This window comes from Ruegeria sp. CL7 (assembly GCF_056536445.1).
The window spans coordinates 1,574,685-1,629,866 of record NZ_JBQFPQ010000001.1; the positions used below are offsets into that span (position 1 = coordinate 1,574,685).

A 55,182-nucleotide genomic window follows, 5' to 3' on the forward strand; every position below is an offset into this window, starting at 1 on the left:
GGCAACCCAGACAAAGGGGCCGATGCGCTTGGCCCGAGAGTACGAGGCCACCTCTTCAAACCGTCCGCCGGATTTCCAAAAACGCAGGGTCACAGGCCCAGCCTCACCCGGATCGCTTCGGCCGCGTTTTGCAATGCCGCGTTTTCTTCGGCGGTTAACCGCAACTCCTCGACCTCAACCAATCCGCCTGCACCCAGATGGGCTGGCACGCCCAGCACGACACCGTCGATGCCGTATTCCCCGTGCAGCATGACCGAAACCGGAACCGGGCCTGTACGCGCGCCCCGAATGTGATCAATCAATTCGATCGAGGCATGAGCCGGAGCTATCGTTGCAGAACCTGATTTCCGAAGCGCGACCACCTGACCGCCCCCGGTGATCGCATCCTGAACACAGGCTTCGATCTGTTCGCGGGACAGAAATACATCCAGCGGACGGCCTTTGATCCTGGCGCGGCTGGGGATCGGGGCCATTTCGTCCCCATGACTGCCAAGCGTGAAGGCTTCGACGTCCGCAGGCGTGACACCCGCAGCCATTGCCAGCGCGTTGCGAAACCGGCTGCTGTCCAGCGTTCCTGCCATACCCAAAACCTGTTCGCGGGGGAAACCTGTTGCACGCAGCATCTCGACCGTCATTTCGTCCAGCGGGTTGGTCACCACGATCACGATGGCATTTGGTGCGGCTGACCGGATCGCTTCGGCCGACTGACGGATCACGCGGGCATTCACATCGATCAGATCGGCACGTGTCATGCCCGGACGGCGGGCTCGTCCGGCCGTGACGACGACCACATCCGCCCCGGCCACCAGATCCATCGCTTCGCCACCGACACATCGGGCCCGCGCACCGGTGATCCCGGACGTATGATTTAGGTCCAGCGCAGTCGAAGCCGCCAAACCCGGAGTGATGTCGATCAGCGCGATTTCATCCGCCATGTCCGCCATTGCCGCCAGATGCGCGATATTGCCGCCAACACCCCCCGCCCCGATCAAGGCAAGTTTGCCCAGCCTGCGGGCTTTGCGCGGCGCACGCGAAGGGGCAACCCATTTGGGTGAACGGCGATACAGCACCCGGCGCATGGAAACAGCACCATCCGTACGCGGCGGTTTCGGTCGCTCGAGCGGGCCATCCACTAAGGAGATACCAACACGCTCTGCGGTTTCACGCGCAAGGGCCGTCACGATGTCACCCGGCAAAACCTCGAATACGATCCTGCCCCGACGGCGCGCATCCTCGACCGCATCCGAGCCTATGACGCGTGGTGTTGCCATCAGCCGTCCTGCCCGTCCACCGCCTCGATTGCACGCGTCGCGGCCTCGACGGCGGTTTTGACCGAATTTTCAGACCCCGAGATGAACAAGCGACCAAACCGCCCCACCGCACGCACCTCGACGATGTCAATCTCGGCGGCCTTTTCGGCCTCATTCGCGGCAATCGAGATATAGGCGGCCGGCGCGCATTCCACGATCCCCAACGTCTGCCCCGGCACGATCAATGCGCCCTTGCGCCATTTGTTCAAAAGCTGCGCCTGATAGGGCTCGACACTTGTGATGATTTGCGTGGAACTGATGGCAGGCTTCAATCGATCCGTCATGGAAGCCCCAAGTTCGGCCAGCATCGCGTCCCGTGCAGCGGACACTTCGGCGTTTGAAGGCGAGCGGAGGATGAAGAATCCGAACTCGCGCTCGACCATCTGCGTCGTCGCTTCGACCGAGGACGACTTGAGCGCCCGGTCGATCAGCGAGAATACACCATTGCCCGGCGCGAACTCTCCGATCAGCACGGTGTCACCGGACAAAGGCACTGACCCTTGCACCGTCGCGCCGTTGTAGGCGGCGAATTTCGGTTGCAGGTTGTCGATCTGCATCAGCGCCCGGATCGTGATCTCGCTCATGCGCCATACTCCTCGTAAATGTCGCGCCAGGGTCTGCTTTCATACGCGACCCGCTTGATGTTGATGAGATGCAGGGCGGTGACGTTGTCCGAGGTGATCGACCCCGACCACGTACCGGTACCCAGCATAAAGGATGGTTCAAGGTCGGTGGAATACCCCATGCCGCCCATGATCCCCGGCGTATTCACCAGGACCCGCCCCGTGGGCACGGTGGAAAACCGAGCGACTACCTCGGGGTCATCGGCATGGATGACCGAGGAATGTCCCCAACCTTCGAATTTGGCAATGGATTGCGCCAGTTCGATGCCGTGATCGGTGGACTTCGCCTCGTAAAAGGCCAGCACCGGGTTCAGCTTTTCAGCCGAAAGCGGGCGTTGCCACCCCACTTCGGTCTCTTCCGACACCAGGCAGCGCGTGCGCGGCGGAATCGAGAACCCCGCAGCATCGGCCAGCGCCTGAGGGCTTTGGCCGACGCGTTCGGGATCCATTGCCTGAACACCCTTGAAGATGACCCGAGCCAGCCGATCGGCCTCGGCCGGGGTACAGAAATAAGCGCCTTTGAGTTTCAGTTCATGGCGCAGATCGCGTGCAATTTCAGGATCGGCGACCACGGCCTGTTCGCTGACACAAGCCGTGCCATAGTCAAAGCTTTTTGACGTCACGATCATCTCGGCAACTTCGGACAGATCGCGCGCCTTGGACTTGTGCACGTAACACGGCACGTTCCCCGCCCCGACCGCAAGCGTCGGTTTGCCGCTGGAATAGGCAGCCTTGACCATGGCAGGGCCACCTGTCGCCATGACAACCGACGTGCGGCGATGCTTCATCAACTCGGCGGTGCCCTGAATGGTCACGGCGTCCAGGCATTGTATCAACCCTTTGGGCGCGCCCATCTGTTCGGCAACGCGCGCCATGATGCGGACGGTTTCCTTCCCGCATTCCACGCCGCGCGGATGCGGGGCACAGACGACGGCATTTCCCGCCTTCACCGCAGACAGAACCTTGTAGATGATCGTGGAGGTCGGATTTGTCACCGGGATAAGCGCCGCGACCACACCCATCGGCTCTCCGAAAGCCGCGATCTTTGTCGCATCGTCCCGCCACAGCAGGCCCAGCGTCGTGACATCCCGCAGGTAATCGGCGACCGACAAGGCGTTAAACAGATTCTTGACCCGCTTGTCTGCTACGTTGCCGTACCCGGTTTCCTCGACCGCCAATTGCCCCAAACGTTCGGCTTCAGGTTCGATCGCCCTAGCCATGGCATCGACGATGGCATCCACCTGTGTCGGGTCGGTACCGAGAAAGGCGCGATAGGCTTCGAAAGCCGTTTCAGCAGCGCGCCGTGCGGTGGCGATGGATTTCAGATCAGCGTCCATCACGAGGCTCCGGTGGCAATGGTGTCAAAGATACGGCGGGCCTGATCGACATCGCCTGCGGAAATTCCGATGGTTTCCAGCCTGCGCCCGGACGCGGCCACGTCAGCGCCCAGGATGCGATCCGTCATGCAGATCAGACTTTCCGTCAGAGGCGCAGTCAAACCTGCGATCTGTGCGGCGGAAACAAGGGGCACCAATGATCCCAAGACGCCATCGCGCATCAACTGACGCGCGGCCTGCCGATCCGGGACCGGACGCGCGCCCGCCCCCCGCTCGGCGCCGGCATAGGTCGCGATCCAGTCATCGGTCTCGGGCAGGTTTCGAACGCCAAAGGCCTTAGCGACCTGCCGCCTTTCGCTAGCCAACCCGTGGATCACCTCATGCTGTTCCGGCCCTATGAGCGCAGAGAATGTCCGGTTGCCTTCCAGCGGCACCCCGCCCATCGGCACATCCGGTCCACCGGCCCCCAGCCCCGCGCCACCAAGGATCAACGCCGGAATCTCGACCGCTGCGGAAAGATCGGCAAAGCCTGAGGCCAGAACCGAATCCAGCGGCTTGATGTTCGAAAGATAGGGTTGCAGCGCTTCAAGAACGTCCGCGCGGCCTCGGGGCAATGTCGCAGCCGCCATCGGTGCCGCCTGCGTCAGGGTCAGGCCCGCACCTTCGGCCTGGTACCAGTATGGCAGGCCCTGCGCCTCGACCAGAGTGACGTCGGCAGTGCAGCCGCCTATTCGCAGCATCCAGACCGCTTCGACCGCGCCCAAAGAGCGACCGGGCGCCAGAACAAGCACCTGCCCATCGTGCAGATGATCGGCCAGCACCATCGCATAGGTGCGCTGTTTGTGGATCGGTCCGGTCAGAAAGATCGCCTGTGCGTCCTGCACTGCTGCATCCAACTCTGCCGTGGTGCGGATTGAAGGCCCGTCGCGATCCACCTGATACGTGCCCACAGGCCCTTCGCCGCGAATGCCAATGCCCGAGGATTGGGCAAGCAATGACAGTTCCGCCCCATAGGCCGAAAACAGTGTAACCTCAGCCCCTTCCGCCAGACACAGTGCTGCCAGAAGACGGGCATCCGAGCCGCCACCCAATACTGCAATGCGCTCAAACCTTTGGGCAACAGGTGCATCCCGTGTCGCGCCACGTGTCACCGCGCGCGTGAAATCCTCGAAACCGGCTGACATGGTACCTCCTCAAAGGGGTTGATCAGGCCGACGACCCGGCACCCAGCCCGTCGATGATTGCCTCAAGCTCGTCATGCGGCCGCGCGATCACGTGAACCGAGACCACCTCGCCCACCTTGTTGGCCGCTGTCGCGCCTGCATCGGTGGCGGCTTTGACCGCGCCGACCTCACCGCGCACAAGGGTCGTCACCAACCCGCCGCCAGCTTTAGTCTGACCCACGATGGCAACGCTGGCTGCCTTGACCATCGCATCGGCGGCTTCAATCGCGCCGACCAGGCCGCGTGTTTCGATCATGCCCAGGGCCATCTGCCCCGCCACTGGTTTCGCCATTTTCTGTTCCTCCAAAAATAGATGTTTCGCGTATTGTGATTCAGGTCGTCGAGACGCGGTCGATCACCGCGATGATGGCCATGTCCACAGGGGCCGTGGACAACCCGGCCGCCATGCGGGCCGCAGACCCGCTGACAACCAGCACCGTATCCCCGACCCCAGCGCCGCAGGTATCGACCGCAACCCGCGCGGGATCGATCAGGCTGCCCTTGCTGTCGACCAGATCCGTCACCAGCAGCTTTGCTCCGACCAGCCTGGCGTCCTTGGCAGTTGCCGTGACAGTTCCAGCGACCTTGCCCAAGTGCATCAGAACGCCCTCAGGTAGCGGTCCAGTTCGACCTGTGTGACCTGTTGATTGAAGAATTCCAGCTCTCGCTCGGCCTGTTGCAGGACCAGTTCCCACTGCATTTCACCCATGACATCGCGCAGCCATTCCGACCCGCGCGCCAGATCGATGGCGGTTGGCAAATCGGTTGGAATTGGATCTCCGATCCCTTCTTCATACCCGTTGCCTGTCGTCGGCTCCGAAGGGGACAGCCCCTGTTCGATCCCGTCAAGCCCGGCGGCAATCTCGGCCGCAAGCAACAGATACGGGTTGGCGTCCGCACCGGCATCGCGCTTTTCCACCCGCACGGCACTGTCCGAGCCTTCGATGACACGGATACCAACCGTCCGGTTGTCATAGCCCCAGCTCGTGTTGATCGGGCAGAAGGTATAGGGCTGGCGACGGCGATATCCGTTGACCGTGCCGCTGCCGCAAATCGCCGTCTCGCACATGCGCTTTTGCAGGCCTGCGATGAAGGATTTTCCGGTGTCGTTGATCTTGCCGTTGTCGGCAAAGGCGTTTTTGCCGTCTTTCCACAGCGAGTAGTGCGTATGAAACCCGTTGCCCGATTGATCAAAAAACGGCTTGGGCATGAAAGTCGCCAGATAGTCGTGCGCGATCCCCAACTGGCGGATCAGGGATTTGAACAGAACGACACGATCCGCAGCTGCCAAAGCTTCACCATAACGAATGTTGACCTCGATCTGGCCGGCCGCATATTCCGGGTTCGACTGTTCGATGGGAATGCCACATTCGTTGATCTGCTGACGGATCGGGCCAACGATGTGTTCCATCCGGGCGGCGCGGCCCAGGCCATAGACCTGGATGCCCGTGTCGCGGGGCTGGCCGGTTTCTGGGTCCAGCAGATAGAACTCCAATTCCGTGCCGACATTCACCTCGAACCCCATGTCGCGGGCCCGGTCCACCTGCCGCACCAAAGCCTGGCGCGGATCGATCGGCACCGGTTTGTGATCCATGCCCTCAGCGCGGCCAAAACAGACGGCCACGCCCGGTTCCCACGGGACAGCAACAGGCTTTGTCATCGGAAAGACATGCATGTCGGGATAGCCATTGTCGAAATTGACGTAAGGCGTATCCCAGACGTCGCAGGTCATATCGATCGCCAGCAGTGCAATCGACAGAGCATTGCCGCTTTTGCAGACATGATCCCAATGGCTGGCCGGAATGCGCTTGCCACGCATGATGCCGTTGAGATCCCCGACACCAAGAATGACGGTATGTGTGCCCTCGGGCAGATCAAACCCCGAACTCATTTGCGCGTGCTCCCTGTTTTTAGCTTTATAATTGTTGTATTCTGTATACAGTATTCACAAAGCCAGTCAGGAAACAAGGAAAATCTGCGCCATGTCCAAAAGCTCGGTCATCGTTGTCGGAGGCGGCATAGTCGGCGTCATGACGGCGCTTACACTGCAACGGCGCGGCGAGGCCGTGACATTGATCGACAGGTGGGAGCCGGGACATTCCCGTGCATCTTCAACAGATTACAACCGGGTGATTCGCGCCATATCCGGGCGGGACGAGTTCTATACACGCTGGGCGCGCGAAAGCCGCCTGCGCTGGCTGGAGCTGCAAGCCGAAAGCGGCCAGAACCTGATGTATGAATGCGGCGCCTTGATTCTGGCGACGGCGGGGCATTGCGACTGGGAAGACGCAACCGCACAAACTTTCGACCGGGTCGGGGTGCCCTATTACAAATTCGGTCGGTCGGATATCGAATCGCGGTTCCCTCAGTTCAAGGTCACCGACATCGAATATGCGCTGTTCGAACCCGAAGCCGGAATGCTGATGGCGCATCGATGCGTTCTGACCGGTTTGGATCTGTTCCGAAAGGCAGGAGGCAAAGTACAACGTGGTCGCGTCACCACGGATGGATCGGAACGTCCGATGCTTGACGGCAAACCGCTCGAGGCTGATCTGATCATCATGGCGACTGGCCCATGGATGGCTGACATGTTTCCCAGATCGATCAAGCCGATCTCGACCGTGGTTGGCGTTAATGTCCTCTACACCTCAACACCCGACGGGTCGGAAGATTTCGACATGAGCCGGATGCCCTGCTGGATCGATCACGGGCAAGGGTCATTTGGTCTGCCGTCGTCCGAAGGCTCCGGCGTAAAGGCGGCGGTTGTCATCCCGGACAAGATCGATCTGGACAATGATGAACGGCTGATCCGCCAGGAAACACTGGGCCGCACACGCAGCTATATCCGCCACCGGCTTCCCGGTTTAGAGGGGCAAAGGGTCGTGGATTCCAAGTTTAACCAGATCATTCTGACCCCGGATACACATTTCATTGTCGACTGGCACCCCGAGCATGAAAACGTGCTGTTCGCCGGCGGATGCTCTGGCCATTTGTTCAAGCACGCCCCGGTGTTTGCAGAATTTGCAGCAGGCGTTGGGCTGAAGGATTTTGGAACCGCGGACCGGTTCAAGATCAGCGGCCGCAGAAAGCTGAGCCCGAAGGAAAGCCCCAGTGGACGCTAACCATCCAGAAGGGCGCGATAAATTCCAGCATTTGGGCATTTGCCCTGGGGAAGTCGCGCGCCCGCCCGGATCGCGTCACGGCAGGTTTCGGCCTGAAGGCAGTGCCCGCATTTTTCCGCCAGTTCCAACCCCAGCTCGGGGTGCGCGTTCAGGTCTGCCTCGGTCAGTCCGAATTGTCCGGCCATGGCGAGTATACGCTCTCGTGCCTGTGGTGCGCCCGATCGCAACATGGCCAGATCCGCGCGGGACAAGCCAAGGTCTGAAAGCTCTCTGTCACTCAGGTTTTCATCCCGAGGTGAGCTGACGATGCGCGCTATTTTCTGAAAGAAATCTGTGTATCCCGACATATCGCGGCCTCCTCCACCACGTTATGGATACAGTATACACAGTGTTTCAAAGCCGGAATTGATCAGGATCAAGCGGGTTTTCAGGTTTTACGTCCGACCGCAGGCATTGCGAAACAAGTCAACCGCCTGCGCGGCGGCCAGATCCTTCGGCACATGTGCCATCTCAATCGAGGCCAGCCCCTCATCCGCCTTTTGCGGTGCAAGGAACACGTCGCGCCCGCGCACGAACAATTCACGCAGATGGCTTGCCCGGTATTCGGGATGGAATTGCACGGAACGGGCCGGGAAATCATAATCCAAGGCCCCTACCGGGCAGTGATCCGCCGACCCTGTCACCTGCGCCGAAGGCGGAACCTGCGTGACCTGATCCTGATGCCAGACAAAGGCATCTACGCTGGTTCCACCATAGTCGAAGCCTCGTGCGCCGACGACATTGCCGATCTCGGCCTTCTCGGCTTTGCCGCCATAGACATCCGCCATGATCTGATGACCAAAGCAGATGCCGAATACCGGCTTGGCATGGTCCCGGCACAACTCCAAGAAATCGCGAAGGGGCCGCATCCACTCCGTGTCATCGTAGACGCCGAATTCGGACCCTCCGACAACAACCCCATCAAAATCCCCGAGCTGAGGCAATGCCTCGCCATCAACCACATCCACCGTGGAAAATCGGGCTTCGGGCAGATGTGGTTCAAGCCATGCGCGGATCTGCTGGGCCGTACGCGGCAGCCCCTCAAGCAGCGGCAATGGATGAAGGGTCAACTCAAGAAGCGCGATCCTCACCAGTCGAAGGCCCGGTCGATGCCCGCCATCTTGACGCCGGTAAAGGCCGAGGCCTGAAAACTGAGCGCGCGCAGATCTTCGGTTTCCAGATTGTGCACCGAAGATTTGCCGCAGGCCTTGGCAAGCGCCGTGATCTCCATTGTCATCGCGGTCAGATACCGCGCGACGCGCTCTGCACCTGCATGCGGGTTCATACGCGCCTCAAGGTCAGGATCCTGCGTTGCGATCCCAACCGGGCAACGGCCCGTATGGCAGTGATGGCACGCCCCCGGCGATGTTCCCAGCGCCTGGTAATCGTCCAGATATCTGGGAGTGTTGCATCCCAGCGCGACCATCGCGGCATTCCCGATCATGACCGCATCCGCCCCAAGCGCCAGACATTTGGCCGCGTCCACACCTGATCGAATCCCGCCCGCGGCGACAAGCGAGACCTTGCCGCTCATCCCGCACTCATCCAGCGCTTCGCGTGCCGCGCGTATGGCACTCATGGTCGGTATGCCCGTGTGATTCAGCAGCAACTCGGGTGACGCACCGGTGCCGCCCTCGGCCCCGTCCACCACGACCACATCCGCACCCGCCTTTGCAGCCACGGCCACGTCGAACCGCGGCCGCGTGGCCCCCATCTTGATAAAGATTGGCACCTGATAGTTCGTGGCGATGCGCAATTCCTCGATTTTGACGGCCAGATCGTCAGCCCCAAGGAAATCGGGGTGCCGGATGGTGGATCGCTGATCGACCCCTTCGGGCAAAGTGCGCATTTCGCTGACCCGCGGGCTGACCTTCATTCCCAGCAGCAGACCGCCGGTGCCCGGTTTGGCCCCCTGCCCGACCACCAGTTCAAGCGCATCGGCGCGGCGCAGGTGATCCAGATCGACCCCATAGCGGGCAGGCGACATCTGGTAGAGCAGGCGTTGGGAGGCTTCGCGCTCCTCTTCCAGCATGCCGCCTTCGCCGGTGCAGGTCATGGTGCCCACCTTCGAGGCACCATAACCAAGCGACGCCTTGGCCGAGGCCGAGAGCGCGCCGAAAGACATCGATGCGATATAAATCGGGATTTTCAGTTCCAGCGGCCGTTCCACCAATCCGCGCCCACCGCCAAGAACCGTCGTCGTATCGCAGCTCTCGCGGTATCCTTCCAGCGGAAGGCGGGTCATCGTCGCCGGGACAAATGTCAGATCGTCGAATGTCGGCAACTGCTTGTTGAACGTGTTGTAGCCACGCACCTGATACCGCCCAAGCTGCGCCAATGCGTGAACTTCCGATATCGCTTCGGGCGTCCAGCGGGTTGATCCCCCTTCATCATAAGACGAAGGCACACCAGCCGGTCGTCCATCGACCGCACCTGCGTCGCGGAACCGTATTTCTTCCTCTGACGCGACCTCGAACGGGTAGTCATAGGGTTTACTCAGATCATGAGCCATGCGCTTGCGTCCCTGCTTTCAAAATACCAAAGGCGCTGGCCAGAGACCATTTTGCGCCAGTTACGAGAGCTGTCGACAAGCCCCAGAGGGTCAAGGATCGCATCGACCTCGGCCACCTCTTCGGCAGTGGGTTCGATCACCGAGACGTCCACACCCAGGCTGTCAACTTCGCCTGCGACCCAAACCTCGCCTTGCCACAAAGCGTCCGCACAGGATTCACCCGCACCGCCCAGCGCAATGATGCGTCCCGCATGCGCCATGAAACCGGATTGGTATCCGATCTTGCCCTCGACCACGATGTTGCCGCCCTTCATGGCAACACCGACACGCGGCCCGGCATCACCTTTGACATGAATGGTGCCGCCAATCATCGCCGCCCCGCAGGACATGCCCGCATAGCCACCGACAGTGATGTGACCCTTGGCCATCCCTTCGCCCACGGCCCACCCGCAATTGCGTTCGATAGAGATGTTGGCGCCAGTGTTCAGACCGCCGCAATAGTATCCCACCGAACCTTCGAAAGTGATGTCCACATTGTCCGGCAGGCCCACGCCCAGATTGTGTCGCGACAGCGTATCGACAACCCGGATCGGCCGTCCTGATGCGCAGGCTGCCATGATATCCCGGTTCACCTCACGAATGTGCCGCTTGCCGACTTCGATGACGATTTCATCCATCTGTCTTGCTACCTCGCTCATGCTGCCAGGCTCCGGTTGCCGACGCCCCAGATGCCGGTCAGCGACGGGCCATCATAGTTGATCACGTCGCATTCTTCGGCCATCACGCGACGCACCGCCTGTTCTTCGGTCGCGGCAGCCAGATCGCCATTGCGATTGACCACAACCAACGGCTTCATCGCGAACCGATCCTTGGCAAATCCGATCCCGTCCGGCGTTGCGATCATGTAGGTGAATACACCGTCGATAGAGGTAATCGACTTCTTCAGCGCCTGTTCCATCGTCAGACCCGCTTTCATCTGGTCACTGACCCAGACCGCAATCAACTCGCTGTCATTCTCGGTCAGAAAGCGATAGCCCTTTCGGCTCAACTTGTCGCGCCATGTGAAATAATCGGTGATCTGGCCGTTATGCACGATCGCCACATCCGAAAACGGCCGCGCCCAGAACGGGTGTGAAGCGTTGGGCAGAACCGAGCTTTCCGTCGCAAGCCGCGCGTGGCCAAGACCATGGGTGCCGATGATGTCGCGCACGCCATGCTTTTCGGCAACCGCTTCGGCGCCGCCGATGTCCTTGATGATCTCAAGACTGCGGCCGCAGGACTGCACTTCGAACCGGTCCGTCAGCTCATCTGCATCCCGCACCCAGGCCTGCAAATCAGTCGGGTCCGAGATTTCCGCGCGAAAGCAATAATGCCGGTTCTCATCGGTTACGATCTTCGGATCGGACAGAAAGCCAGAGCCGTGATCCTTCAACACCGCCTCAAACGCATTCAGGTCAGCATCCTGCCGGGATTTGTCAAATCCCATCCCTCGTAAAACATATCCGGTGTCTCGTGGCGGTCCATAAACTGCAAACCCGGTGCTGTCTGCGCCACGGTGTTCCTGCGCATCCATCAGGTCTACCAGGTCCGCCCCGACCTGCCCGGGTGCGGTAAGAATCCTTCCAGCGATTCCACACATGAAGAGCTCCCTGTTCAACTGTGTTTGTATACTGTATACAGTACACGGACAATAGCAAGCCCATTCGCCTTGGCACCAGATGCTTTTTTGAATACAGAATTCACAAAACACGGAAAGAGAGGCTCCGAGTGGCTCTGAAACAGATAAAAACACAGCGCAGACGGCTGGCGGACGAGGTTTATGATCAGTTGGTCGAAGCCATAATGAGCCGCGAAATCTCTGCCGAAGACCGATTGGTTCAGGAAAAGCTGGCAGCGGAACTGAACATCAGCCGCACCCCGGTTCGCGAGGCTTTGATGCGGCTGGAAACCGAAGGTGTTCTGGAAGTCGCCGCAAGCGGTGGTTTCCGGCTGGCCCGCATGGATCAAGCCGAAGTCCGGCAGCTGTATCAGGCCCGCGCCGCAATCGAAGGTCAGGCCGCCCGGATTCTTGCGGCCCACGCAGACCCCGCGGTTCTGGAGGGTTTGCGCGCGCTGATTCGTCGTGAAGAAAACTTGACCAATCCTACGACGCGCGACTATTTCATTGCCAACCGGCGCATTCACCGCGCCTTCATGGTTGAAGCGGGAAACAAGTTCCTGCTGGACATGTTCGACATGATCTGGGGCAAGGCCATGGCCTTTCACCTGTTTTCCGCAATCGAAAATGTCGATATCTCACAGTCTCTGGGTGATCATCAGGCGCTTGTCGACGCGATTGAAACCGGAGACGTGACAGAAGCACTGGAAACCTTTACCGCCCATATTCAGGCCGGGTTCGATTTGCAGATCGAGGGGCTGAAAGAAGCGGACAACGGCTGACGCACGGAACCGTCGGCAGGGCGGACCGCGCCGGTTCGCCTGCCTGAAACCGGCTCATGCATCGCGGGCAATGCCACCAAGTATCCGCGCGCTGTTCTGACGGCTTCATGACAAAACGGTCATTTTCGTCTATTATTGAAATCTCTCATTACAAAGACCCTCCGATTCCATCGGAGTTGATATTTGGACGACACATTTTTCCACAGACGGTCCCAAGTCGACTATTCGACCACCTCAGATTCCGGAGAGAGAAATGAGTGCTGACGAAAACGACAATCGCAAAGAACACGATTACACCGAAAGCGAAAAGACAGATCCGGAATGCCGGTCTGTCGATGACAGGCTGACCGCGATCGAGCAGCGCCTCGACCAGTTGATGCGCGTCATGGAACCAGGCCCGGAAGACAGGCTGGAAACCGTCGAACATCGCGTGGACGCGCTTTTGACGTCCATCGAATCCCTGGGCGAGTTGGGGGATCATTCTTCTGGCTTCAATCCCACGTCCACCGGTCCTGCCTTCGGCTTCGTTGACGCCGGCAGCGTTGGGGCCCCGACGCGCCGCACGTTCAGCTGGGCCAAAAATTGCTGCAAGAATTGGTGCAGCATCCGTGCCAGCAGCAAAGGGTGCCATCCAAACGCTTGCTGAATGGTAAGTCTCGCGTGGTGGAGAATTTATTTTGTTCAATGTCTATTTCATCAACGCGGATTGAAGCGGCAATACAGTCCATTGCAGGGTCGATTGTGGCGGCCCCGATCAGAACTGATGCTATCGGACTGGGAAGCGCCGTCGCCGGAGAGGCGATGGCATTGCTGGCGGCAGACAAGTTTCTGAAGGATGATCGCGTGCGATCCGCCGCGTCACGTCGCCTTGCGACCATCTGGGCTTGCGACCGAGACCTGCGCGGAGCCCCTGTTTCACTGTTCGATGGCCGCGCCGGCCTTGGGTTGCTGGCCTGTCATGCTCTGGACGCCAATCCAAACGATCCCGAAGCGCAACTGGCGCTTGACCGTGCCCTGCGTTCGGTTGCGCAACGCCTTCTCGAAGCCCCCTGGATGGGGCATTTCGATCACGTGTCCGGTCTTGCGGGTATATCCGTATTTTTGTGCGAACCGAAATCCCGGACGGCCCGTATTGGGGGAAAGTCGCTGTGCCTGCGTTTAGCCGAGGAGCTTTGGAGGCACTCGGCACGCACAGAACGGGGGCTTGCGTGGACAGAACCTTTTTCCTCTCCGGAAGACGAGACCGGCCCCCTGAAGACAACGCGGTACCTCGTCAACATGGGGCTGGCGCATGGTTCTCCTGGCGCCGTTCTGGCTCTGGCTCGCCTGGGTCGGCGGCACGCGTTCACACCGCGACACATCGAAGACCTCAAAGACGCGGTCCTGTTTCTCCTTTCGCACCGGGGCGCGTTTTCAGACAGCGGCCTGTCATCCTGCTTTCCCTGCATGTCAGCGCTCAGTCATGCGTGGGAGGTACCGTCACGTCTTGCGTGGTGTTATGGCGATCTAGGTATCATATACACCGCGCTCGCGGCGGCGAGGCTGGTGGGTATGAAGGACGAAATACGCGATGTCGCATCGCGGGTTCTGGTATCCTGCGTCGACAGACCTATTCGTGAGACAGGTATCAATGACGGCGGGCTGTGCCATGGCGATGCCGGAATTGTCGTGATGGCCCTTGCCATTCGATCGCTTTTTCCCAACGCGGACGTCGATCCCCTGATCGAAAAGCACGCCGAACGGCTTTTGTCCCTCGTTGAACGGGAATTGAGCCCGGACGGGCTTCCCGCGATCGGCGCAGGCTGGAAGACGTTTCAATCGACGGATCTTTTGACCGGGTCGAGCGGCGTTTTGTTGGCACTGCTTGCCCTAAGGGACACGGGTTACCTCGGATATCTGAAGTTCATGGGGCTGGATGTTGAAGAGAGTGCACACTGTCCGTCCCGACCAGAACCGCACAACTCTCGTCCGTTCCTCGGAATTCGTGTTAGTACGCGTTCACCGCAGCACGATCTTGGCGGAGTCACAAAAAGCACCCGAAAAAAGGATCTGGAAAAGCGTGCTTCAGATTTAATTCGCGATCCGGCCTTTGCCGTGTCGCTGTTCATTGCACGACCCGGTTTCTTTTCGAAGGTCATGCGGGAACTCGAGAAAGGCGAAGGCCTCTCCCCCGCAGTCCTCGGCACATTGTATCGGTTTGTTTACAGAATGTGTTTTCGCCCGACGCCGTTCGGCGCATTCGCGGCAGTGGGCACGGCAGTACCTGTTGCAGGCAAGGGCATCGTCACCGTGGCCGACCACCATCTGGATATGGATCTGGACTGTGGGTTTTTGTCCCATATTGCCGCCGGACTCGCCGAAACGCAAAGCACAAGGGTGAGGTGCAATCCATCGGCCTGGTGGGAACAGGACGTTCTGCACTGGATAACCAACGGTGATCTCGACGGCCCTTGGAACCACGAACAGATCATTGCAGCGGCGGATTCCGATCTGGCAGAGTTCATCTTTGATGTCGATTCCGTACCGATTTCCGATCTGGAAACGGCCCTTAGAGACCGATCTTTCAAATCTGCCGTGACGATCTCGGATCTCTGTCGGTCCGAGGCTCTGATACCACGGAAAGACCCAATACTTCTGGGACATGACGCAACGGCCAGAACCCTGAAGCGGCTGGAAAGAGATATGACCGCCCGCCAAAAGAGAGGTTTGGCGGCGCTCGGGCATGATCTTGATGCCGCGCGTGAAACCCCTTCGATGATCGCGTTAAAGCAACTGAGGCGAACAGCTGACTCTTTCGCCCCGGGTTGGAGAGGTGATTTTCTGCATGTCGATGCGCATTGCGTCGGCACGTTGGGAACACCACTGCGCGCGGTGCAGGCACTGACCGACGCATGGAACATTTTGGAGAAGATCGGCTTTCGCGTGCCAAAGCCAAACCGTTTTCTGGAATTTGAACGGCGTTTCCTTGACCGTTACGGTGACCGCGCCGTGTTGCTGGGTCAGGCCGTGGATGCCGAAAGCGGGCTTGCATATCTCGGCATGCCGCTGCGGATGGATTTCGTTACAGGTACGGGGTCGTCAAGTGATGCCCCTAGGCAAAACCTTCAGGAATTTCCGCTGGAACCCGATTGGGACGCGCACAAGTGGGTGCTTTGCGCGCAGGATATCGAGATCCTGCATGCCCGCAACACGGACCAGACCCCTTTCGCCATCCAGGATGGCGTTCTTCTAAGCAAAGTAGGACGCAGTGTAGGGCACAACCCCGTCTGGACGGCCTATCCCGAAGGTATTTTCCCGGGCGGGCCCAAGGCGATTTTCGGCCGTTTCTCAAGGCGAAATCAGTTGATCGCAGACGCGTTGATGCAACACAGCCCCACGCGTGAAGAGGATTCGACAATTGTCGAAGCAGACATCCTGTGCGCCACGGACCCCCGGTCATCAAACATCCTCAGACGCGCCAGCCTTTCCCGGTATGTCATCGAGATCCTCGGCGACAGCGGGTTACCGCCCGAACTGAGGATTCCGCTGCACGATCTGTGGATTCGCCACGATGGCAGTCGGTTCCGACTGTTCTGGGGCAGCCAAGGCGTCGAGGTCATTCCACAACTGCACGCTGCCCACCAAAGCCCTCCCGGGGCGCCGGCTGTCTATCTTCTGCTCATCGACATCGCCATGCACATGCGGCAACCGTCGGTGATCTGGTCGTGGCAATCGCAAAGCAATCGGAACCGGCTGCCCAGGGTCTGTGCTGGAAATGTGGTCCTTGCGCCGCAACGGTGGCGTCTTTGCATCCCGACACAGGTGGTCAGGTCGGGCAAAGCGGAATTCTGGCTGGAAGCCAACCGACAAAAACTGGAATTGCCGCGATACGTGGCCCCTACGGATGAGGCCAGCGACATGGCCACGCCATGGGATCTGGACAACCCCTTTTCCACTGCGAACCTGATCAAGACGTTGAAAAAAGGGCCGCTTTCGATCTGCGAGTACCTTCCAACGCCCAAGGATTGGTGGATCGACTCGTCGCATGGTCGATTGGCCTCTGAACTGGTTTATGCCCCAGCAAAGCCAGTTGATACGCCCTTTGTCGAATACGATGCCAACCCGACCGCATGGCAACCGCTGGGGCACGGCACTGAAGAGGCTGGGTCATGGTTGTATCTGCGGCTTTTCGGGGATGCCATGAAGCTGGAACAGTTCCTGAAACTGCAATCGAACAGGTTGGTGCTGTGGCAGAAACGCAATCTGATCGAGAACTGGTTCTTCGTAAGATATGCAGACCCGGAGCTTGAACTGCGCCTCCGCATCAAGTTTTCAAACGATCATGACAGAGTTCTGAGGAACCGGGTGCTTGTTCACTTGCAGAAAACGGCCGGTGGATTGGTGGACAGGTTTCTTGTTGACGAATACCTGCCTGAAACGGCGCGCTACGGCGGAGAACTGGGGCTCGGCGCATGCGAGAGGATATTCGGCGCCGACTCGATCACTGCGCTTGATGTGCTCAACGATCCGAAGATCAGCCGGTCCAGACGGTGGATGGCGTCAGCCGCCAGTATCGACGCCCTGTTCGAAGATTTGGAATTGCCTACAGGTGTTCGGCTGGCGATCTCCGAGCGCTGTTCGCAAAACTACGGCGGCGGCCCGGCGTCGTGCCGGATTGCGCGTCGTGCTATTGGAAAGGAATGGAAAAGTGCGTGTGTTGTTCTGAGTGAGCTCGGGGTGGGCAAAGGCATTCATTCGCGGCCATCGCGCTGGAACGCACGTGCGGCCAGGCTTCATCCGGATCTTGGACGCCTTCAGCGAGAAGAACAGGATGGCCGGTTGGGAAGCAGCTTGGCCGACGTTCTGGGAAGCCTCGCTCATATGTCCATCAACCGGATCCTCCACTGGGGAACCGCCGCGGAAGAGGCGGTCATCCACGAGGCGCTGTGTCGACATTATCGAACCAAATTGAGCCACGGGTGGAAATCGTCCTAAGCGGCATGCTCACGGCAGCGGGTTGGAACCTGAACCGTCCGCCCGAAACATGGGCTGTCCACACATACCCCCCCTGCCCCCGAATGAAGCACCCGGCGCATGGGGCAAGGCAACGCGAACGGTTGCGCTTTTGACCTACAGCGGGACACCACTGAACCTGGATCGCACTTTTACAGCACGCGGCGTTTTGGGACGTGTCGACTTACCGCGTAACCTGCAAGCGCCGAAAGCGATTTTGCTACGCCGCCCCGTGGCACGGGGCTTAGCGCTGCTATTGCCTGATCGCGGTATTCTTCAGGCAATTTCTGCCTCTTTATATGGCGCGCGGCCGGAGAAAGCTCTGCCAAAAACCGCGCAGGGTCGCGGTGACTGAGGAAAGCACGGACTGCCGCGCCCCCGGTTTGCCGCTGGGCTGCCTCGAGAACAGGCACGCTGAACAGGCCGCTCGAGAGGTCTGACGCAAATGGGGTGCTGCCCGGGGGGCGGTCCAGGGCCAGTTCATCCTCGGTCAGCAGGTAAGCCAGGCCAAGATTCTCGCCATAGTCGCGAAGGGCGTCTGACAGATCGTTTTGTTCGGCAAGCATCGCACCGAGTTCACAAGGCAGTCGGAAGAATGCAGCCATGCATTGCCGCATCTGCGCGATGCGCTTTTCGACCGCCAGATCCGGTTGCCATGCGGTCCGAAGCTCGGACACCCGGCCTTCACAGGCCGAGGCCATGGCACTCAGGATTGATGGCACCAGATCCGGGCAGTCCCGTGCGCCGACTTCATGCGCCTTCGCCAGAAGATAATCACCTGTGAGTATCCCAAGCTTGTCGCCCCAATTGGCCTTGGCGTCGGCTGCTACTGCCGCAGACTCGATCCCTCGAATGCCGCTTTGGGCAAGAAACCCCAGATACGCAAGTTCCATCGCCGTGGCCGCGGCACGACGCCTTTTTGCCTCAACATCACCCAGATAGGACGTCAGCAAAAGCAACAGCGAAGGTCGAAACGCAACCATGTCAGCCCGCTTGCCCGCGAAGGACATGCGCGTCAGAAACGGCCAATCGGTGCGCACGATGTGATTGAGGCGTGCGCCCACATCGCGCAGGTCGTCCCCAAGCGGCATCTCGGGCACTCGCACAAGGGGCGATACGTCATCCAACATGGCGCTTTCCACATCACCGCCAGTGCCTTCAGGCACCAAAACGGCGCGGCGCAGCATGTTGTGGACCGGCTTTTCGCTTTCGAACGTATCGTCCAACACGCGCCAGATGAACTCGTATCTGCGGCTTGCGCGGTTCCCGAGCGTGAAGTACCCGGCAAAGCGATCCCCCAACAAAAGCGCATAGTCGTCTGCCGCCACCCAAGGGCCTGCCCCTGTGCGGAGACATCGATCAGTGGTTTGCGCCGCAAGCACACCGGATTCCAGCGCAAAGCTAATTCCTTCGCCTGTAAACGGGCTGATAAGACCGGCGGCGTCCCCTACCAGCAACAGACCTGAATGGGCGGCGCGTTCCGGTGCGAAATCGAACCTCAGCGGTGCCCCCAAGGTCGTACCGGACAACTGAATGCCCGAATATTCCGGATATTCCTTTCGGAGCGCGTCCAGAAATTGGTCGAACAATGTTCTGACATTGGTGTCAAACGCCCTGCAGAACAGCCCGACACCGACATTTGCAGTTCCCTTCCCCGTTGGGAATGCCCAGCCATAGGACGGCAACAAGTACCGGTCCGTAACATCAGTCAACGGCAGCATTATTTCCAGCAGTGGCGGAGTGTCTCCGCAGCCATCGACATAACCGCGAAGCGCGGTGCCATAGCCTTGTTCCGGTGTTTCCCGCAATCCCGCTGCTTTCGCCAATCGAGACGCGGCCCCGTCTGCGGCGATGACCATGTACCCGGTCAGAACCACTGTCGTGCCATCCTGCATCCGAGCGGTGACACCTGCGACAGTCCCGCTTTCATCCGTTACCAGATCGTCGGCACGGCATTTCGGCAAGAAAGCCGCTCCTTCCGCGCGGGCCTGACGCAAAAGACAGTCATCCAGTATCAAACGGGGTACAACCAGCCCATAGTCGTCTTCGCCCTCGTATCGAAAATCCCGGTGGCCCCTGTTGCGCATATGGACACGCACGCCTTCGACCTCCTGTTGATCTGTAAGCGCGGACAGGATGCCGAGGCGTTTCAGCTGAGAGATACCGGACCGGGTGATCCCGTCTCCACAGCTTTTGTCCCGAGGGAAATCCTCACGGTCGATCAGAATGACCTTTCGACCTCTCCGCGTCAGCTCGATGGCGGCAGCGCTGCCGCCGGGCCCCGCACCGACAATGATGGCGTCCCATGTCTCGGCGGCGGCTTCCGCAGGTGTCGCAAGCGGCAGATCCTCGGCAAGAGGGCCGTAACCGTCCATGTCAGGCCCTCCTTTCGACCGAAAGCCGGGCGAGGTTTGCCAGCGAGGCGCGCAGCACATGATCGTCAAGCCCCGAGATGACCGTGACGGCTGCCTCGGATTTGTCCCGCGCCAGCTGTTCCGTGGCTTCAACCGCACCCGAATTGCGAATGATTTCCACAGCACGCGAAACGTCTGCATCCTGCATTTCAGCCAGCCTCAACCTGGCCCGCAATTCATCGGCGGCCTGACCGTTCTGACCCAGGCACAGGAGCACCGGCATCGTATAGGCCCCTTCGCGCAGATCAGAGGCGGACCCCTTTCCAAGCTCGGTGCTGCTTGCAATGTAGTCCAGAACATCGTCGCGCAGCTGAAATGCAAGGCCGAGGCACTTTGAATAGGTGATCAGTGCGTCTCGTTCCTGATCACTTACGTCTGCCAACATCGCCCCCAGCGATGCGGCGAGAACAAACAGCTCGGCCGTCTTGCCCTCGAGCATTTCAAGATGCTCTTCAATGGTCCAATCGGCGTTGTAGGCGTTTTCTGCTTCGCGCAACTGCCCCAGACACAGCGCGGAACAGTGTTTGCCAGCCAGCTCAGAGGCTTTGGGGCTGATGGAATCCAACAGGTTTAGTGCACGGGCCAGAATGAATGTTCCGGCGAAGCTGGCGATGGGCGAAGACCAGCGACGGTTCACGCTTTCCGCTCCACGCCGAAGTTCGGCCCGGTCCATGACGTCGTCATGATAGAGCGACGCCACATGGATCATTTCGACAGCCGCCGCCGCCTGAATTGCGCGCTTGCGGCCTTCTGTGTCGGCGAGGCTTCGCGCGGTAAGCAGCAGAAGAATTGGCCGCAACCGTTTCCCGCCAGCGCCGATAAGCCAGTGGGCTATCTCTTCAAAACCCGGCTGGTCCGAGGCGACAGCATCCAACATGAATGCTTCAACCTGGGGTATCGTGGCCCGGATCTGTTCGTCCTGCAACCAGTCAGACATCCGCAATCTTGCGGAACTGCGCCAGCGTCTTCTGCAAACGCTTCGACCTGAGCGCCGCTTCAGAGTTCCTGATGAAACTGTCGTAGCCCTCGTGCAGTGCTGCGGACTCGGCGCGAACAACAATCTCACCACGGTGGAAAGCGTCCATTACGGTCATCCTGCCTTCGGAAATGGCCACGAGAGCTTCCGGTGAGATCGCGCCGACGCCCCGGCCTTTCCCTTTGCGCTTTTGGCTCGGGTTGATGTGAACTTCACCGCTCATCACCGAAACTTCGACCGACCCCATACCAAAAACACCAACCGTTGCACTGGCGCCCTCGTACTGCTTGACCAGTTCAGCATATTCCTTCTTGGCGTCCGCCTTGAAACCCGCCAAAGCATCTTCGGCCAGTTTTTCGACTGCCTTTGCACCCTCTTCCGGCTGCATCCGCTGTTCATAGTCTGCCACGTTCGTATCCTCCGCTTCAGAATTTCCAAATCAGACCGAGCCGACCGCCGCCCGAGCATCCACACGCCCGGCGCCCTGCTGCGTGGTCGGTGCGCCGATATCGACGGCGGTGGCCATGAGAACTGCCTTGATGTCAGCCGGCAGCAGTGTCGGGTTTCGCTGCAACATCAGCGCCGCGACCCCGGCGACATGGGGGCAGGCCATCGAGGTGCCGCTGGCCTCGAGATGAAGCGGATCTATCACCGTCGCGCCGCCATTCATGTCATTGCCGGTCGCCGATCGCGATGCCACGATATCCACGCCGGGGGCGGTGACATCCGGTTTGTCGCGTCCATCCGGCGTTGGTCCGGGACTGGAGAAACCGGCCATGTTGTCGCTGTCATCGCTTGCGCCGACGGTGATCACGCTCTGCGCAATACCCGGACAGCGAATGCGCGTGTCATAGGTGCCGCAACTGTCATTGCCCTCGTTGCCCGCGGCCACCACAAAGGTCACCCCGGCGGTCGAAGCCGCATCAGCGGCGACACACAAAACGCATGTTCCGTCCGGATCGACCCAATTGCCGTTTCTGTGCGAAAAGCCCCAGGAATTGGAAAGAACATCCATCCCGTCCGCGACGGCCTGTTGGATTGCCGCAACGCAGTTTGGAGCGTTCCCACTGCCAAACTGATCCAGCAGCTTGTAGTCGTGGATAACCGCCCCCGTGGCGACACCACGGAACGTCGCGCCATTGCTGGCGACAACACCCGCACAATGAGTACCGTGCCCGTTCAGGTCGCCCAACCCCTCGCCGGTAAAATCCTGTTGGGTGCCGAAATTTCCGGCAAGTTCGGGATGTGTCTGGTCCACGCCCGTATCCAGAACGGCAACATCCACTTCGGCACCGTTGATCCCGCTGGCTTCCACGACATCGGCATTGATCAGCGGACGACTGTTATCCAGGTCGATCAGGATCTGGTTTTTGCAATGAACCATCTTCATGACATCGGCGCGCCCCGCGATATCCGTAAGGCGCTGATCATCGGCAAGGACAACCAGACTGTGAGTCAGCCAAAACGACCGTTCGACCTCAATCCCCCGCTCTTCAAAGCTTCGGGCGATTTTGCCCACCACGTCTTCACCATGGCGTCGGTGTTGCATGATCGAACGGCGGCGCTGGCGCCGGTCGAACGCACGGGGCGGGCGATCCGGCGATGCCCTGCCGCTGCGCAGCGAGACCAGCACGCGATGCCGGGGAAGCTGGGCGGTTTCGGTTTGGCCAAGCAGGGCGTTCAGGCGCGCCTCTTTTCGGTTGGCCAAGAGGTCGCGCAAGATAATGCTGTCCATCTTCAAGATGGACTCGCTGCCAAACTCGGCACGAAGCTTCTCGATTTCACGACGTTCCGCTCTTTCGAAGCGATCAACGTGTTCCCGGCTTAACTCGGACATTTCGTGCTCCTTTAGATCATGGTCTTATGGGGTTTTCAGGAATGGCCTGACGTTTGGTGGAATGGGTGATCATCACCACGGAAGGATCGTTGGCCATTGTCGCGATGGCCCCGGGCGAAAGTTCAACGGCAACACTGTCGATCAGCCACAGTTCGGTAATCCCGACACCGCCCAGGCTTTCCAGGGTGCCGACCAGGGGCCGTGTGCGTCGGCGGAAATAATCTTCGCGTGCCTTCGTTTCGGCGCGCCGGAAAGAGGGCGCATTGCCTTCGGTGTCTGGCGCCAAGCGCAATATGACCTGCACCGAGTTCCCATCATCGCCGTCTGTTGCAGCCTTCGCCAATTCCGATCGCAGCTGAGTGTCCAGCTTGCCCCAAGCCGCCTCGGACAGGCCGAACGGATGAGGGCTGTTGGTTTCGGTCAAGGTTCTGTCCTCCGTGGTCGTCCCTGCACTGAACATGGCCGGTGCGACGGCACGGTCGAAGCGCGGATTCACGACAATGCCAGGCCCCGGTTCAGGTTCTGCCGAGGGCGTACTGCGCGGGTGTTCCGGCCGGAAACACAGTTCGATCAACGCCGCTTCCTGCGCGCGCATGGCGAGGGTCACCATACCGCTCGCCTGAACTTCGATAATCTGTACCCCCTGCTGCTGCGTTCCTGTCTGGGTCGTCAGGACATTGCCCGCCGCATCAAGTGCGATGATCGTTATGGGCTTTCCGCCAGCAAAGCTCAGCTTGAGGCGGGCCCAATCAGCAACGACCGGCAGATGGGCAAAGACACCGGCGATGGAAAGCAACAGTTTGGGTGTGCCTTGCGGCTGGAACCCGCCAATGATCTGAAGAAGGCTGCCCTTGGTCGGCAGGAACCGCACACCGCCGACGTTCAATACCGGGTGGCGGGAAGGCAGTTTCTGGCCGCGAAAATCAATGCAACGTTCACGCGGGGGAACTTCCGGATCGGGCTTCGGCTGCTCCGGACAATGCGGCTGAATCGCGATGAAAGCGCAATCATCAATATAGCCAAGCGCATCGTTGCGCGGATCATCTCCGCTGAACTCCAGAAATACCGTCACGGCTTCGGCTTCCGCCGTCACGCGACCCCGCAATTGCCGCCAGGCACCGTCCAGATTGCCGGTCCACCATTCCACCCAGGGCGCCCGCGGATCATCGCCACCGCGCGGATCCAACCCCAGAGCATAGCCGCCTGCGTCGCCGGCCTCCTTCGCGAACCAACATGAGAACTCATAGTCCCACCCCGGATTCGAACCCAGCGATTGCCACAGGCCGACACGAAGGCCGCGCTGCGCGATGACCCTTTGGGACCTGTCCCCGGTCCGGACGATGCAACCTTCGCAGTCAAAGGCATCGGCGGGGATCGGGGCCAATTGCGGAACGGGATTTCCCTTTCCGGCATGAAAGGCTGCCAAGTCGGTCAGCCATGCATAGGGTGTCCAGAAGCGACCGACATTGCCCGCTGGAAGCGAACGGAAACCATCTTCGAAACCAGGGTTCAGCAAATGCACGACCCGGACGGTCAGGTCATCCTGACCAAAGGCGCCATCGTCATCCATGACGGTACAGATGGCCCGGAAGTCACCACAGTTTTCATAGATATGTGAGGCGGTCGCCGTGCCTTCGGCTGCCGGTGGTTCATTCGTTTCCTCGATCAGGGCCGTGCGGGGTTCACTGCAATCGCCGAAATCCCACTTGGCCGTATGCGTGTCGCACCAGCCGGGATCCCCGAAATCGGCGACAAGCGTGATCGGTGTGCAGACATATGCATAAAGGTCCGGGCCAGCTTCGACTTCGGGCGGAACATTGGTCACGGTGACACGCAAGGTGTCGATGGCCTCGCCCCCGTTGACGTCGCGAATACGCACCGTGACGGTGTATTCGCCATTGTCGCACCAGGCATGGGTCACGGTCGACGTGCCTGTCGCCGCAGGAGGAGCATTGGTTTCAGAAATAACGCCGGGTTTGGGCGCGTGGTGATCACCGAAATACCACATGGACTCGTGGGTGTCGGGGTATTCGACATCTCGGAACCGTGCGACCAGAGTGACCTCTTCGCCCTCCTGCACCGTCAGATCAGGGCCGGCATCCACTGTCGGCGGCACATTTTCGACGGTAACAAGCGAGAAACTGCGACTGCGCGCGCCGCCCGGCTGGTTGATCGTCAGCGCATGTTTTGCGGTGTAGACACCGCTTGCAGCATAGACATGCTGAATTGAGGGCAAGACCGCGGCCGGTGTTCCGTCACCCGGCAACCACTCGTACCCTGCGTCAGGATGTTCATTCGCAGCCGCAAGCGACATGGCCGATGCGGCCGCACCCGACCGTGCACCACCCGAATCCGCCGGGACGACATCCGTGGCTTCGCAACTGCTTATGACAGTGAAATCTCCGGCAATTTCAAGACCGTCGGTATCAATCACGATCGGGTCCGAAAATACCGCTTCGACCCGCCCGATCCTGGCAAGGTTCTCCGGCCAGCCGGTGATACCCGTGACCGTATTGGTAACTTCATCTGACAGGATTTCACTGCCCATGCTTTCGGCAATTCCCCGGACGACAAGGGCCACGATCACAACGACCAATGCGCCCAGAATTCCGAAAGCGCCGAATGACAATATCGCGGCGATTGCCGTCAGCACCCAAAGCAGCACGGATTCTTCGGGATCGACATCGCTGTCGATTTCAAAGTGATCCATTTGCTGCCCACCGGTTGGGCCCAGCGAACCGTTCGGCTGCCAGCGCAATCCGACATCATTGAAAAAGTCGGCATCCACATCAATACTGCCCAGGATCGCGTCTACGACCGTCACCTTGCCCGATATTCTGATCGCCCCGGCCCTGAGGCTCACGTCCAGATCGGTCAGCCGGACTTCGCGCCCGTCAGGTGTAAAGGTCTTCGGAAGGTCATCATCCGACAATTCGGCTTCGATGCGCGCCGTTTCAATCGATGCTTCAACCTGGGCCGCGCTGATGGCAATTGCAAAATCCCTGTCAGCAGGGATGAAATTGGCAAGCCCGCCTACGTCACCACCGCCATCATCGTTCAAGGCGATCGCCAGAAACTCGTTTGTCACGCCGACGGTGATACTGTCGACTTCAAACTCTTCGTCCGTTGCCTCTGGCCCCCAGATGTAAACGAAATCGCGGGCCTCAAGATCCTGATGAAAAAAGTCGCCGATGAATTTTTCGATCTCGGCTACTGTCGGGGCCGCAATTGAAATCTCGCCCAGCCCACTGGCCAATTCCTGCCCCCGCGACACCAGTTCGCTGGATATCTGGGCGTCGAGGTCAATCGCGACCAACGGGATCGCCGCCAGTTGATCACGGTTGTCGATGTAATTGTCACCCTCTGGCCCATATTCCGGACCGGCGGGGTTGATCGCGTCCACGGTAACGATGGCCGCGTTTAAATCCGTGCGGAATTCCGAACCGACCCGATTGAAAGGTGCCGTGATGTTGATCCGCGTTTCGATCCCCATGGGGTCCTGCGGATTGAAAAAAAGCTGTACCGTCGGCCCAACGACAATGTTGAACATGCGCAGATAGACCGGCAACGAAATTGTTATGTCACCGCCTGACACGGTGGTTTCAATATCGTGCGCCGCGTCCGAGGCGTCGTTGAAGATTTCCGCATGGACATCCGTCGTCAACGCTCCCAAGGCAAATTGCAGCTCGGTCTCATCGATGACATGGGGGATGGAGGGAAAGGCCGGATCGATCGGTCCGCCGGGGCCACCGTTCTCATAGGCTTTGTCCACGAATTCACTTGCGAACAACTCGATATTGGACGCAATCGGATCGCCGCTGGTCAGCGTGGCGGACACCTGGTTGCGAGGCAGGCCATCCAACAGCCATCCCACATCCTGACGCCCGGGAATTAGACCGATCGGCGCAGCCGCAGCAAGATCGGCCGTCATCGTCAGCATTTGCGCCGATGGAACCGGGGGGTTTTCGATTTCGATCTGGATCAGGACACCAAGTCGAATTTCGGCACCGGTGATGTCCGGACGCAAGCTGGCGTCCAACTGGTCTTCGGGAATCTGAACAGACCCGTCAGCGACGACAAAACCGCCAAAGGTTTCACCTGCGGGAACATCCATGAATTCGGGAATGCGGCCTTCATCGCCGGGATCATCGTCGCATTCCGCGGACTTCCACGCCCCCCGAATGACCTTTCGCAGGACCTCTTCCGAGGCTTCGACGACAACTTCATATCCTCTTGTATTTGCCATCCTGACGTCCTCGGTGTGACGGCGCGAGGAAATCGCGCCCGGGTGTCTTCAAGCAGTGCCGGTGACAACGGCGCGGGGCGTGATATTGACCAGCCTACGTTTCCCGGTTCGCACGGCACGATACAGCGCCTCAGTCGCAAAACGCGGTGTCGATGCATCAAGTTGCCGGTAGGCAAGTAACGGAGAGATGATTTTGTGCGCCTTGCCCAGCGCTTCCAGCGGGTCGGGAATCTTCACGGGCTCAATCAAACTCGGATCGAGCCCGGCGACGGATTTGCCTTTGGCTTTCCCAGGAAACCGGCGCGCGATTTCAGATGCCTTGACCTTGGCCACCTTCACTTTGGAGGTGGAATAGCGCACTTTTCGCATCGGCAAGGACAAGGGAGACAGGTCAGGGCGTTTCGAAGTATCATCGACCAGCTTCAACTCGTCGAAAAGGACCACAGCCAGATCGTGTTCCTGCCCGGGGTCAAATTCATGCCCGGACGCGGCGAAAATCTTTTTTCGCAAACTTTTGCGTTCAACGATCTGTTTCTTGGAAAACCGCGCTCTGTCCTCCAGCTCAAGTCGGCCAGACAGGTCCAATTCGAACCCAAGCTCCTCAAGCGCCAACACGGGGTTAATCAGCGCAGCACGAGCAAGCTCTGGGGTGACATTCAAACGGGCAGCAATATCATGCACTGCTGCTTGAACGTCCTGAAACGTAGCCATAGCAGCCTTCCAATTACGAAATAAACGTAACTCTTGAACGCTTGGAACTGATAGATAGATACTTTGGGAGTCTGCCTTCACGATATATTTTTAAAGCGATTCCGTCAATGAGCCGGAGACGCAGCAAGGCTGACTACAACCCGATCGCGTAACGTTATTTGTCGCGTCGCTGGTTTTATCGGACGGGATTATCGTGAATTTTGCGGCCTGAAATACAGGCCCTGACCAACTATCGATAACAGCAGTACGGAACCTTCCCTCGCCATGGCCAGGGGCGGTGGTTTCAAGCAAAACCGCCAATCGTGACGTTCGACGAATTGCCCACGCAATCCGCGGCCCCGCGCCTTCTATCCGTCCACAACACCTCGCGCCCCTCTTCCCCCGGACCACATCACCTGCCATAATGGGGGAAACTCAAAAACAAGAGCAGCACCCATGCCCGACGATCTGTTGACGCCAGAAGCGACCACAACTTATGACGCCTCCTCGATCGAGGTGCTCGAAGGTTTGGAACCGGTCCGCAAGCGACCCGGCATGTATATCGGCGGCACGGATGAGCGCGCTTTGCACCATATGGTGGCCGAGATCCTCGACAACTCGATGGACGAGGCCGTGGCAGGCTATGCCAACCGGATCGAGGTGGAACTGCACGCCGATTACGCCCTGACCGTACGCGACAACGGGCGCGGCATCCCGATCGATCCGCACCCCAAGTTCCCGGACAAATCCGCGCTCGAGGTGATCCTGTGCACATTGCACGCGGGCGGCAAGTTCTCGGGCAAAGCGTATCAGACCTCGGGTGGTCTGCACGGCGTGGGCGCTTCGGTGGTGAACGCGCTGTCGGATTCGATGGTCGTACAGGTGGCGCGCGACAAGACGCTGTTCGAACAACGGTTCTCGCGCGGTGTTCCGCTGGGCCCTGTGGAAAAAGTCGGCGCCGCCCCCAACCGGCGCGGCACGACCGTAACCTTCCACGCGGATGAGGAAATATTTGGCCACCACCGGTTCAAACCGGCGCGCCTGTTCAAATCGATCCGGTCCAAGGCCTACCTGTTCTCGGGTGTGGAAATCCGTTGGAAATCAGCCATCGACGACGGTGAAACCCCGACCGAGGCCTCGTTCCACTTTCCCGGCGGCCTGTCGGATTACCTGAAAGAGACGATGAACGGCTCGTCCACCTATGCCGAGCAACCTTTTGCGGGCACCGTCGATTTCAACGAGAAATTCGGCACCCCCGGCAAGGTCGAATGGGCGATCAACTGGACACCGTCGCGTGACGGGTTCATCCAGTCCTATTGTAACACCGTTCCCACCCCCGAAGGCGGCACCCATGTGGCCGGTTTCTGGGCCGCGATCCTCAAGGGGATCAAGGCTTATGGCGAGTTGATCAACAACAAGAAGGCCGCCCAGATCACGCGCGACGACCTGCTGACCGGGGGCTGCGCGCTGGTCTCGTGCTTCATCCGCGAACCGGAATTCGTCGGCCAGACCAAAGACCGCCTTGCCACGGTCGAGGCGCAGCGGCTGGTGGAAAACGCGGTGCGCGACCATTTCGACAACTGGCTGGCCGCCGACACGAAATCCGCCGGCGCGATCCTCGACTTCCTGATCCTGCGGGCCGAAGAACGCCTGCGCCGACGGGCCGAGAAGGAAACACAACGCAAGTCCGCCACTAAAAAACTTCGTCTTCCCGGCAAGCTGGTGGACTGTTCCAGTTCAACACGCGAAGGCACCGAACTATTCATCGTCGAGGGCGACTCGGCCGGCGGCTCGGCCAAAATGGGGCGCGACCGCAAAACGCAGGCCCTGCTGCCCTTGCGCGGCAAGATCCTCAACGTGCTGGGCGCGGCCAGTTCGAAACTGGGCACCAATGCCGAGATCAACGACCTAACGCAGGCGCTGGGCGTTGGGCTGGGCAGCAAGTTCAACCTCGACGATCTGCGCTATGACAAGGTCATCATCATGACCGACGCGGATGTGGACGGGGCGCATATCGCGTCCTTGCTGATGACGTTCTTCTTCACCCAGATGCGCCCGATGATTGACGCGGGTCACCTGTACCTGGCCTGCCCGCCTTTGTACCGCCTGACCCAGGGTGCCAAACGCGTCTATTGTCTGGACGAGGCCGAGCGCGACGAGTGGCTGAAAAAAGGTCTGGGCGGCAAGGGCAAGATCGACGTGTCCCGCTTCAAGGGTCTGGGCGAGATGGACGCCAAGGACCTGAAAGAGACCACGATGGACCCCAAATCCCGGAAATTGATCCGGGTCACCATCGACGAGGACGAACCCGGCGAGACCGGAGATCTGGTCGAGCGTCTGATGGGGAAAAAACCCGAGCTGCGGTTCCAGTACATTCAGGAGAACGCGCGGTTTGTGGAGGAGCTGGATGTTTGATGGAAAAGTCAAGGACGGAAAAGTTCGTTGGAAGAACCTTAGATGGGATAACTTCGTTTATCTGTTAGATGGCCCCATGACCAAAAGTTTCTTCTTAATACCGGTTTTTGGTTATCTTATTATTTTTAACGACTATTTCATAGAGAGCGCTGATTTTTCCACACTTGTCGGCAACGAAAAAACTACCTTCGTAATTTCCCCCGGTTCACGGGTGCGTTTTGTTTACTTTGGAATGATTTTTGTCGGCATTGCATATGCTATCTATTTGCTGCGAAGACCAAGCGTCATGTCGCGCTCAACCAACCAAGCCGGGTACCTCGAGTTTGCAAAAAGAAACTTCACTTTTAGGAACTATGAGGACATCTATGACGAGATTTGCAAAGAAGGTGCCTATTCAATTTATGGGGAAGATCATTTGGACCAATGGGAAGACTTCAAAATACTCGTAGGAGGTAAGGAATTCGAAAGCTCAAAGAAGGTCTACGGCGATAAAGTGCACTTCACCGAAACACAATCTCGTTTTGAAGGTATGATCAGAGCATTGGTAATTGACTACTATATTAGGGGAGTTCGAAGCCGCAGAAGCTCTCTAATTCTTTGTATTTTTTTAGCCATGGTGGGATACCTTTTGATCATCATACCAAGTGGCGATCTTTTTGCACGTGTGGTCCAAATTACTTTCTTTTGAATGTCGAGGATGGGACTGAAGCCAAGTCCATCAAACGGCCACGTAACAAGGGTAGGATGGGGGGCTCTTACCCATCGAGTTTCCTGCGTTGAGATGGGAGCGAACACCTAGACTAGGTTATCACAAACCTCTCGTTCGGCCCGAGGGTGGGTGCGGAACGCGCCTGCCCTTGGGGGCGGGTCGGGCGCGTGCTTGATGCTTTGCATCAAGCATTGGATGGATGGGAAAACCCACCAACACCAAACACGCCCTCAAAAAACCAAAATCTACTGCAATTCAAATCCCTTCGGTTTACTAATCAGATCAAGACCCAGCTTCCCCGTGACAAGCTGGCTTGGATTTAACGATTAAGGATTTGCAATGGCCCGCCTTTATGACAGTCGAAAACGTGTTCTCGTAACCGGTGGGGCCGGGTTTTTAGGCTCGCATCTGTGCGACCGGCTTCTGGATCAGGGGCATGAGGTTCTGTGCGTCGACAACCTGTTCACCGGCACCAAGCGCAATATCGACCATCTGCACAGCAACCCGCGGTTCGAGTTCATGCGCCATGATGTGACCTTCCCTCTGTTTGTGGAGGTCGACGAGATCTATAACCTCGCCTGCCCGGCCTCACCCGTGCATTATCAGCACGATCCGGTGCAGACGACCAAGACCAGCGTGCATGGCGCGATCAATATGCTGGGTCTGGCGAAACGGCTGAAATGCAAGATCTTTCAGGCCTCGACCTCCGAGGTCTATGGCGACCCGACCATTCATCCGCAGACCGAAGATTATTGGGGCAACGTCAACCCGGTTGGTCCGCGATCCTGCTATGACGAAGGCAAGCGCTGCGCCGAGACCTTATTCTTCGACTATCACCGGCAGATGGGGTTGGAGATCAAGGTCGCCCGAATCTTCAACACCTACGGGCCCAGAATGCACCCCGCCGATGGGCGCGTCGTGTCGAACTTTATTATGCAGGCCCTGACGGGCGAGCCGATCACGATCTTTGGCGACGGTACGCAGACCCGGTCTTTCTGTTACGTGGATGATCTGATCGAAGGGTTCATCCGCCTGATGGAGACCGGCGCGGACGTGACCGGCCCGGTCAATCTGGGCAATCCCAACGAATTCTCGATGAACGAACTTGCCCGCGAAGTGCAGGCCCTTGTGGGGGCCGAGACCCCTGTCAGTTTCAAGGAGTTGCCAGAGGATGACCCGAAACAGCGCCAGCCCGATATCACACTGGCGCGCACCCTGCTGGGCTGGGAACCCAAAGTGCAACTGAAAGAAGGATTGCACGCAACCATCCGGTATTTCCGAGACCTTCAGGCCGAAGTCGAGACCTAGGGCCAAGGCCCGGTTAAAGATCCGGGCACGCCCCCAGCCCCTGTCCTGCCCCGGCGCTTGCAGAACCTTCGCAAAGCACCGCCTTATTCGAAATCTGCCTGATCCAGCAGCGTATAGGTGAACTTGTTGCCAAACGCGTCGCGCCCGGCTTCGCATTTCAGCAGAAACTCGGCAAAGTGACGCTGATCGGCGAATACCTGACACCCGGCGGAATAGATCGTATTCGCCGTGTCATCGTCACCGTTGTTTGGCCCCTTGTGCAGATTAATGCCGAACATCCCGCTTTGAGGATTAACAAGGTTCAGGTTTCCATCCCTGTTGTTGTCCCGAAACACGGTAACGTTTCCCAGCCTTTGACACAGCGCCTTGTGGCCTCCGGGCCGGCCTCGTTTATGAATATCGATCTTGTAGCAGGACCGATATTGCCCCGACGCCAGAATGGCCGTCCCATCCGGGTTTATCGGGTTCTTCAGGTAGTGATCGCTGGGATCGGCCGTCATCGGGTAATACGCTATATCCCAAACGCCAAGAAACCGGTGAAACACCGTCATGACATCATCGAATTTCTTGGGTGAAACCGGGTGGGCGCGAATGCCCACTATGTTCAGGTTCCAATCGACAGTTGGGGTGTCGAAAACTACGTAATCCTTTTGGGACATGACATCCATAATCGCTTCCACAGAGGGTCTGAACATCTCTCAATTCTCCTTAAACAATGCGGCCATGTTACCACAGAAGTGACCGACCGTAAAAATCGTCCCCTTGGCTTGTCGCTGAGCGCGTAGGATTTTCGTTGCCTAACCCGTTGATCTCGTTCAAACTTGCTGAAACAAGAAACCATGATTGAGGTCCGGGCGTCCAAACCCTTTTTGATCGACAACAGATTTGCAGGACGAGAGGACGACCTGAAAACACTGACCTATGGGCTGGCCTTTGCTATGCTGGCGACCCAGGCCCCGGCGCAAAAGACGCTCAGCCTGGCATCTCCGATCCCGGACGGAACGGAAACACGGTTTTGCTATTACAAGGGGCTGGCTTTTTCCCCGGATTCCTTCATCGTGATCTTTGGCCACAACACCGTCACAGAAACGATCAACACGCACGAGGAACGCTTGCTGCGATGCGTAAGCAGCGACAAGGGCACCATGAACTGCAAGCCACAATGCACGTTTCAGGTCGGCCGCTAAGCCAGAGGTATCACTGTCGCCCGAGGCTTTTCCGCCGGATCAGACTGTCATTCCGATCAGAGCGACACCCATGGCCATGAGCACCGCGGCACCCAACCGTCGCGCCCAGTTCCCTTCCTTGAGGAATACGAACCCGATCAGTGCGGCAAAGATGACCGAAGTTTCCCGCAGCGCCGAAACCGCGCCCAGCGGTGCAAAATTCTTGGCGTACAGCACCAGACCATAAGCTGTCATCGATACCAGCCCGCCAAGAATGCCGATCATCCATACTTTGGCCGGCAGGTCTTTTAAGGTCGCACGTTTCCGAACTCCGACAAACCCGGCAATGAACAGGTGCAGAAACGCCCCCCATACCCAATAGCTGAGCGTGTTGCCCGACAGCCGAACACCGATCCCGTCAACGACCGAATAGATCGAAATGCAGAACCCGGTGCCCAGCGCAAACATCAGTGCATTGCGCCCAACGCCCGAGCGCAGAGCTTTCCAACTGCTCAGCTGGATGCCCACGGCAATCAGGGCGATACCTGTCCAGGCCTGAAAAGGCAGCACTTCTCCGACCAGGACCATTGCCCAAAGCGAAACCAGCGCCGGGACAATCCCACGGGCGATGGGGTAGACCACACTCAGATCACCGTGCTGATAGGCTTTACCCAGCATGAAATAATAACCGAAATGCACAACGGTCGAGAGCAGGATGTAAATAAAGCTCTCTGGGTTTGGCAGCGGCAGCAGCATCACCATGACCGCCGCAGGCAGCACTTGACCCAGAGCGACCAAACCCAGCATCGTGGTTCGATCAGCCGCTGTCTTCACGATTGCATTCCACACCGCGTGCAGCAAAGCAGCCGAAAGAATAATAAGGACAACGAACAGGGTCATGTCCGGACCTTTCCCGCAGAGGTTTCGCGCCAAAAGGGTCAACTGCCCTATTCACTTGGCGCCATGTCTGCAGAGGGTGGATTGTTGTCAAGCCCGTTTCAGGTCACCTGGGTTGTCATCCAAGTCTCGATCATCGAGGCCGGCCCTTCCCAACCCGGCTCCATGAACAGGAAATGCGCATGGTCTTCGACCAGCAAAAAGGTTCCGCGATCCCCATAGCGCGCTGCCAGTGCGCGGCAGGTATCGGGGTTAACAGCCCTGTCTTCGGCACCCGAGACCACCAGAACCGGGCAGTCAACCTTGTCGAAATCAACCTTGATTGCGTGATGGTCATCAAACATCCAAAAGAACATTTCAAACATCACGCGCCCGCTTTCTGCGCCCAATCGGTCGAAAACAGCGTGTTGTTGCGCCTCATCCATCTTGTTCAGAGCAAACGGGGCCATCAAATCGAACCCGACCCGCATCGGCTGCTTCCAGAATGGGCCGCCTTCCATCAAGGTGCGCGGTACAGCGCGTTCATCATCGGTTTCGGGCAAGGTGCCCCAAGGCGCATTGGGATTGATCAAAACGATGGCACTGGCCAAACCACAAGACGCCACTTGCTGTGCCACCACCCCAGCAATGGCATGCCCCAAAATGACAGGTTTGCGATCCAGTCCTTTTACAAAATCGGCGATGTCGTTGGTGTAGTCCATGACACTAGTATCGGTCAGACCCGGGTCGGGGTCCGCTTTCGGATCACCGTCGTGGTACCGCAAGGCAGGAACGTGAACCGACCAACCTCGGTCCCGAAAGAAGGCCGCGTAATCCTGCATGCACCAAGGTCCGGCAAATGCTCCGTGGATAAGAACGATTTCTTTGGTCATCGAAGTCCCCCCTGCGCTGTTTCCAGTATGGGTATATGGTAAGACGTTACAACTGCCCGTGATCCCTGTTGCAGGTCGAAGCACAGGTCCTAAGATTGGACCCATGAGTTTTGTGACCGACAATCAATTACCCCTGCTGATCCTGTTCTTTGTCATCGGCTCTATCGGCACTGCCTTTCTGTTTCGCAAACCGGCAGGGCACCGGGCGTGGAAACTGGCTGATCTGGTATGGGTTGTGCTGGGTGGCATCGGGGCATTGGTCGCTGTTTTGGCCGGGCTTTACACCTCGGACAGCTCGCGACTGGACCGGCAGATCGACGTGGCCTATGCCGCGACGCTGGCATTTGACAGGGATGCGGCCCGGTTCCGCCTGCGGTTCTGTGATCCGGCCTTTGATCCGGATACCGCCGTTTTATGCGAAAAGGTTGAATTTCTTTCAGCTTCGACCGCCAGCAACTCGGAACTGCCCCTGTTCATCGCGGTTACGAACGAAGTGGCCCCCCTACAGGGGCTTCACTTCCTGGTTGGGGGTCAGTCCAGGGACGAAATGGACGAAATACGTGACATGGCCGCCAAGGCCGATGCCTTTGACATCGACCAGTTCCTTGTCTTCACATCACTGGACGAAAGCACACAGACCGCCATTGACAACATGCGTCGCAAGGTTCCCGCGATTGCGGGCGACTATCTGATACTTGCGCAGAGCTACGATGACCTGATCGCGCAGGTCGGGAAGCTGAAAGAAGAATGGGAATACCTGCAGGACAATGCTCATATTCTTGTTCTGCAAATCGTGGCCCTATGCCTTGTCAGTTTTGCGGCACCATTTCGGCTCGGGAAATCCGTGGTCGAGCTGCGCACCACGCTCAGCGACGATACGTCTGCGCCAAAACTTGCGGGTCAGCCCCAAGAAAGTAACGCAGAAGAGTCCACAGGTTCCGAGCACCGCGCCGAAACCACCCCGTCCGCTCATACCGCTCCGCACTCGTAAAGGCGCGTGTGTTCAGAACCGTTACCTTTGGCAACGCGCGCACCAAAGCCACATCTTCCATCAACGGCTGGTCGGGAAACCCGCCTGCCGCTTGATAGGTGTGACGCGGAACCAGCAATCCCTGATCTCCGTAAGGCAATCCCAGCATCCTGCTGCGCAGATTGGCCCAGCCAGCCACCCAGGCCGGCGCGATCCCGCGCGCGCGGAACGCCAGCTGAAACGCGGCAGGTTTGGCTGACGGCAGGTGGGCGCTGACGGTCTCGCTCCACCCCTTTTGCAGCACTGAATCGGCATGAAGAATCAGCAGCCAATCCCCTTTGGCCTGCGCGCACCCTCGGCGCAACTGGCCGCCTCGGGATGGCGGGCCGGTCACGACCATCGCACCGGCCTCTTCCGCAATATCCGGCGTGTGATCGGTTGAGCAGGCATCGCTGATGATCAATTCCCGGATCAACCCGGCATGCACCCCTTCCATCAAAGCCCCAAGACATTCGGGCAAAGCGTCGGCAGCGTTGAGGGTCGGGATCACGACGGTAATAGGCGCGGGCACGTCTGATAACCTCTGGTCTTGGCATCGGAACTTCCTATATCACGAGGCCTGAGGAAATGACGAGGACCAAGCCATGCCCACCCGCCGCATTCTGCGCCTGTCCGGCTCGGATACCGAAAGCTTTTTGCAGGATCTGATTACCAACGACATTAAGGGGTTGGACAACGGGCTGGTCTATGCCGCTCTGCTTACTCCGCAGGGAAAGTACCTGGCGGATTTCTTCCTGAAACGAGATGACGACGGAGTTCTTCTGGATGTGGCCGAACACCTTGCGGATGATCTGGTCAAACGTCTGACGATGTACAAGCTGCGTGCGGATGTGACGATCGAGGGAACCGATCTGAACCTGCAACGCGGCACCAAGGCTGCGCCGGAAACCGCCCTGCCCGATCCCCGCCACCCGGAGATGGGCTGGCGCAACTACTCCCCCGAACCCGAGGGCGATGACGGAACCGACTGGGATGCACTGCGCGTCCAGCACTGCATTCCCGAGTCAGGCATTGAACTGACCCCGGACAGTTACATCCTGGAATCCGGGTTCGAAGCGCTGAATGGCGTGGATTTCAAAAAAGGATGTTATGTCGGGCAGGAAGTGACCGCGCGCATGAAGCACAAAACCGAATTGCGCAAAGGTCTGCGACGCGTCGTTGTCCAGGGCTCGGCCCCGGTGAGGACCGAGATCAGTGCAAATGGCAAACCTGTCGGAACATTGTACACACAGGCCGGCGGAAACGGGATCGCGTATCTGCGATTTGATCGCGCAGGCCCTGAGATGCAGGCCGCAGACGCCACGGTGCGGCTGGAGGACTGAGCCCACCTTGTTGCCAAATCGGCACGACCCGCGCATCAGCTTGTATCGAAAAGTTTGAACCCGTTGTCCTGCACTGCCAAAGTGCAGGCAAACAGGACGAACCGGATACCCGCATGTTTCGACTTTATTCCGCGATCTGGCGCGCCAGTGCGGGGCGGCAGATCATCCTCATCATGCTGTCCGTCGCAATTGCGGGCCTTGCCGCCGTGCCGCTTGAGTTTCAGCGCGACATCGTCAACCACCTGACATCCGACGATGTCGGGACTGAAAAACTGATCCAGCTGGGCATCGGCATGATGGCCGTCATCCTGCTGAGCCTCGCCCTGAAATGGGTACTAAGCTATCGCGCCGGAACCTTGGGCGAAGACATGATCCGGCTGATCCGCCAACGCCTGCTTTGGCGTTCGACCGACCTGAAGGATTCTGACGAAGGCCTGCGCAAAGGCACCATGACCACCGCCATTTCGGCCGAAGCCGAAGAGTTGGGCAAGTTTGCCGGTGGAGCTTTTTCGGATCCGGTCGTTCAGATTGGAACGCTGATCAGTGTGATCGGCTATATCTCGTCCACGCAACCAGGTCTGGGGTTGATTGCGTTGTCAATGATCGTGCCGCAAATCATCATCGTTCTGGTCTCGCAGCGCAAAGTGAACACTTTCGTGGCGGAACGGGTTCGCATTCTGCGCGGTGCCACCGACCGGCTGACGACCGAGGATATCGAAGCCGTCGAGCGGGATATCAACACCATGTTTGATGACATTTACGACACGCGGCGGCGGATGTTCCTATGGAAACTGTCGGCAAAGTTCCTGCTGAGCGTGATCAACGGTGCCGGCACCGTCGGTATCCTGATGCTGGGGGGATATCTGGTCCTGCAGGGCAAAACGGATGTGGGCACCGTGGTGGCCGCCACCAGTGGGCTCAGCCGCATTCAAGGACCCACTGCCTTTTTGATCGCATTCTATCGTCAGGTCAGTGCCAATCGCATCAAATATGAACTGATGCTGGAATTGTTTGGCCCCGACCCAACACGGTATCGTTATCGCCCTAACGCATAAAAAAGACCGCGCGGCGAATGCCTGCCCGGTCTCTTATAAAAAGTGACGAAACGTCACGCGCGTTCGGAATATTCCATCGTTTCCGTGTTCACGACGATCATTTCGTCCTGGCCGATGAAGGGGGGAACCATGACTTTCACGCCATTGTCCAGCAGCGCGGGCTTGAACGAGTTTGCCGCCGTCTGGCCCTTTACGACCGGTTCGGTCTCGACGATCTTGCAGGTCACTTTCTGCGGCAGCGTCGCGTTCAGCGCCTCGCTTTCGTAGAATTCGACAACAATGGTCATGCCATCTTGCAGAAACGGACGACGGTCACCCAGCAATTCTGCTGGTAATTCAATCTGTTCGTAGGTTTCTGAATCCATGAACACCAGCATCCCGTCGGATTCGTACAGGAATTGCTGATCCTTCTGCTCCAGACGCACGCGTTCGACCTTGTCCGCCGAGCGGAAGCGTTCGTTCAATTTCGAGCCATTGCGCAGGTTGCGCAGTTCCACCTGTGCAAAAGCCCCACCTTTGCCCGGCTTTACATGGTCAACTTTGACCGCTGCCCACAGGCCACCGTTATGCTCAAGCACATTGCCGGGGCGAATTTCGTTCCCATTTATCTTGGGCATTACATAAATCCTTCACAAACGGTTGATGCATCAGTTGCGGTCCCTATATCTGGCGGGAACACACCTGACAAGACAACGACACCTAGTGCTGCAGGTGCAGCAAGCCATGCAAGTGACGCAACGCAACTATGCATATTAGCTGTATCCGAATCGCACCTAATCGGTCATAAGGACCCTCACGCCGAAAATGCAAGAGCAAGAACAACAAGGAAGACGAGATGAGAGATTTCGTTGACGGCACTGCCTTTAACAATGAGCAAGGCAATCGTGCGCGCAAACTTTTCGCGGCCGTTGTCCTGGCTGCGCTTGATGATGCTATCGCCGATGACAAGAAATACGGCAATGGCCCCGAACAAATCGCCCGCTGGGCGCGTTCGCGCGATGGGCGCGAAGTTCTGTCCTGCGCAGGCATTGACCCGAACGAACGGGTTGTCAGCGGGCTGATGGAGTTCGTTGGCCGTGGCGTGCGCACCTCAGTCGCATTGTCACGCGAGGAAAGCGAGCGTCGCAACGCCGCACAGCAGGCTGAAGCTGCCTGAACCAAAGTAGATTTGGATTGAACAAACGCGCTCTGCCTATCAGAGCGCGTTTTTCTATGCCTGATCGTCAGGTAAGAAGCCAATGGCTCAAAAGAACAACAGCCATTGCCGCACCACCCAGAATTCAGCTGCCAGCATGGTCGCGAACAGGGCTTTGCCCCAGACCGGCAATCCACGCTGCCAAAGCAGAACATATGCGGCCAGACAGACAAAGGCTGACACCGGAGCCACCCACAAAGCATGATAGTCGCTGTCCCAATAGCTGACAGGGCTGCTGAACACCCAGTCGCTGATGGGCCAGAACTGTGGCCGTCCGTCGCCCGCATGAAGCAGGAAATCTGTCGCTAGATGCAACAGACCCGCCGCTGCACCGACAGCCAGAACGTGCCAACCTCTCCAGACTGCCAGCAGGAATGCCAGCCCCCAGAGGATAAAGGAATTGTCTATGGCGAATACGGTCTGCCACGCCGGGGAAAAGTAAAGCTGCCCGAAGACCACCTGCTCAGGGATGCTCAGAACAAACAGGGACACGCCCGCCATGACATACAGGGACAGATCCGGCAATAACGCTCCCAGCAGCGCAGCCCAGAGGATACGTCCTTGCGGCGGCCGGGCAAACACGGCAGCCCCGATCAAAAGATGCGCAGGCGTATTCATCCGGGGCTTTCCCTTTCGGCTCAAATCAGATCATCTGCGCCCAGACTTATAGGAGACAAGGCATGGTTCGCGCCATCATGATTCAAGGGACCGGCAGCAATGTCGGAAAATCGGTTCTGGTGGCGGGGCTGGCACGCGCCTACACGCGCCGGGGCCTTCGGGTCGCGCCGTTCAAACCACAAAACATGTCGAACAATGCAGCCGTCACCGAAAACGGTGGCGAAATTGGCCGCGCACAAGCCCTTCAGGCCCGTGCGGCAAAGCGGGCAACACACACGGACATGAACCCTATTCTGCTCAAACCCGAGACGGATACCGGCGCGCAGATTATCGTTCAGGGGCAGCGCGCTGGCACGATGAAGGCCGGTGACTATCGCAAGGACAAATCCAAGCTGCTGGGCGCAGCGCTGGAAAGCTTTGACAGGCTTTGCGCCGACGCTGATCTGGTTCTGATCGAGGGCGCTGGCAGCCCGGCTGAGACCAATCTGCGCAAAGGTGACATCGCCAATATGGGATTTGCCCGTGCAGCGGACATCCCTGTTGTACTGGTCGGGGACATTCATCGTGGCGGAGTGATTGCGCAGATCGTCGGTACTCAGGCCGTTCTGGACGAAGGCGACGTGGCGCAGATCAGGGGTTTTGCCATCAACCGCTTCAAGGGCGACGTGTCCCTGTTTGACGAAGGGCGTGATGACATCTCGGCCCGAACAGGCTGGCCCTGCCTTGGGGTCGTGCCCTGGTTTCACGACGCCTGGAAACTGCCGGCCGAAGACATGATGGACATCCGTTCCCATACCGGCGGCGTGTGCAAGGTCGTTGTGCCCCAACTGGAGCGTATGGCCAATTTCGACGATCTCGATCCGTTGTCCGCCGAGCCCGGCGTGAGCGTCGAGGTCATTCCAGGCGGACGTCCCCTGCCCGGCGATGCGGATCTGGTTCTGCTTCCCGGCAGCAAGTCCACGATCGGAGATCTGAGCTATTTTCGTGCACAGGGCTGGGATATCGACCTGTATGCACATGTTCGCCGCGGTGGACATGTCCTTGGGTTGTGCGGCGGCTATCAGATGCTGGGCAAGACCATTTCCGATCCTGATGGCGTGGACGGCCGGCCGGGCAAAGTTGATGGATTGGGGTTGCTGAACGTCGATACCGTAATGGGCGGGCAGAAACAGGTCATCCTGCGTTCCGCCCATGCCCTGCCAGACCGAGAACCGGTCAGCGGATACGAAATCCACATGGGCCATACCGACGGCCCGGACCGCGCCCGCGCATGGCTTGAGGTCGAAGGCAGACCAGAAGGCGCCGCCAGCAGCAACGGTCGGGTCAAGGGCAGCTATCTGCATGGAATTTTCTCGTCAGACGCATTTCGTGCCCGTTATTTGTCAACGCTGGGCGTGACGTCGGACATTGCCTACGAAGACGGTGTAGAGCAGGCGCTGGATGATCTGGCCGATCATCTGGAGCGCCACATGAATCTTGACCGGATGCTGAGCCTGGCCCAGCCACCACAGCGCGGTTGAATCTTATCCCAGATCTTTCGCGGCGAGCGCGCGCGCGATTTCCCGCCGCACCATTTTGCGCACGTTTCGCGTGATCCGCTCGCCCATCGCGCCTTGCAACTCCTGGCGGACAACTTCCGCGATCAGCTCACGCAATGTTTCTTCATCCCAATCCGTTGCCGAAACGTTTTCAACGACTTCAGTGGCACGATCGGATTCAGCCGGTCGTCCCGCCCGGATGAACTCTGCGTTTTGTACTGAAGCGGACTCGGGCTGCGGATCGTCCGTATCTTCCTGATCAGTCAGAACGACGGTCCTTGCGGCCGCAAACTCCTCTTCGACGTTCCACGGCAGGGAATGCGTCGGTGTGCCGGAATAGGCGTCTGCGCTGTCGCCATCCGGCTCCCATTGATCCTCGGTTTGCGCAATCGCCGCTTCCAGCGCTTCGATCTTGGCACTCAGACTGATCGCGGGATCATCGGCTGAGCCGGTTGCCGCGGAATGTCCCTCGGTCGCGTCATCCGCAGTGTTGGCAGGATCACCTGCCCTGACGATGTCGCAGGCACGCAGCAGCATCGGCTTGGCCGAGTCGGCAACATCAGCAGACGGCTTGGCGGGCATGATCTCGGGCTGAGCAGGTTTGCTGATGCGCAGCGCGTCCGTCAGCACCAAACGCCCCGGCTTTCGCGTAGCACCCTGTTGATCCGAGACGGATTTATCGCGGTTGTCTTCGCTTACCAGACGTTTGACCGAAGACAGAACGTCTTCGATCCCTGCTTTTACGACGTTATCAGTCATTGTTCTCTACCGCTCTATCCTTGGATCGAGTGTAGCCAAACAATCTCAACCTCACAACAAATAGTATGGTCGATCAGTCCCGACGCAACGCTTTGAGGACGCGATCCAGATCTTTGCTCTGTTTGCTGACCCGTGCTGGCGCTTTTTTAACCAGGTTGTAATACAAGGTCGGATCGTAGATCTGCACCGCCAAACCCAGACGTTCAGCCGTCAGCAGACCCTGAGCCTGCAACAGTTCGTACGCTGCTCGAGTCCGTTCAGTTCGGGATCTCACTTCTGTGAGTTGCGCGTCCAGAAGATCTTGCTGAGCGTTCAGAACATCTAGAGTTGTTCGTGCACCCAAGGTGGCTTCTTCCCTGATCCCGTCAAAAGCGACCTGTGACGCACGAACTTGTTCTGTTGATGCTCTCAAGCTTGCGCTGGCCGCCTGAAACGCTGCGTAGCGGTCAGTGACACCTTGAGTGATGTTCTTCTGCACGTTTAGTAGGTTCGCGCGGTCGGCATCACGTACCGCCATCGCACGCCGTACATTTGCTGCCAAGCGACCACCGGCATAGATCGGCTGCCGGAAAGTCAACGAGATGCTCGCATCGTTGACATAATCGCTGTTATCATAGCGTTCAGTAACACCTGCATCAGCGTCAAGCGACACATTCGGACCCAAGTTAGCCCTTTGTTGCTCCACGATTAGATCCCTCGCGCGAACCTGATGCTGCGCTGAGAGAATCGCGGGATGGTTGCGTTGCGCCAAACTAACGGCTTCCGCCTCCGAACGCGGCAGGTTGGGCAGGTTCGGCTGACCCGCTGTTCGACCCGGTGCGTTGCCTACCGCATTGACGTATTCGGCTTGAGCGATGCTCAACTGGCCTCGAGCGACCGCAAGATCCGCTTGTGAACTGGCTAGCTGTGCTTCGGACAAAGCCACGTCGGTGCGGGTGACTTCGCCAACTTCAAACCGATCATTTGAAGCGCGGAGTTCTTCCGCAGAAACGTTCACGTTATTCTGCCGAATTTCAACTGTTTCTTCCTGCTCCAAGACGCTTAGATACGCTCGCGCGGCACGGATTAGGACCTCTTGTTCAATGTCAATCAGGGTTTGCCGGGTCGCCAAAACAGTTTCCTGAGCAGATTGCTTGCCCAGAATCGAAGCCCCACCATCATATACTAATTGGCTAAGCGTTAATCCGGTAAAAAACCTAGACGGCTCGTTCGTCGTGACTACGTTATTGACCCGCGACCGGGTGTAGTCTTGACTTACCTGCACGGCCCAGTTGACGATTGGCCGCAACGCTGAAAGCGCAATAGCCACATCTTCATCCGCAGCCCGCAAAAGCGCCCGATTCTGCTCCAGCAGACCGCTTGTATTATATGCACCGATGAAGGCGTCTGTTATGTTATCAGCCCACGCCGGACGCCCTGGCATAACGCTGATGGCAAGTCCTGCGGTCACTGCGAATGCCCTGACCAGCTTGCCTGTCGCTGAACCACGCATACCGAAATCCTCTCAAACGAAATTACACTGCCCTGAAGGCAGTTTGCGGTCTTCTTTTCAACTAATCAAGGCGCCAGCAGAATCTATCGGCGAACTATAGCGAAAATGCACACTCCGCCGAAAAGCTCTCTAGTATCGGTGCACTGGCGTTGAAGGCATCCCTCCAGCTGACCCGGCCTCCGGTCTTTCGACCGATCCGCACAGTTCCAAGATTGCCTTCAACAAACAGGCATGCAATCCGGCCATGTTCCTTGAGCTGATCCAACAGGGCGTCGGGAATCCGTTCAACACCGCCCTGCACCATGATCGCATCGTAAGGGCCGTGCTCAGCCGCACCCTGCTCCAAAGGACCGACGTGGATAATGGCATTGTCCACATCGGCCTCAGCCAATAGGCTTTGCGCCTCGGACGCCAGCGAGTCGTCGCTTTCCACACCAACAACCAACTGCGCCATACGCGCGGCAACCGCAGTGGAATACCCCGTCGCCGGACCGATATCGAGAATCATCTCGTCGTTCGAAATGTTGAGCGCATCCAGCATTTTAGCAAGCGTTCTCGGTTCGAGCATACAGCGCCCGTTGCCCAGATCGATCACACTGTCGGCATAGGCGGCCTCACGCTGTGCGTCAGGCACGAAGTTTTCGCGCGGGACGTTCAACATCGCCTCAATGATCGGGAACTTAGTAACATCCGAAGGCCGGATTTGCGTATCAACCATAGTGCGGCGCCGGGCAGCGAAATCTGTCATAGGATCTCTCGAGTCATTCCCAAAGTTACCCGGCTTTTGCCACATCCTGAAACGCCCAGCAACGGCCCTGTTGACGCAACCCCCTTGCACCTGTGCGTTTGCGGTTGCGGGCTTCGGCAAATTTCAATCTGGTCGTCAAAAATGCGCGCAATCCTCTGGACGCCCCTTGGGAAAGCTGCTAAAACCCCACGCACACCACGGCAAGTATTTGATTTTACTTGAAAAGGCGAGTTGGCGGAGTGGTGACGCAGCGGATTGCAAATCCGTGTACACCGGTTCGATTCCGGTACTCGCCTCCATTACCGCAACCGTCTGATACGGCTGCGGAAAATGACCCTGACGGTTGTCAGCAGGGCGATGTTCACGGATTTAGGGGAACACCCATGCTGATACGCGATGCACTCGCACGATATACGACCGACCATCTGGACAGCCTGAAGCACGGTAACGAACGGCTGCTGCAATTGCAGCGGTTACTTCAGGATTTCCAAAGTAAGCCGATTCACCAGATCACGAATCCCGACCTGACAAACGCCTTGTCACGGTGGAAAACCAGCACGCGCAACCGGTATCGATCCGCCTGCACGCACTTCTGGCGGTACTGTCGTTCGCAGGGTTGGGCTGATCTGGACCCGACACTGATGGGTGCCAAGGAATCGCCGCGTGATCAAGTGCTATCGCTGGACCAGCTTCGGTTGCTCTACAGCACAGCGGATTATCAGGGCGCGGCATGGTCGCAATTCCTGCGGCTGCTGATCCTGACCGGGCAACGGTCAGGCGATCTGCGCCAGTTCTGCCCAGAGCGGGTGGACGGTCAGACCATGATCATACCCAACACCAAAAACGGTACGACACACGCCATACCGCTGGCACCACGGGCGTTTGTTCTGGCCGGAATGATGCCGAACCAGTTCGCGGATTTCGCCACGATGGCGCATGTCAAAAAACGCTGGTTTCAGGACGCGTACGTCCCGGTTCGTCAGTTCCAGATCAGGGACATTCGCCGGTCGTTCGCATCGCATCTGTGTGACTATGGCGCGGATGAAAACGACGTGGATCGACTGCTGAACCATCAGGCCGCAGCAACGTCGCGCGGTGTCGCAAGGGTGTACAACCGCGCCCGCAGGATGCGACAGAAACGCGAAATCATGTGCCTTTGGGAACGGCTGCTATTTCTAGAGGATCGGTGACGGATCGTATGCGGGTCAGGTTATACGCTTGGCCCGCTTCGTATCAGCTCCCCAAAACCAATCGGAAGAAAGAAAATTTGAAGGGTCCCTGTGGAAAAATGCTGGTACTTGAGTGATTCTAGGGGCAACCTGCCCCGCCCCTTGTTTTAATAACGTTTTTTACGGGACAGATTGCCCCGTTTTGTAGCGGTGCAGTTCATTTATCCACGACTTATCCCCAGAAAACATACAGTTTGCATCACGTGGGTGGGCGAGGCAGCATGTATGCCATGAGCATTGTCGCTCTCGACCTGATCGACGTTATTACCATTTTAGGAACTATAGCTTCGATTGCAGGATTGGTCGTCACGCTGCGAACAGGTTCGAACAAGTAGCAGCGCAACGACCCAAGTCGTGCTGATCCAACAGCACAAAACTAAATCGAGCAGGCGGACACTGGTTACAGTGTCCGTCATGACTCACACTAGCAACAGCTTCACATCGGCATCAAGTGGGGCGCAAGTCTCACGGCTAGATTTAGTACGGAATTAACCCTGCCGCTCTGAGTACCGAAACGGATTGCGTCCAAATAATCGTCAAGATCAGCAAAACGGATAATATATAGAGAAAGGACGCGAGTAGAATTGACCATGGATTTTCCTGCGCCGCATACTCATATGCGGCACTGGCGCCACGGTGTACTAGTTGCACATTTTCAAATTTAGCTCGATCGTCTTTCATCTGCTCATGAAAAGGTTTCGAAGCCTTCTTCCACGCTACAAAAACGTTGCTCAGTGCAAGATGCGTACCTTCGTATGAAAGAGATTTTCCCTCCCTCGCGGCTTTCAACCTCAAGGTCCAATTGAAAGCCCAGTCTATTTGGTCTTCTGTTGGACTCTCCAAGAAATCCTTGTTTATTTCGTTAACATACTTTTCCTTCGACATTTGTTTGACAAGTTTGGGCGCACGAACCTGGTAAGCTAGGTTAGCCAGAACCGCAAAAAGCGAGGCAAGAAATGCCAAGGCCCATACTAACGGCAAATTGGGATCGACCTTTTGAAGTCCGGTTTCTGCGGAAAGCAACATTTCCACTGATATGTTTGGATTAAGCGCAATCGCTTGTTCCACTTCAATGCGCCGAAGAACAAAGTACTCGTTGTAAGATGAAATGGCTCCACGTGCGGTTGGCCACAAAGCGGCGAGAAAGGGAACAAAAAGCAACATGAAGTATGATGCTCTTGTAAGAATTGTGAGTTCGCCAAGCGTACGTGCAAATTCCCAATTCCAAACTCCCATTAGGGTTTTGAATTTCTCAAAAAAAGCCATCATGACTTCATCACCTGTTGAATTGGCTAAGCCCTAGTTTGAAAAGAGTAATTTGCCAACCCCTCATTGACCACCTTGGTAATAATATCGATTGACATGCAGGTGAACAAAAAAGGAACATCGCGTCATGAAAAAATGGCCGCGAACGATTCCCTTTGACCTGAAATGTCGGCTGGAACAGTTGCGCGAGTATCGCAGTGCACCGTCGTTGCAAGACGATTGGGCCGCGATCTTTGAATGGCTGGAAAAGCACGGAGTGGAACCGCCAGAACACACCTTGCCGACCGAACCAGAATTAAAAGGTCCGGTCGGCCACTGGTGACAGAAAACTCGTTACCCCCTCATCCCCAAAAAACCCGCATTGTTCGGAGGGAAACCAGTTGAACAACGCGGGCGTTAGTTTCGGGGTAAAAATGTTACGGCACGGATCGTGGGTCGGATCAAAGTTCCCCGCGTCACCTTAATCTGGGATGATAGGCAACGCGGGGATTTAGTCTGACCATGGGACTGCCCAGACTAAATGGGGCAAGTGTGTTACGGGTCGCTACACTGGTTGGATCAAACTGTTCCAATTTGCGTTCACCTGCATTTGAGTACGCTGTTCAACCAGCCAGTTCTAAGTTCTCCAACAGAACTTTTGCCAACATTCCGTTTGTGTTGAACCGTCTGACCCATGCATACCGCCCGCTTATACGTTCGACGCGCTGAACCGCGTGCGGTATACCACGACCGCAGGGTTTGATGTTACGAACCAAATCACCGACTTGAATACTCTTGGTCATTCTTCGCGTTTCGTTTTTTTCAGCCAACCAAGCCGACTACATTGAAACTCACAGCCAGCGCATCACGGTCGATCATAGCGTTGCCCACGGTGAACACGGTCGCTCGGGCTGCGGTTGAGCTGGCCCCGCCAACGTAGCCAAGACACTTCAGATCGTCGTCGGACTCATCCAATTGCAATATCATGCAGCCAGTGGCCTCCAGCGCATCCATCTGCGTGCCGAACCGGGCCGCGTCTTTAGCGATGTGGTGATAGCGCATTCCAATGCGGTGACGCTTGTGAAAGACCGGCACAGTACCGATCCCCTCCACATCGACGGTCCACGCAAACGGCTTACGGGTAAATCTATGTGCTGTTGGTTTCAAAACGTTCGTACCTTGCATCTGTTACTTTTTCTTTGATTTCCCTTCACCGGTTGTGGATGAGCGGGTCATGTTCCGGTTTGTAAATTCCGGTGATACGCTGCTTAACCCCACGCCACGGCAGCAGGCGACGTACCGCATGCTTCAAGGCGACCGGCCAAAGCGATTAGCTTTCCTTTTGTAGCGGCAATTTCGCCTTCCAAGTCGGCGCCGGAGAGGCTTGAGACCGGCACACCAATCAAGAAAACGCCCAACGCATCGCCCGTTACGGCATTCTTCTGTGCGGCCACCAATGTTGGAACTTTTGCCGACTCCTGTTTGTACAGGTTTGCGGCGCGGGAACACGATACTTCACTGTAAGTGTCGCCCATAGAAACTGGAGTTATTGACCCCGGCTGTTGTGCGCAGGCAGATGTGAACAGAGTCCCACACACGCCCAAAACTGGAATTGTCTTCTTGATCTTCATCGCTTAGTTCTCCTTTCCTTCAAATCAGAGCTAGGAAGAGAACCCAAAACTTTCTTGCGAATTTCTGCCAAAAAAACCGAGAGTTAACGGAATTTGACTTCGCTCCAAAAAAACATGCAGATTTCGTTATGTATACTACCAGGTGATGGCATTTTTCAGATGAACAAGAAGCCGAGAAACCGTTTTGCCCGATTTTGAGAACCCCGCTCTGATACTTGCGGCTGTCATCGGTCTCATTCTGGTCATTTCGCTGATCGGCTCTGCACGTCACTTTTTTTCTGCCCACCGTTATACAGGTAACGTCATTCCGTTACGCCGCAGATCGTGGCTCAAGTTGCCGCGTTCACTATCACCAAAGTGGTCGGTTGTAGCCTGGATAGCCGCGCTAATCGGTGTCGCGGTCTTTCTGACTAGCTTCGGTCCGGAACAATCCGACCTGCGCACAGTGGAAGGTATCGCCAGAGTCCGAGACGTAGACACCATCGTCGTTCAGGGCGTTCCGGTAAGGCTGAACGGCGTAGATGGGCCGGAATTAAGTACAAGCGCCGGGAAAGCTGCAAAGCAGTGGATGACGGATCATCTGCGCGGCGAGACCGTCACCTGCAAACTGAACGGTGAACGCACCTACGACCGCTGGGTGGGTGTTTGCTACGTAGATGGGGAAGACGTAGGCGCGGCCTCAATCGCTGCCGGACATGCGCTGGACTGCCGCCGGTACTCAGGTGGCCGATACAACCGTTTGGAAACGCCGGAAGCGAGGGCGAGGATTGTTCGAGCTGGGAATTGCTAGGTTGGCCTATGCCGATTGAGAGCAGTTTGAACCCTGTTGCCATTACCGTTCTAGATAACTGCTGCGGTTGCGGCCTTCGGATTGCCCCCTTCTGACTAGTCCTTTGTGGGGCGAGAAAAGTGTACGTTGGCGATCTATAGAGTAGACTCTTTCTCATTGCGAACATCAGCATCACTGCGGTAAAAGCGATAAAAAAATTGAGTTTAACACTATGACTTGGCTAGAATTTTTTTCGTCGATTGCATCATCCTTGGCATGGCCGACAGTGGCCATTGTCGCTTTGGTGTTGTTCAAAGAGCAGCTTGTGGAGGCAATTCCTCGCCTACAACGGATCAAATACAAAGAACTGGAAGCTGAATTTGACCGTGGCTTGGAGAAAATTGAACACGAAATTAAGGGCAGCGATCTTGGCGACATTCAAGATGAAGAGGTTGCCCAAGATTTCGAACAAGACTTACTACAGATATCGGAGATTTCGCCAAACGCCGCAATTGTCGAGGCGTTTCGTCAAATTGAACAATCATCTAAAGCACTCATCAAGGCACGCGGTACTCGCGTAGACTACAAAGTTGCTGCACCATACCGACTAATTGAGAAGTTGCTTGACTCCTCCGGAGTGCTCAACAAGCGGGAAATCAAGATTTTCCGAGATTTAAGACTTCTCCGAAACAAGGTCACCCACGGTGAAACTTACGTCGCCACGCCTGAACAAGCACAGGAGTACATAGCTCTAGCTTCAGTACTGATAGGCAAGATTGACGCATTGTCGCAAGAATATGCCAACAACAATCTGCAAGAAGGCTGACATGCACCGGCTTCCGCGCAAATGGCGACTATTATAAACACTGTCTTGCGCACTATTTGGCAATCCACTTACCGGCTTCGTCATAATAGAAGCATCTTTCATATCCATAAGCATTCCAGAGAAAATCCATCTGCTCGGCTACAACGGGTTCATAGTTGTCGGAATTTTCATATTCTGAGATCAAAGATGGAGGTAAAGACAGAGTATCACGTTCGTATTCATGCGTCATCTCGAACGCTCTTGAAGGATCGACCGCTAATCCAACACCAGCCATATTAGAAAACGAAATTTTTATCAGAAAGGGTGGCGAGGCATCAATTTTCCTCATGCCCTCCATATATGAGTTCAAAGAATTTGTGAGGTAAGTGGGCAGTGCCATAGAAGGTATCAGACGCTCTGAATTACGGCTAGAGATTGAATCAAAACTTACGGCTTCAACAGAGCCGTTTCGAAATATCTGTGTATAGCCAGTGCAAACACTTCCTCCGCTATCAACTCTAAACCCCTCAAGGTTGAACCGCCCGGATGATCCATATGTACCAATCGGTCTAAAGCACGATGAATGCTCTTTCAAAGTTGCCATATCAATTCGGCGGTCTGCACCAAAATCTGACAAAGGAATTAGATGCATAACCATAGCGCTATCTGTAGCAGGATTAGGAACCATGCCATCGTTCGCTTCAATCCTTAGGAAACGTTCATTGCAAAATGATTTTGCCCGCTCTTCTATCGTCCGTTGCTCACCAAACTGCATCCGCAGTTCTTCAAGTGACAACTCATAAGTGCCAGCAGCATTCCTTGAAAAGAAACGGTTCCAATTTTTGAAAATTACACGGTGAGGAGGATTGTAACTTCGAGGTATTTGGATTGCTATTACGTGCCCATCATCGACTTCGATGCTCTTCATGAGAAAACCTACGAGTTTCGGCTCAATAGCAGTACGGATAATGCCATCAAGGCGAAGTAGCTCTGCATCTATGTCTACACCTTTGATCGGGGATACGCTTGCCGCTGCGCCATCTTCTTCCCTGACACCAATGATCATGTGACCGCCCAAGCAGTTCGAAAAGGCGCTTACGTCCTTTAAGAACTCCCTCTTATCGGCGTCTGTGCCTCCGTATGTATCTCTCTTGAATTCTAAGTAGATGGATTCGGTAGCTCCTGCTTCGATGAGAGTCTGAACTGTTGTTGCGTCTATATCGTCGAAGTTCTTTCCGATAAGCATAGAGGTTCCGATTTTTAGTTATTTCGAGATTGAATAAGCGTTTTAAATCATGCGGTTGATCTTATAGCCAGAGTGTTTTTGTCAACATGCCGACTCATTTTCCGGCCGAGAGGCAATTGGACTTCGCCTGAGTTGGTTCTGACGCGCTGTTTAAATGGGCGCAATGGACCAAGAAGGTTGCTGATGCAGCGAATGTCCGAAGTGTGGTTAACTCCGTACACATGTTTGATCTACTAAGGCAATCAATCCACAGTAGGAAGTTTCAACTATGACTGATGACGCCCGCCCAACTCACGCCCTAGGCTGTGCGAGTCGGCTCGAAGACACTACCGCCAGCTAAGCCATGCCATCGCAGTAGAGTTTTGAGCAAGTGCTTTCACCAGGTGATGAAATGCAACCGACTTAGTTTGTTCATTGGGGCGGTTCCCAATCCTTCAGCGCGTTGTCCAGCAGTGCCAGTTCGCGTTCGTCAGGTTCTCGGCCCAAAATCTTGACCATTTTGTTGATCAACCCGACCCGCACCAGTTTCTTCAGGTCTTCAGGTTTGCGCTTAGGTTTCGAAATATCAAAGGGCATCCTTTAGGCTCCTTCCTCTCTGTGTCAGATCACTGTCCATCGTCCGAGTCCTTTCGGGTTGTCCGTTCGTGCGAGGGCGTGAACAGCTTGTCGTTGTCGGGCGGTGTTGGGGTTTTGTTGTAATCGTTGGTCATCAAACCGGCATCGTACCGGCTTTGGCGGATGCCCTTCAGCCCGTTCGGGTCTGTAACAAACATGCTGCAACTCCTTCGCTATCCAATCGGGCCATGAACGGGGCCAGAGCCAGTGCCACCTGATCGGCCAGAACGTCCGTACGCGGCTTGTGCAACGTGACGGTACGTTCCACGGCTGTGGCGATCACCTGACGGGTTCTGCGATCCTGTACGGCTGCGCACAGCCGGTGCTGGCCATCACGATCAATGGCCAGCAACAGGTTCGGGGCGTTGGTTGGTTCGAACATCTTACCAAGCCACCGTGTTCAGATACGCCGTGCGACCGCTGCGGATCGTTCCCCATTCAATCGGTTGGATCACGCGCAGTGCGGTGCTGTCGGTCTGGTACATGCCGCGCACTTGCGTTGGCGGTGTGGTACCAGCCGCATCAGACACATGGATCGAACCCGGATCGGTGATCGCGTTGGTTGCGGCCATCGTCGGGTCGGTTCCGTCATCGTCGGCCATCGCAAGGGTCGCGGTCTGGCTCATGTCGATTTCGACCGGTGGCGTCCAGTGGACGAAATCCCGCGCGTCGATGATATAGACCTGATCGGTCGGCACGCTGACGCTTGCCACGTACGGAATGCCAAGGATCGTTCCCCGGTCCATTTCGTCACGGAACACCCAGCCGAATTGATCGCGCACCACCTTCAGCCGCAGTTCGCGTGCGGTGCCGATGATCAGCAGCGGGTTCTGCGGGCGGTCGATTTGCGCGACCAGCCAAGCAATATCAGCCAAGATGGAATCCAGATCGGTACCACCTGACGCTTGGTTCGGTGCGTTGAACCACGGGCTTGCAGGGCGGATGTTCGCCTGTGCCGCCAACGTCGGATCAAGGATCACACTGTCCAGCATCACGCCGGTATCTTCGGTGATCATTTCCAGCAGGATCGTGCGCAAATCTTCGACCGCAGTGGACCAAAGTTCGTTGCTGGCCACCGTGATCAAACCGGCCTTTTTCCGACCGAACATCTGGCTTGCAAACATTCCCTGTTTGACCGGGATCGTGGCTTTCTCACCAACGAAAGACGCGGCCATTGATCCATTGTCGGTGGCACCGCGCATCGCGTAGTTGATATTCTGGTTATCGCCCATCGGCAGCGGTCGGCCACCAGCCGCCACAATCGCGCCGTAGATCGACACGGTTTCCAATCCGCTGACCCAGCCCTTGTGATCGCTGTTAACCAGATCAGCGGCCCATTGCCCGTTTGCCGTTTCAGCCGGGTTGGTGGATGATTTGACCAGCAGGGATTTGGCCGCTGTGCGTCTCAGTTTGCCCCGGTCGCCGGGATGCAGTTTTTCCATCGTGTCAGCAACCGGCACCTGACGGGTAAACCGCAGAAATTCAGCCACCGCAGCGGACCCAACGGCCAGCACCGGGTCGATGGGCTGGGTGCCTTTGGTCACGGCTGGTGCGGGCTGCCTGACCGTCACATGGACCGGGCGATCCGCCTGCGCCTTCAGGGCCGCGTTTTCGGCTTTCAGGGCCGCATGTTCGCGGGCGATCTTCGGTGCTTCTTTGGCCACGGCCAGTGCATCGTCAAACGCTGCGGCCTTGGTCTCTTGCATCAGAATTTGGGCCGCTTTGTCGTCGCTGTCGTGGCGGCGGGTATTCGCGTGTGCTGCATTCATCACAGGACTCCTTCGCGTTTCAAAGTTCGTTCGGCGGCGTCCACCAGACCGGGCCGGTGGTAGTGTTCATCCGCAAATTCACGCAGCCAGTTTTTGTACACCCGCTTGTGCGTCTGGTCGCTGATCCGTTTGGCCTCAGATGTGCTTTTGCCTTCCATCAGCAGTTCGCCCACCATCCTGGCGCGGGTGCGTTTGATCTGGCGGGGCAGTTCGGTCATGACGCGTTGCACGTCCATTGGTGCCTGTGCCATCAGCCAATCCCCCGTTCGCGCATGGATTTGAAGTGTGCCTGCGCCATTGCATCCAGACGGGCTTCGTCCAGCGGTGCGTCGTCATCCGTCTGGCCCATAAATCCGTCAATCTCGGCTTGGACCGACTTGGCGATGTTATCCCGCTTCACATCCAACGCCTTTTCCAGCGTGTCGATCCGATCCAGCAATGGCCGGATCGTCTTGGCGATCACACGGGCCGTGGCGTCCTGTTGCTTGGTCTGTTCGGCCCGTAGCTGCGCCATCATGGCGTCGATCAGTGCGGCACCGGCTGGGCTGGCTGTCTTGGCCGCTGCGTCGTACAGGACCGCGTGATCCGACTGTTGCGGTGCGCCTTTGTTGAACGCCGGTCCACCGGGCAGGTCGTACGGGTTCTGCTGGTCGGTCTGTCGAAACGGGTTGCTCATGCTGCAGCCCTTTTGAATGCAAGATACGACTGTCGCAGCCGTTCGGTCTGTTTGTCGGATTTGAAATTGCGGTCAGCCAGCTTGGCCAGATACGCGGCCAGTGCGGCTGTCGTCCGCAGGTCCATGTCGGCCTTGGCCAGCCGATCTGCGGCCCGTTCGGCTGCGTCGTTCGCTTGCTTGGCGATGCGATCCAGTTGGTCAGCCAAATGCTGAACGGATTCAGCATTCATCCGCGCCAGATCGGCACATTGCTTGTGTAACGGGTCGTCAGATACGGATTGCCCACCACGCAGGATGCTGGCGGCGCGTTGGT

The 55,182-nt window shown here is 57.5% G+C and carries 55 protein-coding genes, 1 tRNA gene and 1 pseudogene (2 of these 57 running past the window's edge); 18 read left to right on the top strand and 39 right to left on the bottom strand.

The genetic code is table 11. The features are described from left to right. The 8 genes in view from ACR0LI_RS07925 to ACR0LI_RS07960 are tightly spaced (at most 40 nt apart) and all read right to left on the bottom strand, a layout consistent with a single transcriptional unit that may run on beyond the window. On the bottom strand, positions 1–93 hold the start of the coding sequence (locus ACR0LI_RS07925) for a Rid family hydrolase (RefSeq protein ID WP_171633517.1). 318 nt of this gene lie to the left of the window's left edge; 93 of the gene's 411 nt are visible here — the first part of the coding sequence; the start codon lies at positions 91–93; its stop codon lies beyond the left edge, outside the window. Beyond that, on the bottom strand, positions 90–1,271 hold the full coding sequence (locus ACR0LI_RS07930) for a malate dehydrogenase (RefSeq protein WP_480489801.1): 1,182 nt from the start codon (positions 1,269–1,271) through the stop codon (positions 90–92). The genes ACR0LI_RS07925 and ACR0LI_RS07930 overlap by 4 nt, the downstream gene beginning before the upstream one ends. Further along, on the bottom strand, positions 1,271–1,894 hold the full coding sequence (locus tag ACR0LI_RS07935; protein ID WP_480489799.1) for a BMC domain-containing protein: 624 nt from the start codon (positions 1,892–1,894) through the stop codon (positions 1,271–1,273). The genes ACR0LI_RS07930 and ACR0LI_RS07935 overlap by 1 nt, the downstream gene beginning before the upstream one ends. Next, positions 1,891–3,270, bottom strand: coding sequence for an aldehyde dehydrogenase family protein (locus ACR0LI_RS07940; RefSeq protein ID WP_480718287.1), 1,380 nt, complete (start codon positions 3,268–3,270; stop codon positions 1,891–1,893). The genes ACR0LI_RS07935 and ACR0LI_RS07940 overlap by 4 nt, the downstream gene beginning before the upstream one ends. Further along, positions 3,270–4,454: a hypothetical protein gene (locus tag ACR0LI_RS07945; protein ID WP_480487113.1), complete on the bottom strand. Its 1,185-nt coding sequence runs from the start codon at positions 4,452–4,454 to the stop codon at positions 3,270–3,272. The genes ACR0LI_RS07940 and ACR0LI_RS07945 overlap by 1 nt, the downstream gene beginning before the upstream one ends. A 22-nt stretch (positions 4,455–4,476) precedes the next feature. Beyond that, on the bottom strand, positions 4,477–4,785 hold the full coding sequence (locus tag ACR0LI_RS07950) for a BMC domain-containing protein (protein ID WP_117869464.1): 309 nt from the start codon (positions 4,783–4,785) through the stop codon (positions 4,477–4,479). A gap of 40 nt (positions 4,786–4,825) precedes the next feature. Then, positions 4,826–5,092: a EutN/CcmL family microcompartment protein gene (locus ACR0LI_RS07955; RefSeq protein WP_152457497.1), complete on the bottom strand. Its 267-nt coding sequence runs from the start codon at positions 5,090–5,092 to the stop codon at positions 4,826–4,828. Further along, complete coding sequence (locus ACR0LI_RS07960; protein WP_171639763.1) at positions 5,092–6,384, bottom strand: glutamine synthetase family protein; 1,293 nt, start codon at positions 6,382–6,384, stop codon at positions 5,092–5,094. The genes ACR0LI_RS07955 and ACR0LI_RS07960 overlap by 1 nt, the downstream gene beginning before the upstream one ends. A 91-nt stretch (positions 6,385–6,475) precedes the next feature. On the opposite strand from ACR0LI_RS07960, the gene ACR0LI_RS07965 reads away from it, so the two are divergent. Then, positions 6,476–7,615 carry an FAD-dependent oxidoreductase gene (locus ACR0LI_RS07965; RefSeq protein WP_171723557.1) on the top strand — a complete coding sequence of 380 codons (1,140 nt, stop codon included), beginning with the start codon at positions 6,476–6,478 and terminating at the stop codon, positions 7,613–7,615. Here the strand turns inward: ACR0LI_RS07965 and ACR0LI_RS07970 are convergent. The 5 genes from ACR0LI_RS07970 to ACR0LI_RS07990 all read right to left on the bottom strand — a co-directional run bounded on the left by ACR0LI_RS07970 (position 7,612) and on the right by ACR0LI_RS07990 (position 11,805). Further along, entirely contained in the window at positions 7,612–7,962 is a 351-nt protein-coding gene (locus ACR0LI_RS07970; RefSeq protein WP_171633536.1) for a YjiS-like domain-containing protein, read from the bottom strand. The two genes, ACR0LI_RS07965 and ACR0LI_RS07970, sit on opposite strands and share 4 nt — an antisense overlap. Before the next feature lie 87 nt (positions 7,963–8,049). Beyond that, positions 8,050–8,745 (bottom strand): type 1 glutamine amidotransferase, encoded by a 696-nt coding sequence (locus ACR0LI_RS07975; RefSeq protein ID WP_480489798.1) that lies wholly within the window; start codon positions 8,743–8,745, stop codon positions 8,050–8,052. Next, positions 8,742–10,166: an FMN-binding glutamate synthase family protein gene (locus tag ACR0LI_RS07980; protein WP_152457492.1), complete on the bottom strand. Its 1,425-nt coding sequence runs from the start codon at positions 10,164–10,166 to the stop codon at positions 8,742–8,744. Before ACR0LI_RS07980 ends, ACR0LI_RS07975 begins: the two co-directional genes overlap by 4 nt. Further along, complete coding sequence (locus tag ACR0LI_RS07985; protein WP_152457491.1) at positions 10,151–10,864, bottom strand: GltB/FmdC/FwdC-like GXGXG domain-containing protein; 714 nt, start codon at positions 10,862–10,864, stop codon at positions 10,151–10,153. Before ACR0LI_RS07985 ends, ACR0LI_RS07980 begins: the two co-directional genes overlap by 16 nt. After that, positions 10,861–11,805 (bottom strand): class II glutamine amidotransferase domain-containing protein, encoded by a 945-nt coding sequence (locus ACR0LI_RS07990; RefSeq protein ID WP_480619030.1) that lies wholly within the window; start codon positions 11,803–11,805, stop codon positions 10,861–10,863. Before ACR0LI_RS07990 ends, ACR0LI_RS07985 begins: the two co-directional genes overlap by 4 nt. Before the next feature lie 128 nt (positions 11,806–11,933). On the opposite strand from ACR0LI_RS07990, the gene ACR0LI_RS07995 reads away from it, so the two are divergent. The 3 genes from ACR0LI_RS07995 to ACR0LI_RS08005 all read left to right on the top strand — a co-directional run bounded on the left by ACR0LI_RS07995 (position 11,934) and on the right by ACR0LI_RS08005 (position 17,579). After that, positions 11,934–12,605: a GntR family transcriptional regulator gene (locus ACR0LI_RS07995; RefSeq protein ID WP_171633543.1), complete on the top strand. Its 672-nt coding sequence runs from the start codon at positions 11,934–11,936 to the stop codon at positions 12,603–12,605. 253 nt (positions 12,606–12,858) lie between these two features. Next, positions 12,859–13,251, top strand: coding sequence for a hypothetical protein (locus tag ACR0LI_RS08000; RefSeq protein WP_171723560.1), 393 nt, complete (start codon positions 12,859–12,861; stop codon positions 13,249–13,251). A gap of 38 nt (positions 13,252–13,289) precedes the next feature. Further along, entirely contained in the window at positions 13,290–17,579 is a 4,290-nt protein-coding gene (locus ACR0LI_RS08005) for a thiopeptide-type bacteriocin biosynthesis protein (RefSeq protein ID WP_480718288.1), read from the top strand. A 170-nt stretch (positions 17,580–17,749) separates the two neighbouring features. Here the strand turns inward: ACR0LI_RS08005 and ACR0LI_RS08010 are convergent, their stop codons facing one another. The 6 genes from ACR0LI_RS08010 to ACR0LI_RS08035 are packed head-to-tail and all read right to left on the bottom strand — an operon-like array spanning position 17,750 to position 27,862. Continuing rightward, entirely contained in the window at positions 17,750–19,972 is a 2,223-nt protein-coding gene (locus ACR0LI_RS08010) for a geranylgeranyl reductase family protein (protein WP_480718289.1), read from the bottom strand. A 1-nt stretch (position 19,973) separates the two neighbouring features. Next, complete coding sequence (locus ACR0LI_RS08015) at positions 19,974–20,948, bottom strand: polyprenyl synthetase family protein (RefSeq protein WP_480487101.1); 975 nt, start codon at positions 20,946–20,948, stop codon at positions 19,974–19,976. Further along, the gene (locus tag ACR0LI_RS08020) at positions 20,941–21,396 is read right to left on the bottom strand and encodes a hypothetical protein (RefSeq protein ID WP_171633556.1); all 456 of its coding nucleotides are present in this window, start codon (positions 21,394–21,396) and stop codon (positions 20,941–20,943) included. The genes ACR0LI_RS08015 and ACR0LI_RS08020 overlap by 8 nt, the downstream gene beginning before the upstream one ends. A gap of 30 nt (positions 21,397–21,426) precedes the next feature. Next, complete coding sequence (locus ACR0LI_RS08025; protein WP_480718290.1) at positions 21,427–22,824, bottom strand: S8 family peptidase; 1,398 nt, start codon at positions 22,822–22,824, stop codon at positions 21,427–21,429. 16 nt (positions 22,825–22,840) lie between these two features. Continuing rightward, the gene (locus ACR0LI_RS08030; protein ID WP_480718291.1) at positions 22,841–27,070 is read right to left on the bottom strand and encodes a PKD domain-containing protein; all 4,230 of its coding nucleotides are present in this window, start codon (positions 27,068–27,070) and stop codon (positions 22,841–22,843) included. A 48-nt stretch (positions 27,071–27,118) separates the two neighbouring features. Continuing rightward, a complete protein-coding gene (locus ACR0LI_RS08035) occupies positions 27,119–27,862 on the bottom strand; it encodes a hypothetical protein (protein WP_480718292.1) in 744 nt (247 codons plus the stop codon). Positions 27,863–28,216: 354 nt separating this feature from the next. On the opposite strand from ACR0LI_RS08035, the gene parE reads away from it, so the two are divergent. The 3 genes from parE to ACR0LI_RS08050 all read left to right on the top strand — a co-directional run bounded on the left by parE (position 28,217) and on the right by ACR0LI_RS08050 (position 32,192). Next, the gene (parE, locus tag ACR0LI_RS08040; RefSeq protein ID WP_171633568.1) at positions 28,217–30,175 is read left to right on the top strand and encodes a DNA topoisomerase IV subunit B; all 1,959 of its coding nucleotides are present in this window, start codon (positions 28,217–28,219) and stop codon (positions 30,173–30,175) included. Next, on the top strand, positions 30,168–30,863 hold the full coding sequence (locus ACR0LI_RS08045; RefSeq protein ID WP_171633570.1) for a hypothetical protein: 696 nt from the start codon (positions 30,168–30,170) through the stop codon (positions 30,861–30,863). Before parE ends, ACR0LI_RS08045 begins: the two co-directional genes overlap by 8 nt. A gap of 360 nt (positions 30,864–31,223) precedes the next feature. After that, a complete protein-coding gene (locus ACR0LI_RS08050; protein ID WP_171633573.1) occupies positions 31,224–32,192 on the top strand; it encodes a UDP-glucuronic acid decarboxylase family protein in 969 nt (322 codons plus the stop codon). An 83-nt stretch (positions 32,193–32,275) separates the two neighbouring features. Here the strand turns inward: ACR0LI_RS08050 and ACR0LI_RS08055 are convergent, their stop codons facing one another. Then, a complete protein-coding gene (locus ACR0LI_RS08055; protein WP_171633575.1) occupies positions 32,276–32,887 on the bottom strand; it encodes a hypothetical protein in 612 nt (203 codons plus the stop codon). A 144-nt stretch (positions 32,888–33,031) separates the two neighbouring features. Between ACR0LI_RS08055 and ACR0LI_RS08060 the strand changes: the two genes are divergently transcribed. Further along, positions 33,032–33,379, top strand: a complete 348-nt coding sequence (locus tag ACR0LI_RS08060) for a hypothetical protein (protein ID WP_480489782.1) — start codon at positions 33,032–33,034, stop codon at positions 33,377–33,379. A gap of 39 nt (positions 33,380–33,418) precedes the next feature. Here ACR0LI_RS08060 and ACR0LI_RS08065 read toward each other — a convergent pair whose 3' ends face one another. Continuing rightward, a complete protein-coding gene (locus ACR0LI_RS08065; RefSeq protein WP_480489780.1) occupies positions 33,419–34,258 on the bottom strand; it encodes an EamA family transporter in 840 nt (279 codons plus the stop codon). Positions 34,259–34,356: 98 nt separating this feature from the next. Next, the gene (locus ACR0LI_RS08070) at positions 34,357–35,127 is read right to left on the bottom strand and encodes an alpha/beta hydrolase (protein WP_480718293.1); all 771 of its coding nucleotides are present in this window, start codon (positions 35,125–35,127) and stop codon (positions 34,357–34,359) included. 103 nt (positions 35,128–35,230) lie between these two features. On the opposite strand from ACR0LI_RS08070, the pseudogene ACR0LI_RS08075 reads away from it, so the two are divergent. Beyond that, positions 35,231–35,986, top strand: a pseudogene (locus ACR0LI_RS08075) (hypothetical protein); the annotation flags it as partial. A 7-nt stretch (positions 35,987–35,993) separates the two neighbouring features. Here the strand turns inward: ACR0LI_RS08075 and ACR0LI_RS08080 are convergent. Next, the gene (locus ACR0LI_RS08080) at positions 35,994–36,668 is read right to left on the bottom strand and encodes a TIGR04283 family arsenosugar biosynthesis glycosyltransferase (RefSeq protein WP_480718294.1); all 675 of its coding nucleotides are present in this window, start codon (positions 36,666–36,668) and stop codon (positions 35,994–35,996) included. Between the two features lie 73 nt (positions 36,669–36,741). Here ACR0LI_RS08080 and ygfZ point away from each other — a divergent pair, with 73 nt between their 5' ends. Continuing rightward, entirely contained in the window at positions 36,742–37,479 is a 738-nt protein-coding gene (gene ygfZ / locus ACR0LI_RS08085) for a CAF17-like 4Fe-4S cluster assembly/insertion protein YgfZ (RefSeq protein WP_480619007.1), read from the top strand. A 113-nt stretch (positions 37,480–37,592) separates the two neighbouring features. Next, a complete protein-coding gene (locus tag ACR0LI_RS08090; protein ID WP_171633590.1) occupies positions 37,593–38,534 on the top strand; it encodes an ABC transporter transmembrane domain-containing protein in 942 nt (313 codons plus the stop codon). Between the two features lie 53 nt (positions 38,535–38,587). On the opposite strand, the gene efp is transcribed toward ACR0LI_RS08090, so the two are convergent. Continuing rightward, the gene (efp, locus tag ACR0LI_RS08095) at positions 38,588–39,151 is read right to left on the bottom strand and encodes an elongation factor P (RefSeq protein ID WP_170346480.1); all 564 of its coding nucleotides are present in this window, start codon (positions 39,149–39,151) and stop codon (positions 38,588–38,590) included. A gap of 218 nt (positions 39,152–39,369) precedes the next feature. Here efp and ACR0LI_RS08100 point away from each other — a divergent pair, with 218 nt between their 5' ends. Beyond that, the gene (locus tag ACR0LI_RS08100; protein ID WP_037310273.1) at positions 39,370–39,690 is read left to right on the top strand and encodes a DUF6280 family protein; all 321 of its coding nucleotides are present in this window, start codon (positions 39,370–39,372) and stop codon (positions 39,688–39,690) included. A gap of 87 nt (positions 39,691–39,777) precedes the next feature. Here the strand turns inward: ACR0LI_RS08100 and ACR0LI_RS08105 are convergent, their stop codons facing one another. Then, positions 39,778–40,347 (bottom strand): cobalamin biosynthesis protein CobQ, encoded by a 570-nt coding sequence (locus tag ACR0LI_RS08105; RefSeq protein ID WP_171633593.1) that lies wholly within the window; start codon positions 40,345–40,347, stop codon positions 39,778–39,780. Between the two features lie 62 nt (positions 40,348–40,409). Between ACR0LI_RS08105 and ACR0LI_RS08110 the strand changes: the two genes are divergently transcribed. Then, positions 40,410–41,867, top strand: coding sequence for a cobyric acid synthase (locus ACR0LI_RS08110; protein WP_480718295.1), 1,458 nt, complete (start codon positions 40,410–40,412; stop codon positions 41,865–41,867). A 3-nt stretch (positions 41,868–41,870) separates the two neighbouring features. Here ACR0LI_RS08110 and ACR0LI_RS08115 read toward each other — a convergent pair whose 3' ends face one another. The 3 genes from ACR0LI_RS08115 to ACR0LI_RS08125 form a co-directional block, all read right to left on the bottom strand. Next, positions 41,871–42,644, bottom strand: coding sequence for a hypothetical protein (locus ACR0LI_RS08115; RefSeq protein WP_480718296.1), 774 nt, complete (start codon positions 42,642–42,644; stop codon positions 41,871–41,873). Positions 42,645–42,717: 73 nt separating this feature from the next. Further along, complete coding sequence (locus tag ACR0LI_RS08120; RefSeq protein ID WP_480718297.1) at positions 42,718–44,136, bottom strand: TolC family outer membrane protein; 1,419 nt, start codon at positions 44,134–44,136, stop codon at positions 42,718–42,720. A gap of 94 nt (positions 44,137–44,230) precedes the next feature. Beyond that, entirely contained in the window at positions 44,231–44,884 is a 654-nt protein-coding gene (locus ACR0LI_RS08125; RefSeq protein WP_171723579.1) for a protein-L-isoaspartate O-methyltransferase family protein, read from the bottom strand. A gap of 225 nt (positions 44,885–45,109) precedes the next feature. On the opposite strand from ACR0LI_RS08125, the gene ACR0LI_RS08130 reads away from it, so the two are divergent. Both ACR0LI_RS08130 and ACR0LI_RS08135 read left to right on the top strand, forming a co-directional pair. Beyond that, positions 45,110–45,183, top strand: a tRNA-Cys gene (locus ACR0LI_RS08130). 84 nt (positions 45,184–45,267) lie between these two features. Beyond that, entirely contained in the window at positions 45,268–46,074 is an 807-nt protein-coding gene (locus ACR0LI_RS08135; RefSeq protein WP_480718298.1) for a tyrosine-type recombinase/integrase, read from the top strand. A gap of 516 nt (positions 46,075–46,590) precedes the next feature. Here the strand turns inward: ACR0LI_RS08135 and ACR0LI_RS08140 are convergent. Further along, positions 46,591–47,382 (bottom strand): hypothetical protein, encoded by a 792-nt coding sequence (locus ACR0LI_RS08140; protein WP_480718299.1) that lies wholly within the window; start codon positions 47,380–47,382, stop codon positions 46,591–46,593. 124 nt (positions 47,383–47,506) lie between these two features. Between ACR0LI_RS08140 and ACR0LI_RS08145 the strand changes: the two genes are divergently transcribed. Next, entirely contained in the window at positions 47,507–47,701 is a 195-nt protein-coding gene (locus ACR0LI_RS08145; RefSeq protein WP_480718300.1) for a hypothetical protein, read from the top strand. Between the two features lie 479 nt (positions 47,702–48,180). On the opposite strand, the gene ACR0LI_RS08150 is transcribed toward ACR0LI_RS08145, so the two are convergent. Both ACR0LI_RS08150 and ACR0LI_RS08155 read right to left on the bottom strand, forming a co-directional pair. Then, the gene (locus ACR0LI_RS08150) at positions 48,181–48,543 is read right to left on the bottom strand and encodes a hypothetical protein (RefSeq protein WP_480718301.1); all 363 of its coding nucleotides are present in this window, start codon (positions 48,541–48,543) and stop codon (positions 48,181–48,183) included. An 83-nt stretch (positions 48,544–48,626) separates the two neighbouring features. Further along, complete coding sequence (locus ACR0LI_RS08155) at positions 48,627–48,989, bottom strand: hypothetical protein (RefSeq protein WP_480694297.1); 363 nt, start codon at positions 48,987–48,989, stop codon at positions 48,627–48,629. 184 nt (positions 48,990–49,173) lie between these two features. On the opposite strand from ACR0LI_RS08155, the gene ACR0LI_RS08160 reads away from it, so the two are divergent. Together ACR0LI_RS08160 and ACR0LI_RS08165 are read left to right on the top strand one after the other, a co-directional pair. After that, on the top strand, positions 49,174–49,779 hold the full coding sequence (locus tag ACR0LI_RS08160) for a thermonuclease family protein (RefSeq protein ID WP_480718302.1): 606 nt from the start codon (positions 49,174–49,176) through the stop codon (positions 49,777–49,779). Positions 49,780–49,990: 211 nt separating this feature from the next. Then, on the top strand, positions 49,991–50,584 hold the full coding sequence (locus ACR0LI_RS08165; RefSeq protein WP_480718303.1) for a hypothetical protein: 594 nt from the start codon (positions 49,991–49,993) through the stop codon (positions 50,582–50,584). Between the two features lie 52 nt (positions 50,585–50,636). On the opposite strand, the gene ACR0LI_RS08170 is transcribed toward ACR0LI_RS08165, so the two are convergent. The 8 genes from ACR0LI_RS08170 to ACR0LI_RS08205 form a co-directional block, all read right to left on the bottom strand. Continuing rightward, on the bottom strand, positions 50,637–51,809 hold the full coding sequence (locus ACR0LI_RS08170; protein WP_480718304.1) for an AlbA family DNA-binding domain-containing protein: 1,173 nt from the start codon (positions 51,807–51,809) through the stop codon (positions 50,637–50,639). 411 nt (positions 51,810–52,220) lie between these two features. Next, positions 52,221–52,385: a hypothetical protein gene (locus ACR0LI_RS08175; protein WP_480718305.1), complete on the bottom strand. Its 165-nt coding sequence runs from the start codon at positions 52,383–52,385 to the stop codon at positions 52,221–52,223. Positions 52,386–52,414: 29 nt separating this feature from the next. Then, positions 52,415–52,582, bottom strand: a complete 168-nt coding sequence (locus ACR0LI_RS08180; protein ID WP_480718306.1) for a hypothetical protein — start codon at positions 52,580–52,582, stop codon at positions 52,415–52,417. Then, positions 52,555–52,806 (bottom strand): hypothetical protein, encoded by a 252-nt coding sequence (locus tag ACR0LI_RS08185; protein ID WP_480718307.1) that lies wholly within the window; start codon positions 52,804–52,806, stop codon positions 52,555–52,557. Before ACR0LI_RS08185 ends, ACR0LI_RS08180 begins: the two co-directional genes overlap by 28 nt. A gap of 1 nt (position 52,807) precedes the next feature. After that, complete coding sequence (locus ACR0LI_RS08190) at positions 52,808–54,193, bottom strand: hypothetical protein (RefSeq protein WP_480718308.1); 1,386 nt, start codon at positions 54,191–54,193, stop codon at positions 52,808–52,810. Further along, the gene (locus tag ACR0LI_RS08195; protein ID WP_480718309.1) at positions 54,193–54,444 is read right to left on the bottom strand and encodes a hypothetical protein; all 252 of its coding nucleotides are present in this window, start codon (positions 54,442–54,444) and stop codon (positions 54,193–54,195) included. The genes ACR0LI_RS08190 and ACR0LI_RS08195 overlap by 1 nt, the downstream gene beginning before the upstream one ends. Then, on the bottom strand, positions 54,444–54,869 hold the full coding sequence (locus ACR0LI_RS08200) for a hypothetical protein (RefSeq protein WP_480718310.1): 426 nt from the start codon (positions 54,867–54,869) through the stop codon (positions 54,444–54,446). The genes ACR0LI_RS08195 and ACR0LI_RS08200 overlap by 1 nt, the downstream gene beginning before the upstream one ends. Continuing rightward, positions 54,866–55,182, bottom strand: the 3' portion of a protein-coding gene (locus ACR0LI_RS08205) for a hypothetical protein (protein WP_480718311.1). Its footprint extends 211 nt past the window's final position; the window shows 317 of its 528 coding nt (coding positions 212–528); its start codon lies off the right edge, out of view — the gene reads right to left on this strand; its stop codon occupies positions 54,866–54,868. Before ACR0LI_RS08205 ends, ACR0LI_RS08200 begins: the two co-directional genes overlap by 4 nt.

What these genes read in the sequence shown, in the direction of transcription:
- ACR0LI_RS07930 (WP_480489801.1), bottom strand. Translation starts at nt 1,271, where the DNA reads ATGGCAACACCACGCGTCATAGGCTCGGATGCGGTCGAGGATGCGCGC.
- ACR0LI_RS07935 (WP_480489799.1), bottom strand. Translation starts at nt 1,894, where the DNA reads ATGAGCGAGATCACGATCCGGGCGCTGATGCAGATCGACAACCTGCAA.
- ACR0LI_RS07940 (WP_480718287.1), bottom strand. Translation starts at nt 3,270, where the DNA reads ATGGACGCTGATCTGAAATCCATCGCCACCGCACGGCGCGCTGCTGAA.
- ACR0LI_RS07945 (WP_480487113.1), bottom strand. Translation starts at nt 4,454, where the DNA reads ATGTCAGCCGGTTTCGAGGATTTCACGCGCGCGGTGACACGTGGCGCG.
- ACR0LI_RS07950 (WP_117869464.1), bottom strand. Translation starts at nt 4,785, where the DNA reads ATGGCGAAACCAGTGGCGGGGCAGATGGCCCTGGGCATGATCGAAACA.
- ACR0LI_RS07955 (WP_152457497.1), bottom strand. Translation starts at nt 5,092, where the DNA reads ATGCACTTGGGCAAGGTCGCTGGAACTGTCACGGCAACTGCCAAGGAC.
- ACR0LI_RS07960 (WP_171639763.1), bottom strand. Translation starts at nt 6,384, where the DNA reads ATGAGTTCGGGGTTTGATCTGCCCGAGGGCACACATACCGTCATTCTT.
- ACR0LI_RS07965 (WP_171723557.1), top strand. Translation starts at nt 6,476, where the DNA reads ATGTCCAAAAGCTCGGTCATCGTTGTCGGAGGCGGCATAGTCGGCGTC.
- ACR0LI_RS07970 (WP_171633536.1), bottom strand. Translation starts at nt 7,962, where the DNA reads ATGTCGGGATACACAGATTTCTTTCAGAAAATAGCGCGCATCGTCAGC.
- ACR0LI_RS07980 (WP_152457492.1), bottom strand. Translation starts at nt 10,166, where the DNA reads ATGGCTCATGATCTGAGTAAACCCTATGACTACCCGTTCGAGGTCGCG.
- ACR0LI_RS07985 (WP_152457491.1), bottom strand. Translation starts at nt 10,864, where the DNA reads ATGAGCGAGGTAGCAAGACAGATGGATGAAATCGTCATCGAAGTCGGC.
- ACR0LI_RS07990 (WP_480619030.1), bottom strand. Translation starts at nt 11,805, where the DNA reads ATGTGTGGAATCGCTGGAAGGATTCTTACCGCACCCGGGCAGGTCGGG.
- ACR0LI_RS08000 (WP_171723560.1), top strand. Translation starts at nt 12,859, where the DNA reads ATGAGTGCTGACGAAAACGACAATCGCAAAGAACACGATTACACCGAA.
- ACR0LI_RS08005 (WP_480718288.1), top strand. Translation starts at nt 13,290, where the DNA reads ATGTCTATTTCATCAACGCGGATTGAAGCGGCAATACAGTCCATTGCA.
- ACR0LI_RS08010 (WP_480718289.1), bottom strand. Translation starts at nt 19,972, where the DNA reads ATGGACGGTTACGGCCCTCTTGCCGAGGATCTGCCGCTTGCGACACCT.
- ACR0LI_RS08015 (WP_480487101.1), bottom strand. Translation starts at nt 20,948, where the DNA reads ATGTCTGACTGGTTGCAGGACGAACAGATCCGGGCCACGATACCCCAG.
- ACR0LI_RS08025 (WP_480718290.1), bottom strand. Translation starts at nt 22,824, where the DNA reads ATGTCCGAGTTAAGCCGGGAACACGTTGATCGCTTCGAAAGAGCGGAA.
- ACR0LI_RS08030 (WP_480718291.1), bottom strand. Translation starts at nt 27,070, where the DNA reads ATGGCAAATACAAGAGGATATGAAGTTGTCGTCGAAGCCTCGGAAGAG.
- parE (WP_171633568.1), top strand. Translation starts at nt 28,217, where the DNA reads ATGCCCGACGATCTGTTGACGCCAGAAGCGACCACAACTTATGACGCC.
- ACR0LI_RS08045 (WP_171633570.1), top strand. Translation starts at nt 30,168, where the DNA reads ATGTTTGATGGAAAAGTCAAGGACGGAAAAGTTCGTTGGAAGAACCTT.
- ACR0LI_RS08050 (WP_171633573.1), top strand. Translation starts at nt 31,224, where the DNA reads ATGGCCCGCCTTTATGACAGTCGAAAACGTGTTCTCGTAACCGGTGGG.
- ACR0LI_RS08055 (WP_171633575.1), bottom strand. Translation starts at nt 32,887, where the DNA reads ATGTTCAGACCCTCTGTGGAAGCGATTATGGATGTCATGTCCCAAAAG.
- ACR0LI_RS08060 (WP_480489782.1), top strand. Translation starts at nt 33,032, where the DNA reads ATGATTGAGGTCCGGGCGTCCAAACCCTTTTTGATCGACAACAGATTT.
- ACR0LI_RS08065 (WP_480489780.1), bottom strand. Translation starts at nt 34,258, where the DNA reads ATGACCCTGTTCGTTGTCCTTATTATTCTTTCGGCTGCTTTGCTGCAC.
- ACR0LI_RS08070 (WP_480718293.1), bottom strand. Translation starts at nt 35,127, where the DNA reads ATGACCAAAGAAATCGTTCTTATCCACGGAGCATTTGCCGGACCTTGG.
- ygfZ (WP_480619007.1), top strand. Translation starts at nt 36,742, where the DNA reads ATGCCCACCCGCCGCATTCTGCGCCTGTCCGGCTCGGATACCGAAAGC.
- ACR0LI_RS08090 (WP_171633590.1), top strand. Translation starts at nt 37,593, where the DNA reads ATGTTTCGACTTTATTCCGCGATCTGGCGCGCCAGTGCGGGGCGGCAG.
- efp (WP_170346480.1), bottom strand. Translation starts at nt 39,151, where the DNA reads ATGCCCAAGATAAATGGGAACGAAATTCGCCCCGGCAATGTGCTTGAG.
- ACR0LI_RS08100 (WP_037310273.1), top strand. Translation starts at nt 39,370, where the DNA reads ATGAGAGATTTCGTTGACGGCACTGCCTTTAACAATGAGCAAGGCAAT.
- ACR0LI_RS08105 (WP_171633593.1), bottom strand. Translation starts at nt 40,347, where the DNA reads ATGAATACGCCTGCGCATCTTTTGATCGGGGCTGCCGTGTTTGCCCGG.
- ACR0LI_RS08110 (WP_480718295.1), top strand. Translation starts at nt 40,410, where the DNA reads ATGGTTCGCGCCATCATGATTCAAGGGACCGGCAGCAATGTCGGAAAA.
- ACR0LI_RS08115 (WP_480718296.1), bottom strand. Translation starts at nt 42,644, where the DNA reads ATGACTGATAACGTCGTAAAAGCAGGGATCGAAGACGTTCTGTCTTCG.
- ACR0LI_RS08120 (WP_480718297.1), bottom strand. Translation starts at nt 44,136, where the DNA reads ATGCGTGGTTCAGCGACAGGCAAGCTGGTCAGGGCATTCGCAGTGACC.
- ACR0LI_RS08125 (WP_171723579.1), bottom strand. Translation starts at nt 44,884, where the DNA reads ATGACAGATTTCGCTGCCCGGCGCCGCACTATGGTTGATACGCAAATC.
- ACR0LI_RS08135 (WP_480718298.1), top strand. Translation starts at nt 45,268, where the DNA reads ATGCTGATACGCGATGCACTCGCACGATATACGACCGACCATCTGGAC.
- ACR0LI_RS08140 (WP_480718299.1), bottom strand. Translation starts at nt 47,382, where the DNA reads ATGATGGCTTTTTTTGAGAAATTCAAAACCCTAATGGGAGTTTGGAAT.
- ACR0LI_RS08145 (WP_480718300.1), top strand. Translation starts at nt 47,507, where the DNA reads ATGAAAAAATGGCCGCGAACGATTCCCTTTGACCTGAAATGTCGGCTG.
- ACR0LI_RS08150 (WP_480718301.1), bottom strand. Translation starts at nt 48,543, where the DNA reads ATGCAAGGTACGAACGTTTTGAAACCAACAGCACATAGATTTACCCGT.
- ACR0LI_RS08155 (WP_480694297.1), bottom strand. Translation starts at nt 48,989, where the DNA reads ATGAAGATCAAGAAGACAATTCCAGTTTTGGGCGTGTGTGGGACTCTG.
- ACR0LI_RS08165 (WP_480718303.1), top strand. Translation starts at nt 49,991, where the DNA reads ATGACTTGGCTAGAATTTTTTTCGTCGATTGCATCATCCTTGGCATGG.
- ACR0LI_RS08170 (WP_480718304.1), bottom strand. Translation starts at nt 51,809, where the DNA reads ATGCTTATCGGAAAGAACTTCGACGATATAGACGCAACAACAGTTCAG.
- ACR0LI_RS08175 (WP_480718305.1), bottom strand. Translation starts at nt 52,385, where the DNA reads ATGCCCTTTGATATTTCGAAACCTAAGCGCAAACCTGAAGACCTGAAG.
- ACR0LI_RS08180 (WP_480718306.1), bottom strand. Translation starts at nt 52,582, where the DNA reads ATGTTTGTTACAGACCCGAACGGGCTGAAGGGCATCCGCCAAAGCCGG.
- ACR0LI_RS08185 (WP_480718307.1), bottom strand. Translation starts at nt 52,806, where the DNA reads ATGTTCGAACCAACCAACGCCCCGAACCTGTTGCTGGCCATTGATCGT.
- ACR0LI_RS08190 (WP_480718308.1), bottom strand. Translation starts at nt 54,193, where the DNA reads ATGAATGCAGCACACGCGAATACCCGCCGCCACGACAGCGACGACAAA.
- ACR0LI_RS08195 (WP_480718309.1), bottom strand. Translation starts at nt 54,444, where the DNA reads ATGGCACAGGCACCAATGGACGTGCAACGCGTCATGACCGAACTGCCC.
- ACR0LI_RS08200 (WP_480718310.1), bottom strand. Translation starts at nt 54,869, where the DNA reads ATGAGCAACCCGTTTCGACAGACCGACCAGCAGAACCCGTACGACCTG.